General features: G+C 43.6%; 45 protein-coding genes (1 of these 45 running past the window's edge). 12 read left to right on the plus strand and 33 right to left on the minus strand.

Translation table 11 applies throughout. The features are described from left to right. The 10 genes from D7Y06_RS08780 to D7Y06_RS08825 form a co-directional block, all read right to left on the minus strand. Positions 1-398, minus strand: partial view of an FtsX-like permease family protein gene (locus tag D7Y06_RS08780; RefSeq protein ID WP_120407434.1) — the start only. Its footprint begins 1,702 nt before the window's first position; only the first 398 of its 2,100 coding nucleotides appear in the window; the start codon lies at positions 396-398; its stop codon lies beyond the left edge, outside the window. Next, complete coding sequence (locus D7Y06_RS08785; RefSeq protein WP_120407435.1) at positions 395-1,159, minus strand: ABC transporter ATP-binding protein; 765 nt, start codon at positions 1,157-1,159, stop codon at positions 395-397. The genes D7Y06_RS08780 and D7Y06_RS08785 overlap by 4 nt, the downstream gene beginning before the upstream one ends. 93 nt (positions 1,160-1,252) lie before the next feature. Then, positions 1,253-2,263 (minus strand): sensor histidine kinase, encoded by a 1,011-nt coding sequence (locus D7Y06_RS08790; protein WP_120407436.1) that lies wholly within the window; start codon positions 2,261-2,263, stop codon positions 1,253-1,255. Next, complete coding sequence (locus tag D7Y06_RS08795; RefSeq protein ID WP_120407437.1) at positions 2,260-2,943, minus strand: response regulator transcription factor; 684 nt, start codon at positions 2,941-2,943, stop codon at positions 2,260-2,262. Before D7Y06_RS08795 ends, D7Y06_RS08790 begins: the two co-directional genes overlap by 4 nt. Position 2,944: 1 nt before the next feature. Further along, the gene (locus D7Y06_RS08800) at positions 2,945-3,364 is read right to left on the minus strand and encodes a type II toxin-antitoxin system VapC family toxin (protein ID WP_120407438.1); all 420 of its coding nucleotides are present in this window, start codon (positions 3,362-3,364) and stop codon (positions 2,945-2,947) included. Then, complete coding sequence (locus D7Y06_RS08805; RefSeq protein WP_120407439.1) at positions 3,348-3,605, minus strand: hypothetical protein; 258 nt, start codon at positions 3,603-3,605, stop codon at positions 3,348-3,350. Before D7Y06_RS08805 ends, D7Y06_RS08800 begins: the two co-directional genes overlap by 17 nt. A gap of 78 nt (positions 3,606-3,683) precedes the next feature. Then, positions 3,684-4,931 carry a GTPase HflX gene (gene hflX, locus D7Y06_RS08810; RefSeq protein ID WP_120407440.1) on the minus strand — a complete coding sequence of 416 codons (1,248 nt, stop codon included), beginning with the start codon at positions 4,929-4,931 and terminating at the stop codon, positions 3,684-3,686. Between the two features lie 10 nt (positions 4,932-4,941). Then, entirely contained in the window at positions 4,942-6,042 is a 1,101-nt protein-coding gene (locus tag D7Y06_RS08815; protein ID WP_120407441.1) for a tetratricopeptide repeat protein, read from the minus strand. Next, positions 6,039-7,406, minus strand: a complete 1,368-nt coding sequence (locus D7Y06_RS08820; protein ID WP_120407442.1) for an MATE family efflux transporter — start codon at positions 7,404-7,406, stop codon at positions 6,039-6,041. The genes D7Y06_RS08815 and D7Y06_RS08820 overlap by 4 nt, the downstream gene beginning before the upstream one ends. Before the next feature lie 94 nt (positions 7,407-7,500). After that, positions 7,501-8,007 (minus strand): hypothetical protein, encoded by a 507-nt coding sequence (locus tag D7Y06_RS08825; RefSeq protein ID WP_120407443.1) that lies wholly within the window; start codon positions 8,005-8,007, stop codon positions 7,501-7,503. Positions 8,008-8,212: 205 nt separating this feature from the next. Here D7Y06_RS08825 and D7Y06_RS08830 point away from each other — a divergent pair, with 205 nt between their 5' ends. The 4 genes from D7Y06_RS08830 (at position 8,213) to D7Y06_RS08845 (ending at position 12,429) form a co-directional block, all read left to right on the plus strand. Continuing rightward, the gene (locus tag D7Y06_RS08830) at positions 8,213-8,875 is read left to right on the plus strand and encodes a response regulator transcription factor (protein ID WP_243119186.1); all 663 of its coding nucleotides are present in this window, start codon (positions 8,213-8,215) and stop codon (positions 8,873-8,875) included. Then, on the plus strand, positions 8,862-9,686 hold the full coding sequence (locus tag D7Y06_RS08835; RefSeq protein WP_120407444.1) for a sensor histidine kinase: 825 nt from the start codon (positions 8,862-8,864) through the stop codon (positions 9,684-9,686). The genes D7Y06_RS08830 and D7Y06_RS08835 overlap by 14 nt, the downstream gene beginning before the upstream one ends. A 74-nt stretch (positions 9,687-9,760) precedes the next feature. After that, the gene (locus D7Y06_RS08840; protein ID WP_120407445.1) at positions 9,761-10,444 is read left to right on the plus strand and encodes an ABC transporter ATP-binding protein; all 684 of its coding nucleotides are present in this window, start codon (positions 9,761-9,763) and stop codon (positions 10,442-10,444) included. Then, complete coding sequence (locus tag D7Y06_RS08845) at positions 10,441-12,429, plus strand: ABC transporter permease (protein WP_120407446.1); 1,989 nt, start codon at positions 10,441-10,443, stop codon at positions 12,427-12,429. Before D7Y06_RS08840 ends, D7Y06_RS08845 begins: the two co-directional genes overlap by 4 nt. Before the next feature lie 60 nt (positions 12,430-12,489). Here the strand turns inward: D7Y06_RS08845 and amrS are convergent, their stop codons facing one another. From amrS to D7Y06_RS08880, 7 genes are all read right to left on the minus strand, one after another. Next, positions 12,490-13,326: an AmmeMemoRadiSam system radical SAM enzyme gene (amrS, locus tag D7Y06_RS08850; RefSeq protein WP_120407447.1), complete on the minus strand. Its 837-nt coding sequence runs from the start codon at positions 13,324-13,326 to the stop codon at positions 12,490-12,492. A gap of 43 nt (positions 13,327-13,369) precedes the next feature. Then, the gene (locus tag D7Y06_RS08855) at positions 13,370-14,710 is read right to left on the minus strand and encodes a sensor histidine kinase (RefSeq protein WP_120407473.1); all 1,341 of its coding nucleotides are present in this window, start codon (positions 14,708-14,710) and stop codon (positions 13,370-13,372) included. 11 nt (positions 14,711-14,721) lie between these two features. After that, entirely contained in the window at positions 14,722-15,393 is a 672-nt protein-coding gene (locus D7Y06_RS08860) for a response regulator transcription factor (protein ID WP_120407448.1), read from the minus strand. A gap of 9 nt (positions 15,394-15,402) precedes the next feature. Further along, positions 15,403-16,146, minus strand: coding sequence for a lantibiotic immunity ABC transporter MutG family permease subunit (locus D7Y06_RS08865; RefSeq protein ID WP_120407449.1), 744 nt, complete (start codon positions 16,144-16,146; stop codon positions 15,403-15,405). A gap of 1 nt (position 16,147) precedes the next feature. Next, positions 16,148-16,879: a lantibiotic immunity ABC transporter MutE/EpiE family permease subunit gene (locus D7Y06_RS08870; RefSeq protein ID WP_120407474.1), complete on the minus strand. Its 732-nt coding sequence runs from the start codon at positions 16,877-16,879 to the stop codon at positions 16,148-16,150. Then, a complete protein-coding gene (locus D7Y06_RS08875) occupies positions 16,872-17,585 on the minus strand; it encodes a lantibiotic protection ABC transporter ATP-binding protein (RefSeq protein ID WP_120407450.1) in 714 nt (237 codons plus the stop codon). The genes D7Y06_RS08870 and D7Y06_RS08875 overlap by 8 nt, the downstream gene beginning before the upstream one ends. Before the next feature lie 80 nt (positions 17,586-17,665). Further along, positions 17,666-17,866 carry a hypothetical protein gene (locus D7Y06_RS08880; RefSeq protein ID WP_330566415.1) on the minus strand — a complete coding sequence of 67 codons (201 nt, stop codon included), beginning with the start codon at positions 17,864-17,866 and terminating at the stop codon, positions 17,666-17,668. A gap of 97 nt (positions 17,867-17,963) precedes the next feature. On the opposite strand from D7Y06_RS08880, the gene D7Y06_RS08885 reads away from it, so the two are divergent. From D7Y06_RS08885 to D7Y06_RS08895, 3 genes are read left to right on the plus strand one after another with little or no spacing between them, the layout of a single operon-like run. After that, on the plus strand, positions 17,964-18,614 hold the full coding sequence (locus tag D7Y06_RS08885) for a TetR/AcrR family transcriptional regulator (RefSeq protein ID WP_120407451.1): 651 nt from the start codon (positions 17,964-17,966) through the stop codon (positions 18,612-18,614). A gap of 24 nt (positions 18,615-18,638) precedes the next feature. Then, the gene (locus D7Y06_RS08890; RefSeq protein WP_120407452.1) at positions 18,639-19,988 is read left to right on the plus strand and encodes an MFS transporter; all 1,350 of its coding nucleotides are present in this window, start codon (positions 18,639-18,641) and stop codon (positions 19,986-19,988) included. A gap of 12 nt (positions 19,989-20,000) precedes the next feature. Beyond that, positions 20,001-21,044 carry an alpha/beta fold hydrolase gene (locus D7Y06_RS08895; RefSeq protein ID WP_120407453.1) on the plus strand — a complete coding sequence of 348 codons (1,044 nt, stop codon included), beginning with the start codon at positions 20,001-20,003 and terminating at the stop codon, positions 21,042-21,044. 14 nt (positions 21,045-21,058) lie between these two features. Here D7Y06_RS08895 and D7Y06_RS08900 read toward each other — a convergent pair whose 3' ends face one another. Further along, positions 21,059-22,258 carry a PucR family transcriptional regulator gene (locus tag D7Y06_RS08900; protein WP_147415612.1) on the minus strand — a complete coding sequence of 400 codons (1,200 nt, stop codon included), beginning with the start codon at positions 22,256-22,258 and terminating at the stop codon, positions 21,059-21,061. Between the two features lie 220 nt (positions 22,259-22,478). Between D7Y06_RS08900 and D7Y06_RS08905 the strand changes: the two genes are divergently transcribed. Both D7Y06_RS08905 and D7Y06_RS08910 read left to right on the plus strand, forming a co-directional pair. Beyond that, positions 22,479-23,234 (plus strand): alpha/beta hydrolase family protein, encoded by a 756-nt coding sequence (locus tag D7Y06_RS08905; RefSeq protein WP_120407455.1) that lies wholly within the window; start codon positions 22,479-22,481, stop codon positions 23,232-23,234. Positions 23,235-23,272: 38 nt separating this feature from the next. Then, a complete protein-coding gene (locus D7Y06_RS08910; RefSeq protein ID WP_120407456.1) occupies positions 23,273-25,300 on the plus strand; it encodes a methyl-accepting chemotaxis protein in 2,028 nt (675 codons plus the stop codon). A 42-nt stretch (positions 25,301-25,342) separates the two neighbouring features. Here the strand turns inward: D7Y06_RS08910 and D7Y06_RS08915 are convergent, their stop codons facing one another. The 3 genes from D7Y06_RS08915 to D7Y06_RS08925 are packed head-to-tail and all read right to left on the minus strand — an operon-like array spanning position 25,343 to position 27,692. Further along, on the minus strand, positions 25,343-25,978 hold the full coding sequence (locus tag D7Y06_RS08915; protein ID WP_120407457.1) for a YkgJ family cysteine cluster protein: 636 nt from the start codon (positions 25,976-25,978) through the stop codon (positions 25,343-25,345). 20 nt (positions 25,979-25,998) lie between these two features. Next, complete coding sequence (locus D7Y06_RS08920; protein ID WP_120407458.1) at positions 25,999-27,210, minus strand: hypothetical protein; 1,212 nt, start codon at positions 27,208-27,210, stop codon at positions 25,999-26,001. After that, on the minus strand, positions 27,207-27,692 hold the full coding sequence (locus tag D7Y06_RS08925; protein ID WP_120407459.1) for an RNA polymerase sigma factor: 486 nt from the start codon (positions 27,690-27,692) through the stop codon (positions 27,207-27,209). The genes D7Y06_RS08920 and D7Y06_RS08925 overlap by 4 nt, the downstream gene beginning before the upstream one ends. A 111-nt stretch (positions 27,693-27,803) precedes the next feature. Here D7Y06_RS08925 and D7Y06_RS08930 point away from each other — a divergent pair, with 111 nt between their 5' ends. Next, positions 27,804-28,673, plus strand: coding sequence for a DMT family transporter (locus tag D7Y06_RS08930; protein ID WP_120407460.1), 870 nt, complete (start codon positions 27,804-27,806; stop codon positions 28,671-28,673). Here the strand turns inward: D7Y06_RS08930 and D7Y06_RS08935 are convergent. The 6 genes from D7Y06_RS08935 to D7Y06_RS08950 all read right to left on the minus strand — a co-directional run bounded on the left by D7Y06_RS08935 (position 28,621) and on the right by D7Y06_RS08950 (position 33,087). Continuing rightward, entirely contained in the window at positions 28,621-29,940 is a 1,320-nt protein-coding gene (locus D7Y06_RS08935) for a bifunctional folylpolyglutamate synthase/dihydrofolate synthase (RefSeq protein ID WP_158591326.1), read from the minus strand. The genes D7Y06_RS08930 and D7Y06_RS08935 overlap by 53 nt on opposite strands. 1 nt (position 29,941) lies before the next feature. Then, the gene (locus tag D7Y06_RS08940) at positions 29,942-30,778 is read right to left on the minus strand and encodes an ATP-grasp domain-containing protein (protein ID WP_147415614.1); all 837 of its coding nucleotides are present in this window, start codon (positions 30,776-30,778) and stop codon (positions 29,942-29,944) included. A gap of 20 nt (positions 30,779-30,798) precedes the next feature. After that, entirely contained in the window at positions 30,799-31,821 is a 1,023-nt protein-coding gene (locus tag D7Y06_RS08945; RefSeq protein ID WP_120407463.1) for a threonine aldolase family protein, read from the minus strand. 225 nt (positions 31,822-32,046) lie between these two features. Next, a complete protein-coding gene (locus D7Y06_RS25915; protein WP_158591327.1) occupies positions 32,047-32,217 on the minus strand; it encodes a hypothetical protein in 171 nt (56 codons plus the stop codon). 385 nt (positions 32,218-32,602) lie between these two features. Further along, on the minus strand, positions 32,603-32,758 hold the full coding sequence (locus tag D7Y06_RS26495) for a hypothetical protein (RefSeq protein ID WP_199714669.1): 156 nt from the start codon (positions 32,756-32,758) through the stop codon (positions 32,603-32,605). Positions 32,759-32,874: 116 nt separating this feature from the next. Then, the gene (locus D7Y06_RS08950) at positions 32,875-33,087 is read right to left on the minus strand and encodes a helix-turn-helix domain-containing protein (protein WP_243119188.1); all 213 of its coding nucleotides are present in this window, start codon (positions 33,085-33,087) and stop codon (positions 32,875-32,877) included. Positions 33,088-33,285: 198 nt separating this feature from the next. Between D7Y06_RS08950 and D7Y06_RS08955 the strand changes: the two genes are divergently transcribed. Both D7Y06_RS08955 and D7Y06_RS25920 read left to right on the plus strand, forming a co-directional pair. Further along, positions 33,286-33,507 carry a hypothetical protein gene (locus D7Y06_RS08955; protein ID WP_147415615.1) on the plus strand — a complete coding sequence of 74 codons (222 nt, stop codon included), beginning with the start codon at positions 33,286-33,288 and terminating at the stop codon, positions 33,505-33,507. 179 nt (positions 33,508-33,686) lie between these two features. Continuing rightward, positions 33,687-33,854 carry a hypothetical protein gene (locus D7Y06_RS25920; RefSeq protein WP_158591328.1) on the plus strand — a complete coding sequence of 56 codons (168 nt, stop codon included), beginning with the start codon at positions 33,687-33,689 and terminating at the stop codon, positions 33,852-33,854. Positions 33,855-33,910: 56 nt separating this feature from the next. Here the strand turns inward: D7Y06_RS25920 and D7Y06_RS26960 are convergent, their stop codons facing one another. The 6 genes from D7Y06_RS26960 to D7Y06_RS08985 form a co-directional block, all read right to left on the minus strand. Beyond that, the gene (locus D7Y06_RS26960) at positions 33,911-35,467 is read right to left on the minus strand and encodes a glucosaminidase domain-containing protein (protein ID WP_243119190.1); all 1,557 of its coding nucleotides are present in this window, start codon (positions 35,465-35,467) and stop codon (positions 33,911-33,913) included. A 2-nt stretch (positions 35,468-35,469) separates the two neighbouring features. Continuing rightward, entirely contained in the window at positions 35,470-35,949 is a 480-nt protein-coding gene (locus tag D7Y06_RS08965; protein ID WP_120407465.1) for a phage holin family protein, read from the minus strand. Positions 35,950-36,087: 138 nt separating this feature from the next. Beyond that, positions 36,088-37,164, minus strand: coding sequence for a hypothetical protein (locus D7Y06_RS08970; RefSeq protein ID WP_120407466.1), 1,077 nt, complete (start codon positions 37,162-37,164; stop codon positions 36,088-36,090). Between the two features lie 2 nt (positions 37,165-37,166). Next, on the minus strand, positions 37,167-39,191 hold the full coding sequence (locus D7Y06_RS08975; protein WP_120407467.1) for a hypothetical protein: 2,025 nt from the start codon (positions 39,189-39,191) through the stop codon (positions 37,167-37,169). After that, the gene (locus tag D7Y06_RS08980; RefSeq protein WP_120407468.1) at positions 39,182-40,015 is read right to left on the minus strand and encodes a hypothetical protein; all 834 of its coding nucleotides are present in this window, start codon (positions 40,013-40,015) and stop codon (positions 39,182-39,184) included. The genes D7Y06_RS08975 and D7Y06_RS08980 overlap by 10 nt, the downstream gene beginning before the upstream one ends. Before the next feature lie 15 nt (positions 40,016-40,030). Further along, positions 40,031-41,310 (minus strand): phage tail protein (locus D7Y06_RS08985; RefSeq protein ID WP_330566416.1); only part of this gene is annotated, 1,280 nt, incomplete at its 5' end.

Raw genomic sequence — 41,310 nt, forward strand, 5'->3', positions numbered from 1 at the left:
GCAATTTTTGAAAAGATAATTCCTGCAAAAATCCCTCCGAATACTGCAATGCCGTAGGTTATCACAGCCTCCCAAAACAGGACGAAAAAAATGTTCTTTTTATTCATCCCAAGGATATTATAAAGCCCCAGCTCCCTTTTTCTCTTTTTAATCAGAGAAGCATTTGCATAAAAGAGAAAGGGGACGGAAAACAGCCCCACCGCCCATGCACCGTAGTGAAACAAGAGAGGCAGGACTTCTTTCCCCGGCAGGCTTTTTACCACCTGAGATTCCCCCAGGAAACTGAAAATATAAAACACCATTGCCATAGCGGCGCCTGCCAGTAAATAGGGATAGTAAAGCTGCTTATTCTTTTTCATCCCCGTCCATGCAAGCTTTGGGTAAAAACCTTTTTTCATCTCTTCTCACCTCCCGTCATAAGCACCGTAAGGGTATCTGATATTTTCTCATACAGCTTTTCATCACTGTCCTCCCCCCGGTAAATCTGATGAAACACTTCCCCGTCCTTGATAAACAGCACCCGGTTTGCCCGGCTTGCCGCCGCCGTGGAATGTGTCACCATAAGTATGGTCTGCCCCGACTCATTCACAGCGGCAAAAAGCCGCAAAAGCTCATCGGAGGAACGGGAGTCAAGGGCTCCCGTAGGCTCATCCGCCAGTATCAGGTGGGGGTTTGTAATAAGAGCCCTTGCCACGGCGGCCCTCTGCTTTTGTCCCCCGGAAACCTCATAGGGATATTTCTGCAAAAGGTCTTTTATCCCAAGCATGGCTGCAATAGGCAGAATCCTCCGGTACATTTCTTTGTGGGCCATACCTGCTAACACCAGGGGAAGATAAATATTATCCTCCAGGGTAAAAGTGTCAAGCAGATTAAAATCCTGGAACACAAAACCCAGATTATCCCTGCGGAATCCTGCAATGTGATTTTCGGAAATCGCAGCAAGATTTTTCCCGTTTAACAGTACCGTTCCCCCTGTGGGTTTATCCAGCGCCGCAAGAATATTTAACAGCGTCGTTTTCCCTGACCCGGACTCTCCCATAATAGCCACGTACTCCCCTTTTTCCACGGAAAAATTCACATCCCGAAGAGCCGTTACCTGATTTGCCCCAAACCGGGTGGTATAAACTTTTTTCAAGGATTTTACTTCCAAAATACTCATAATAGATGCCTCCTGTTTCTTTTTTGTGACATCATTATAATAAAAAGAGAGAAATGCATTCCATGGAATCTCCTTACATTTCTCTCTCACTTCTTACATTTTTGTAACAATTTCTTTTCCGCCCCTGAAATCAATTTTAACGGCAGTCCCCTGCTCTACCTTGGAATCCGCCCATATCTTTGCCCCGATTCTCTCACAAATCTGTCTGCAGAGATAAAGCCCCAGGCCTGTCGCCCGCTTATCCTCCCTGCCCTTTTCACCGGTAAATCCCTTTTCAAAAATTCTTGGAAGCTCCTCTTTGGCAATGCCTATGCCTGTATCCCTGATACAGAGAATCCCCGGCTTTTCCAAATAGATTGTCACAGAGCCTTCCTGGGTATATTTTAAGGCATTGGATAAAACCTGCTCAATTACAAAGGAAAGCCACTTTTCATCGGAAACCACCGTCTCCTCTAAAGGTTCATAAATAAGGGCAAGCTTTTTTATAATAAAATCCCCCCGGAGCTTTCTTATATTTTCCCGGATAACATCATCCAGATTCACATGGGAAAACACATAATCGGAAGAATGGTCCCCCGTTTTAAAGTAGGTTAAAACCATGTCCACATACTGTTCCATGTGCAGAATATCCGATGCCATTTTCCTGGAAAGCACAGTATCCTCCCCGGTTAAAGAAAGGCGTATGGAGGCGATTGGCGTTTTTATCTGATGCACCCAGACGGTAAAATAGTCTTTCATCTCCCGGTATGCGGCGGCGGTTTCATCCTCCCTCCTTTGCATTTCCCCCCACAGATTTTCAATGATGCTCTGGTAATCTTTCTCTAAAACAGTTCCTTTCCCCTGAAAATCCTTTTCCAAAACCTCCCGCACCTCTGCCCCCCCAAGGGACTGAAAATGAACCAGCCTTTTATGTCTTTCGTATGCCCGGTACAAACCCTGCCCCAGAAAAGCTGTCCCTGCCAGAAAACAGAGCAGGGACGGGTAAAAAACTGCAGCCAGCGGGAGATGGTACAAAAAAAATACAACGGCAAATATAAACACAAACAAACACTCCATAAAAATAACAGACAGATGATCCTTAAGATAGCGCCCGGCAAAGGTCATTTTCTCTCCTCCTCCATGTAATATCCTGCCCCAAACTTTGTTAAAATAAAATCTTTCAGTCCGTTTTCCTCCAGCTTTTTCCTAAGCCTGCCAATGTTTACCGTCAGGGTATTGTCATCTATGTAACAGTCCGACTCCCACAAAGCGTCCATGAGACGCTCTCTGCTCACAATCCTTCCCTTGTTTTCCATCAAAAGGGACAAAATCCTGTTTTCGTTTTTGGTGAGTTCTATAACCGAATCCTGGTAATTTAAGGTACTGTTTTCCACCTTAAGAAACGCCCCTTTATGCTCTAAGACAGGCATAACCTGGGCAAAATCGTAACTACGGCGCAAAAGGGCCTGTATCTTTGCTATCAATACGTCCATGTCAAAGGGCTTTGCCACAAAATCATCGCCCCCCATATTCATGGCCATAATCATGTTCATATTGTCAGAGGCGGAGGAGAGGAAAATTATGGGGACATTGGAAAGTTTACGGATTTCCCTGCACCAGTAATATCCGTCAAAAACAGGAAGGCCGATATCCATCAGCACTAAGTGAGGCTCTGTCTCGGCAAACTCCTCCGGTATTTTCCGAAAGTTTTTTACGCCGTAAATTTTAAGTTCCCATTTCGCTCCCTTTGCCTTTACTTCGTCTAGGATTCCCTTATCGTCCTCCACCATAAAAATGCGGTACATCTTATACTCTGCCCTCCAGAATTTCTAAAAATCTGCCGGGAAGGACTGCCGGCACCTGGGAATTGGCAAAATCATCTGTATTTCGTGTAATAATATACCTGGCTCCCACACTGCCTGCACATCGATCCTGGAGACAATCTTCAAAATCTTTAAATTCTCTCATTTTTATAGCCTTAACAACTTCCTCATGACCCACTCCTGCCACCTGTATAAAACTACAGATGTTTAACATCCACTCACGACGTTTTTCCTCCGGCACCCTCCGTAATATATACCACAGATTAGGAATGGAGTGAAACGCTATATATCCCTGAATTTCTTTTCCCGCACATTTTCTCATAATCTCCGAAGCCGCTTTCTCATAGGGTTCCCTTTTTATAAGAAAATCAATAATCACATTCGTATCAATCAATACGATCATAGCGTTCTTTTCGTGCCTCCTCTAACTCTCTGTCCGGGTCAAAATCTTCCGGCAAATACTGGCAGATTTCGTTCCTTGCTTTTTCCAAATCGGCAAATGCCCGCATACCCTCAGAATTATCAAAATCTTTTGCATGTGATTTCTGAGGCATAAGCCTTTGTATCACTTCAATCAAAAAACTCACATTATCATCTGATAAACCACGTATCATCTGCACTGCCTGCTCCTGCAATACCGACATAAAAAGCACCGCCTTTCCTTTGTCTTTCTTACATATATTATACTCCCGGCAGAACTAAAATCAATGATTATGATATATTCAATCTAACTTTCCATACACGTCCCCGGGCACATATGCCTTTACATATATCCCCTCCGGCCGGTACTCCTCCTCCAAAAGCTCCCCTTTGCTGCGGATAAGCTGTATCATACCTGCTTTGTCATAGGGAAATACCCGCTCCACAAGAATCTTATCCTCCCGGAGAAATTCCTCCAACACCGCCTTTACTTCCTCTAAGCCCTGTCCGAATTTGGCGGAAATATTTATGGCCTTGTCTGCGGTAAAATCATGAAGGGGCTCTAAATCCCGGCGCAGATCCTGTTTGTTAAAAAGGGTGAGGATTTTCTTGTTTTCGATTCCCAGATTCCGCAAAGTCTCATATACAATATGCATCTGCTTTTCCGCCTGAGGGTTTGCTGCATCCACCACATGGATAATGTAGTCTGCATACTTTGCCTCCTCTAAAGTACTTTGAAATGCCTCAATTAAGTGGTGGGGAAGTTTACGGATAAATCCCACCGTATCTGTCAAAAGTATCTGCTGTTTTCCGGACAGCTCCAAAAGCCTGGTGGTAGGGTCTAATGTGGCAAAAAGCATATCCGCCTCCAGCACATCTCCGTTTGTCATAGCGTTTAAAAGGGTGGATTTCCCCGCATTGGTATAGCCCACTATGGCAGCCACCGGAAATCCCTTTTTCACCCTGCTGCCCCTTGTAATCTCCCGATGCCTTGTCACCTCTTCTAACTCCCGTTTCAGCTGGGAAATACGCTTGCCAATCAGCCGTCTGTCCACCTCAAGTTTTTTCTCTCCCGGCCCCCTGGTTCCAATCCCTCCCCCTAAGCGGGACATGGATTTGCCCAGGCCCGTAAGACGGCTTAGGCGGTATTTTAACTGGGCAAGCTCTACCTGGATTTTTCCCTCCCTGGTAAAGGAATGCAGGGCGAAAATATCCAAAATCAAAAGGGTTCTGTCCATAATTTTTACATCTAAAATTTCAGAGAGATTTTTCAACTGGGCCGGGGATAACTCATCATCACACACAATCCCTGTAGCCCCCGTTTCAAAAATAAGCTCCTTTACTTCCTCCACTTTCCCTTTTCCCACATAAGTGCCGGGATGGATGCCCTCCCTGTTTTGAATCAGCATACCTACGGTGTCGGCTCCCGCCGTCTCCGCAAGTTCAGAGAGTTCCTCCAGGGAATCCTTAGCGTCATCCCCCTCCTGTTCACTGACTCCCACTAAAATTACTTTTTCCCGCTGCTTTTCTATCCTGGTAAAATCTTTCATAAGCCTCCTGCTACTGCTCTGATTTCTGTTCTGACTCCGTTTCCTGCTCCGTTTTTATCTCTGTCCCCTGCAAAGCTTCTGTCCCCTGTTCCGTCTCCGGCACATTTTCCGTTTCCGGTTCACTTTCTGTCTCTGTCTCCTGCCGGTTTTTCCCCAAAAACAGATATTCCCGCTTTGCCGCCTCATCCTCAGGGTAATCCTTTAGGTAGCTTTCCATAGCCTCCTTTGCGCTGTCATAATCCCCGCTGTACTCGTAAGCCGCTATCTGGTTGCTGCGCAGCTCCTGGGCATTTGTCACTTTCTGCTGGTTTAATCCCTGGTTAAAAAGTTCCAAAGCCTTGTCATAATTCCCCTGCTCCATCTCCTTTAACCCTTTTTCATTGTAGGCCACGCTGCTTTCCGGGTACTCCTCAATATAAGCCCCGATACATGCTTCAGCTTCCTCTGTTTTTCCCTGTCTCTGGTACACCTGGGCAAGATAGAGGTTCCCCTCCACATCCCCTTTGTCCACAGCTTTTAAAAGCTGCTCTTCGGCTGAGGGCAGATCCTCCTTTAAAAGATAAATCTGCCCCTTTACCGTATAATTCCTGGCAGTTCTCCCGGCCCTTTTCTCAAGGGCCTGGGCAAGATATTTTTCCGCCTCATCTGTATAACCGGCTCCTTCCAGACTGTTATAAATATGGAGATACATCTCGTCGTCGGAAGCATATTGAATCGCTTTGTCAAAATCTTCTTTTGCCTTATCGCTCTCGTTATTCTTTAAGTATACGCATCCCCGCAAAAACCATGCATCCGCATTTTTTTTGTCGTACTCAAGGAGTGCGTCATATGTCTCAATAGCCCCGGTAAGGCTTCCCGATGCAAACTGGGCCGCTGCTTTATAATAGCAGATATCCACCTCATTGGCCCCTAATCCCCTTGCCTCATCCAAAGCATTGTTAAAGGCTTCTTCCGCCTCCTCATAATCTCCTTCCTCCATGGCGTTTAACCCGATTTGCCGGTACGCCTCCTCTTTTTCCAGCCGCTCCTCACTTGTACTGCAGCCATTTGCCAGGGCAAGTCCCATACAAAACAAAGTCCCTGCCAGCATATATCTTTTTTTCCCTCTCATTTTTCCACTACTCCTTCCTTGGGCCTTGTAATATCTTTAAGCCACCCGTAACTCATATAATGCTTATACACCACCGGAATTTTCCAAAATTCATCCAGACATAAGATAAAGTACACCACCATAGGGGGCAGTTTCCACACAAATGCGCTTAAAAATCCCAAGGGCACACTGATACACCACATCACAATAATATCACATATCATTCCAAACCTGGAGTCTCCTCCTGCCCGGAAAATCCCGGCTATAATCAAAGTATTCATAGCCTGTCCAATCACATAGTACCCGCTAATCCAAAGCATAACCCCCAGGTAATCCTGGGCCCTGTCCGTAAGGGAAAAACAGGAAAATACAATAGGGCGCAGGCTTATCACAACAAGACCGGTTACAATCCCCACCAAAAGTGTGACATGGCATGCCCTGGAAGCGTCCTTTCTGGCATCCTCAAGACGCCCCTCTCCGATTTCAATTCCCAAAAGCACAGATGCCCCTGCACCCAGGGCAAAACATAAAATCGTACACAAATCCCGCACTGTGGTCACCACGGAACTGGCGGCCACCATATCCCCATTCATATGTCCCATAATCACAGAGTACATGGAAAAGGCCACTGTCCAGGCACAGTCGTTTATCAATGCGGGAATGGAATACTTTAAAAAGTCCTGGAATAAAAGTTTATTCCTGCCAAACATTACATTCAACTGAATCCGAAATGTCTTTCCCCGAAGTGCGTCTATCAGACACAAAAATATTTCCACCGTCCTGGCAATCACAGTGGCCAATGCAACGCCAATCACTCCAAGTTTCGGCGCTCCCAAAAGCCCGAAAATAAACACTGCATTTAACACCACATTAAGGCCTAAAGCAATAGCGCTTATCAATGTACTGATTTGTGCCCGTTCCATGCTCCTTAAAGCGCACAGGTATACCTGGGAAAAACTCATCATCACATAGGATATTCCGATCACCCTTAAATACCCAGCGCCAATGGATATTAAAGTATCATCCCCTGTATAAATTCTCATGAGTATTTCCGGGATAAAAATTGCACCAAGGGCAATCATTGTGGTAATCACCAGGGCAATTTTTATGGCAATTCCCATAACCGACTGGATGGAATCCGTATCTTTTTTCCCCCAGTACTGGGAGGAGAGCATGGTAACTCCCGAGGAAATCCCAAAAAATAACCCCGACAAGAGAAACTGGAACTGATTTGCCAGGGAAACTGCCGAAAGTTCCGTCTGCCCCACATATCCCAGCATTAAAACATCCGCAGAATTCACTGCGTTTGTTATGAAATTCTGAATGGTAATGGGAATTACTAAAGCTGCTAAAGAACGGTAAAATGCTCTGCTTTCTGCTTTCATAAAAACTCCTTATATGAATCTAAAACCAATGTTACTGTAGAAAAAACAAAGACGGAGAGCCTAAAAAGCATCTCCGTCTGTCTTATTTTGGAAATTAACATACACAAGATTGTAATTCTGTAAGGTCTCTCATCACCTGTTTTTTGGGAACCACACAAACAAAAGTTCCTGATAAATCCTGCTCGTTCCCGCCTATCACCCGAACCCATCCGGAAACAAACATGGTATTATTTTTCTCAAATTCAATCTTTATGTATTTCATCGCCGTCAAAAAGCCTACACCGCATTTCCAGACATTTTCCCCATGTTCTGTTATGCTTTTATAGCCTTTTTTCCTAAGAAACTCTGATACTTTACGCTGTGTTTCTTCTATCTGTGAACACGCCACCTTTACCGTGGTCCGCTTTATTTTCCGCTTCACACAAAGCCCCACTGCCATAAGGGCAATCCCCACTGCCCCAATGATAAACAAAACTGCAAAAAAGGGCATTAAATAAGCGATAATATCTTTAGAGAGAGTTCCTGTCAAAAACAAAGGTATCACACAAAAAACAACTGAACAAATTGAAAACAGCAGCATCGATAAACCAATTAAAAACATGGAATTTTCTCTCCTCTCCGTTCGTACTGTAATGCATTTCTATTAAATATACTATAAGTCTTTCTATAAGTCAATCAGTGCCTCTGGAATTTTTCAGAACTAAAAATTTCACTTCAGTAAAGATGAGCAGATTCAGCCCCTTTGACATTCCGTAACGGCACAGCTATAATAACTTTATAATTTTCTCCCAAAGGCGGTGATTCCTATGAAAATGAAAAATATTTTAGTGGTGGAAGACGATGTTTCCCTGTCCGCCGGGCTTACCTATGCCCTGGAAAAAGAGGGATATTGCGCCACCCATTGCAGAAATGCTGCCGACGCCTTGAAAAAAGCCGCCGAATTTCATTTTGACCTTGCACTTTTAGATATGCAGCTTCCCGACGGCTCCGGCAAAGAGATTGCCCTGCAGCTAAAGCCTTGCAACACTCCAATTATATATTTAACCATCGTGGACGATGAGGATGAAATTGTAAAATCCTTGGAGGACGGCGCCAAAGATTACATGACCAAACCTTTTCGGATGCGGGAACTTCTAGCACGGATAAAAAAAGCCCTGAATGAAGAAAAAGAAAACGGCGATATACTAAATATCGGAGAGGCGGTCATTGACGTTTCTGCAGGAAAGGTCTTTATAAATAAACAGTTCATCCCTCTGACGGCTTTGGAGTACCGGCTTTTGCTGATATTTGCACAAAATAAATCTGTTCTTTTAAAAAGGGAACAGATTCTGGAACGCATATGGGATATCAGCGGCAATTTTGTTGAGGACAACACACTCACTGTATATGTGAAACGCCTCCGTGAAAAACTGGGGGATGGGGTAAGTATTACAACAGTCAGGGGGATTGGATATCGTGTGGATTCGTAAAAAAGAACTTTTATCCTTATCGGAAGGGATTCGCAGGGCCCTTGACGGACAGCCTTTTGACCCCCGGAATAATAAGGAAGGCGCCTTTAGTATTTTAAAAAACGATATTTATACATTAACTCATTCCGGGCAGGAGCAAAAAAATGTTCTGGCAGAAGAAAAAGAACATTTAGCTGAATATTTATCGGATATCTCCCACCAGTTAAAAACCCCCATTTCGTCTATACTTCTTATGACAGAGTTAATGGCTGACGCTCCCGAAAAGACAAAGCAGGAATTTCTTCAGAGCATAAAAAAGGAAATCCGCCATATGGAGTGGTTAGTTACCGCTCTCTTAAAAATGGCTAAGCTTGATTCCTCCGTAACAAATTTCCATAGAGAAGAAATACCTGTGAGCCTTCTCTTAGGTGAAGCTCTAAAGTCCGTGGAAATTATACTGGATATCCGAAACCAGACCATATGTCTGAAAAACGACTTATCATTATATTGTGACAAAAAGTGGACTGGGGAGGCTTTGATTAATCTTTTAAAAAATGCCTCGGATTTTTCCGTGGAAAACAGCGAAATCCTTGTAGACTGCGGCGAAAATCCTCTCTACCACTGGATATCCATTACGGATACCGGGGAAGGTCTTAAAAAGGAGCAAATTGCCCGACTGTTCCGCAGATTTGAAAGTTCCGGAAAGGAAAACGGCTACGGAATTGGGCTTCCTCTTGCCCTTTCCATCATGCGGGGTCAAAACGGTGATATAGCGGTTTCCCCCGGGGGACATGGAAGCGGTGCAACATTTTTTATGAAATTTTATAAATAGTCACCTGGGAGTCACTTTACTTACTTATAGTATGAAATAAGATATGAAATATTTTATGAGAAAAGAGGTATCCTATGGAAATTTTAGAAGTAAAGGATCTGACAAAGATGTACGGGAGCGGCGATACCCAGGTGACTGCCTTAGACCATGTGAGTTTTCAGGTAAAAAAAGGGGAATTTGTGGCCATTGTAGGGGCATCGGGCTCAGGGAAATCTACCCTTATGAATTTAATCGGCGGAATAGACCGGCCCACCTCAGGGGATGTGATTGTTGACGGCAAGGAAATTTTTGCCATGAGTGAAAGCGCCCTGGCAATTTTCCGCCGGAGAAATATCGGCATTGTCTACCAGTTTTATAATTTAATTCCCAACCTCACCGTAGACGAAAATATTATGCTCCCCTGTCTATTGGACAACCGTAAGCCGGATGAACAGAAATTATCAAAGATTGTGGAAATGACAGGATTGTCACACCGCAGGGATCATCTGCCTGGGGAACTTTCCGGCGGCCAGCAGCAGAGGGTGTCCGTGGGCAGAGCCCTCATAAACGACCCGGCTTTTATTTTAGCCGATGAACCCACCGGAAATCTGGACAGCAAGGCGGGCAGGGAAATTATGGAACTTCTCCTCTCCGCCAACCGAAAAGCAAACCAGACCCTGATTTTGATTACCCACGATGAAAATATCGCATTGCAGGCGGACAGAATCATAACCATCAGTGACGGGCGGATGATAAGAGATGAGGTGATGCGTGTATGAATATCTTGTGTTCCTTTGCTTTCCATCAGTTAAAAAGAAAAAAGAGCAGAACCATAATTACGGCTGCAGCAATCACCCTGTCCGCCGCATTGCTTACGGCAGTGGTTAATTTTGCAGCAAGCGGCAATACCATGCTCTCCGGCTTTCTGGGCAGTGACTACGGCCTGTATGGCAATGCCTACGCTTTTACTTTGCTCATTCCCGCCGTATTTTTGGCAGCTCTTATTATTGCCATGTCCATTATCGTTATCTCCAATGCATTCCGCATGAGTGCAAATGAACGGATTTCACAGTTCGGCACTTTAAAATGCGTGGGGGCCACCAAAAACCAAATATATAAAACTATAATGTATGAGTGTATCCTGCTGTGCACCGGGGCCATTCCTCTTGGTATTTTATTGGGATATCTCTTAAGCTTTGCCGGTATCGGGGTTGTAAACCTTTATATCGAAGACCTGAATGTCCTGGTGCGCTCTATGATGAAGCAGGTTAATTTTCATCTCTCCTTTGTTTTTTCTCCTGCTGCCCTGATAATTTCCCTTATCATTTCCCTGGGAACGGTTCTGTTTGCAGCTATGCTCCCTGCCAGGAAGGCCATGGGCATTTCAGCCCTGGACTGTCTGCGGTTTGGAGGCGAAACAGACACATCGGGATATAAGCGCACGAAAATTAGGATTGATGCAAAAAGAAATATTGAATATCAGCTGGCCAAAAAAAACGTGTCCTCCAACCGTAAACAGATGCATTCAGCGGTTACCGCCCTTTCCATCAGCATCATGCTGTTTGTCACTATGAGCGGGTTAAAGGAAATTGCAGAGGGAATACAAAATTATATCTATCAGGATCATGGATGTACCGTAGTTGCGGATTACACAGCCAAATTTAAAAATACCATTCATCCCAAAACCGGGCGGAGGCAGCAGGAATGCGCTTATCCCATTGATGCACAAACAGCGGAAGAGATTACGGAAAAACTGAAAGGTTACCAGGACACAGACATCTACGGAAGCGGGCAGGATTATTCCACCTACGCTGCTATTCTTACCCCCCAGGATTTAACAGAAGATATGCAGAAGGTCCTGTCCCGGCAATCCGGTGAAAAGCCGGAAATTATTTTGGACGTGGAGAGAATTATTCTGGATGATAAACATTACAGGGAAGTATGCGCACAGGCAGGAACAGATTACGGCGGAACTATCCTGCTTAACGATTATAAATATAACGATAAGGGAACAGAACGGCATATTCCTCCTTTGTCAATGACAGCATCCACTCTGAAACTGGAAAAAGCGGACGGCAGCCTGGATAATATAAATATTGACGGCGTGCTGACAGTTTCGGAAATCCCAAAGGAACTTATGTATCCAAATACAAATCCCATCCGGCTTATTGTCCCTTCTGAGGGAATCTCCCTGCGAGGATATAACTGGATGGCATCCCCGGAGGATGAGGAAGGCTTTATGGAATATGCCAGGGCCGTCCTGGAAAGCTATTTCCCCCAAAATGGCATGGACTATGAGGAAGCAGGATACACAAGCAGAGTATATGGCGCACAGGACTTTGTAAAAATAATGAATATCGCAATTATCCTTGCGGCTTTTTTCCTCTATGCCTTTGTCTTTCTCTTAGGACTAATTGGCGTACTGAACGTCATAAGCACTGTCAGCTTCCAGATAAAATTAAGGGCCAGGGAGCTTGCCGTTTTGCAGAGTGTGGGAATGTCCTCTGAATCCGTACAGAAAATGCTTAGCATAGAAAGCGTGCTCTGCGGGGGAAAGGCGCTGATTTTCGGTCTTCCAGTCGGTATGTGTATCGTATTCCTTATGGCCCGCTGTGTGAAAATGTTGTTTCCCATTTCTTTTCACATGCCATGGGCGGCCATTGCTATCACCCTTATCCTGTCCTTACTTGTCATGTGGGGAACGGTGCGCATTTCGGCAAGGGCACTGAAAAAGCAGAATATTATAGAGACGATCAGAATTTAAAATGGACTGGAAAAATTGCCTGTGTGCATAGAAATGACACAGGCAATTTAACTTCGTCCATCACACGTTCCCAACATACACATTTTCCAGATACTTCCCAGCCGTCTTGGCAAGGCGGAAAAGATGCTCCACATCCGTGGCTTCTCTGTCCTTCATGCGGTACTGTGGAAAAAAGCGGGTGATATGGAGAGGAATTGACGGACATAAACTGGAAATCCATTTGGCCTGCGCCTCCATATCCTCAGGAGAATCGTTTTCTCCAGGTACAATCAGCGTAGTCAGTTCCACATGGCAGCTTTCCGCCGCCCTCGCAATAAAAGCTTTCACCGTCTCCAGATCTCCCCCAAGCTTCCGATAATACTCCTCACGAAAGCCTTTCAGGTCAATATTCATGGCATCTATCCAGGGCAGCAGTTCCTCAAGCACTTGCTGCGAAGCAGTACCGTTGGTCACAAGAACATTAAGCATGCCGTATTCTCTCACCAGCCGGGCCGTATCACGGACAAACTCCCAGCCCACCAGAGGCTCGTTATAAGTATAAGCTACGCCAATATTCCCTGTCTCTTTCTGTCTTTTCCACGTTAGCGCTATTTCCGCAAGCTGTCCGGGAGAGACATCCCTCACATTAATCTCTCCTTTGTCCATCATGGAAATCTTGTGATTCTGGCAGAAAGGGCATCTGAGGTTGCAGCCATAGCTTCCCACAGACAAGACCATACTTCCTGGATAATAATCGCGCAGAGGCTTCTTTTCAATGGGATCAGGCACCAAGGCAGTAATCCAGCCGTAATTTTTGCAGATAATTTCTCCGTCTTCGTTTTTCCTTGCCCCGCACAGCCCCGTCTGTCCAGGCTCCAGTGCACAGTGATGCATACATACCTGGCAAATTGTTTTCATCAGAAATCATCTCCTGTTCATTCAGCAACTTATCCTGCCTTTATTATATCCGTAAAACCCCCTTCTGACAACAGAAAAAAATCTCCACTTTTGCCCCGCCGGTTTCTTCCGAATTTGCAAGCAATACCCTTCCGCCATGCCATTTGGCTATTGTTTCTGCAGAAAACAGGCCAATGCCATAATGCCTTCCGCCGCTTCTGCTTGCATCATCCATAAAAAACTGTTCTGTTCCGTGCAGCAATGCTTCTTTGGTAAAGCCGCTGCCCATGTCTTCCACCGTAAATGTCAGCTTCCCATCCTGTTCTTCCATAGAAATATGAATCGTACCGCCTTCCACAGTGTATTCTGCCGCATTTATTATAATATTCATAACAGCTCTTACTATCTGGTCATAAACAATATATACTGTTTTGCTGTCCCACTTCTCTTTCCAGTTAATTTTTAAGCGGTAAACCTCTGCTAAGCCCAGAGTCTGTTTCCTGATATCCTCAAGGAGATCTGCTGTCCTTACTTTTTTAACATTATATTGATAACCATCTACAGATTGGGTTACTTCTATCAATGTCTGTACATAATTCTGTATCTGGGATGCACTGCTTATCACGTATTCCATATAATTTTTCTGTTCTTCTGTCAGGTCTGTCTCAGAAAGCAGCTCTGCATTACCTCTTACGACAGTAAGGGGTGTTTTTATGTCATGGGCCAACGCAGACATTTGTCTGTTTTTATCCTGCTCTGTCTGCCATTGCCGTTCCAGAGAATCTTTCAAAGCAATTCTCATCTCATTGATTGACAAAAGGCAGTCATCAATCTCTTTCACTCCGCAGTAAGATACCTCATATTCTAAATCCTGATTCTTAATTTTCTCTGCCGCTTTCATTACCGGCTGAATTTTTTCCTTCATCTTTTTTCCAAAAAACATGGAAGGCAGTAAAATAATTGCCATTCCACACAGAACAACCATAATTGTCATGAGATTCTGCGGCTCTATGAAATGTTCCCTCAAAAACGCCGACCGATACATTGGGGTCAGTCTGTACTGCAGGACAACATACTCCTTCGGACGGTAAATAACTTTATAAAAATACCTTCCTGATACAGCCCCCTGATTTGCCGCATTCCAGGCAATTTCAAGGGAGTTTTCCGACATATTTCCCTTAAGTTTCTCACCTTCCAAAGAAAAAATCACATAGCGGCAAAGCGGCGGTATCATATCCTCCGTCACTTCATCCGCCTCCTGAATCAAATCATATGCCTCATTAATTTTCCGTTCTGCGTAATTCGCCGGATAAATACGGCCTGTGTTTACAAGAACGTTAAATATAAAAATTGTGCATACCCCCAAAGTGAACAGTGCCAAAAGCATAACCAGTACATATCTCATAAAGATTCTGCTCAATGTTCTTCTTTTTCCCATTTATATCCAATCCCCCAAACTGTTTTTATGGGCATACAATTATAGTCTGAAAACTTTAACCTAATATTTTTGATATGGGTTGTAATTGTATTGTCATTACTCTCGCTGTCAAATCCAAATACCTGCTCCAAAATCTGCTCTTTTGAAAAAATCTGCCCGCAGTTTCTGGCAAGAAACTCACAAATTTCATACTCCGTCTTTGTGAGGGGAATTTCCTTATTGTCAACCGTCATCTGCTTTAAAGATAAGTGAAAGCAGACACGCCCAAGAACCATTCTGACAGAATGCTCCCGATGTTCCCGTCTAAGATGCGCAGCAATTCTTGCACGGAGTTCCATAACCCCAAATGGCTTACAGATATAATCATCTGCTCCCAGAGACAATCCATTTACTAAACTGCTTTCTTCCGTCTTTGCTGTGAGAAACAAAATGGGACAGTCTACAAGTTCCCTGATTTTTAAACACAAAGAAAATCCGTCTATTCCGGGCATCATAATATCCAGCAAAATCAAATCATAATTAGTAACTTTTTCCATATTGATTTTTAGCGGGTTGCTCACTTTAGTAACGAAATGCCCATCTTTATTCAAAACATTCCCTACCAAATCAAGGATTGCCGCATCATCATCCACCACTAATATTTTCGCCATATTTTCCCTCTATTCCGATACTTTATTTCCTGTCCAGTGAAAGGCCCACCAGAGATAATATACCATACTAATCACCGTAAAGATACAATATATTGGCATTACAGGCTCCATTTCATTTATTGCACCGGATTCCCCCAAAGCAGTCTTTAAATACATGTACGGTATTCTTCCGGTCCAGGAAACAGGTATGTACTTCCAGATAAATATTCCAAGGTTCGTAAGCATCAGTGCACAGACAAGTCCGGAAACAATTCCCGCCCCAATGGACACTCCTTTTCCAAACCGAAAGGCAAAAACCGTCTGCCATATATAAAGGGGGATACTGCTGCACCACATGAGAAAGGCGGCCATCATATATATTCCTATGCTCACTGTACTTCCCCCAAGGATTTTAGAAAAAGCAAACCAAAACAGTACTGTAGTCAATATGATTGAAAACAGACTAAATATAAGCAGAAGCAAAACCTTTGACAGAAATGCCGCCGTCTTTTTTTGTAAGGTAAGCAGATTCTGACACCCTCCGGCATTTTGTTCCTGCTCCATGATACTTGCGGTAAATATTCCAATGAGAACCGGAAATCCTGCTCCAATTGTCTGATAGAATGCAATTATTTTTGTATTCTCATTCCATACAGAAAAAGAATAATACAGGAAAAACAACCCGCAGGTTAAAACCGGAATCAGAACATGGGCAAATAGAATCGGAATCCCTTTCATTTTTAACAGATCTGCATGAAGATTCTTTCTAAACATTCTATTTCACCTCTCTCTTGTCAAACCAATTTAAAAAAAGAATCACAGCAAAAACAAACCATATAAAAGATAAACAAATGCCCGGAAGGACTACCCCCGTATCCAATAGTGAATTGCCGGCTTCCGCCCTGATTCCATTGGGCAATATGTAAAGAAGCGGGCAGAGAATCCGCATAGGAATCGATGACGCCGACAAATACCATTTTCCTGTTGGTGCAAGGATTGTACCGCCCACCGTAAGAAACAGGGAAATCAGTACTTCCGCAATCATTCCAAATCGTTCACTGAAAAATAAAAATAATGGTATCTCCCACAACTGTGCAATCGTAAGTACGAATACTGCAATCATTGCCCCGCCGAAAGGAACACAAGTTGTGAGTAGAAATCCTCCTAAACAAGCGCCTAAAAATATGATACAATTTGACGCCAGAATCACACATCCCATATAGATAATTTTACCCAGCATCAATTTTCTTTTGCCTGCAGAAAGTGTCATCAAATTATAGTAGCCTGTTTTTTTCTCCTGCATCACAGAAAGATAACAGATAATGGCAAGCATTCCGGGCAGCAGCAGTGTATACCACCAGTTCCATACACTCTCTGCATATGCATTTGTCATTCCTAATGTAAGCACAAATGCCAAAGCAAATGTAACCATGGGAAATCCCCAGATAAATACCCTGCCCATGGACTTTCTTGTTTTCTGATATTCCGCCTTCACAATATTAATCACAAATTTCACCAGCCTTTTTATTTTTTCTCACAACATCCATAAAGAGTTCTTCCAGATTCTGCCCCTGTTTAAAGGGACCTTCGTATCCTAAAATACCACTTGAAATAATACCCACATAATCTGCTACTAACTGTACTTCCGATAAAATGTGGCTGGAAAGTATGACCGTAATTCCCTGTGCCGAAAAGGAACGTATCAGTTCCCGAAGTTCTTCTATTCCCATTGGGTCTAACCCATTCATAGGCTCATCTAATATTAAAAGCTGCGGTTCTCCCAATAATGCCACGGCAATGCCAAGTCTCTGTTTCATCCCCAAAGAAAACTGCCCTGCTTTCTTTTTCCCTGTATTTCCAAGGGAGACAATTTGTAATACCTCATCTATCCTTTTTTCATCCGTCCCAAGCAGTAACGATCTGACTTTCAGATTTTCCCTTGCAGATAAATTTTCATAAATCGGCGGATGTTCAATCAGTGCCCCAATCTCCGACAACATATCTCTGCTCCATGGTTTTCCATTAAAGTAAATCTCCCCTTCATCAGGCTTTAAAATACCGGTAACCATTTTTAAAATCGTAGACTTTCCAGCTCCGTTTGGCCCAAGCAGCCCATAGACTTTCCCCTTTACTATATTGAGTGAGACTTTATTTACCGCCTTCTGTTTCTTAAATGACTTGCAGAGTTCTGCAGTTTGAAGCATCATCTCCATACTTATCATCCCTTCTTTCTAGTTTTTGTGAAAAAAGCATAACAAGAAAAAATAAAGAATTTATGAAGATTTCTAAGGAACTATACCACACTAATCTCAAAATAGTTTATCTGTTTCCAGTCCAGCCTTTGCCATATGTCTTTGATAATGCCTGCGTCTTTCAAAGATGCCCCCACATGATAGGCTATCGCCCAGTCAAGAATCAAAAATCTGTCATGGAATACTTTCGTATATTTTATTTTTAACGTTGGATACTGTGCATTCAGCTTCCCGCTTGACATCCTCGTACTTTTGTGATAGTATTACTATCACAAAATAAATATCTACATCACGCCTAGCTATTTTCTCCATTGCTTGCAGGAATAAAGGGGGATTTCCATGGCAGAATCTGAAATCCGTAAACAGCAAATGCAAAAACGCACCGAAAAAATTCTTCATTCCGCTTTAGATCTTTTTTGTGAAAGGGGAATTGAAGATACATCCATTGAGGCGGTGGCAAAAAAAGCCGGCGTGGGGCCGGCCACAATCTACCGTTACTTTGAGACAAAAGCAGAGCTGGCCATCTCGGCAGGCATCTCTTACTGGCAGAGGGTTGCCCATAAATACGCTGGAACTTTAGAGGGGGAAATGTACCTGGGAATGACAGGCTATGGCCAGCTCCAGTGTATTTTTCATCTTTTTGAAAATATTTTCAGAGAAGAAACCCTGTTTTTAAAGTTCTTGCAGGAATTTGATATTTTTGTGCGGAAATATGAGATTTCACAGGAACGGCTGGGGGAATATGAAGAAGAAATTTTAAACCTGAAACCTTATGTGACAAAAGCCCTGGAGAGGGGGCTTAGGGATAAGAGCCTTTCTTTCTCCTATACTGTGGATGAAGTTTATTTTACCATAATGCATATGATGTTAAGCCTTTTGCAGAAACTTGCATACAGCGGCAGCATTCTCTCTTCCGACGGGCAGATCGATTTGTCATTGCAGGTAAAAATCGCAGGAGAATTGCTTTTAAAAGGTCTCAGGAACTGTTAAAAAAGAAAAATCGGAGGGTATGGCATGAAATCGTTATCTACAGGAAAAATATGGCTTTTTGCGGCAGGACAGTTCGGCTGGTCTTTACTGTCGGGATTAATTTCAAACTGGCTGGTCTATTTTTATCAGCCGGACGAAGCGTCTATCGCCCAGGGACAGACTATATTTATCCCCCAGGGGCTGGTGGTTTTGGGAATTTTTACCGTAATTGGAGGCATCACCGCTTTTGGACGGCTTTTTGATGCAATTACAGACCCGTGGATTGCTTCACTCTCCGACCGGTGCACTTCCGAAAAAGGCAGGCGCATTCCCTTTTTAAAATGGGCATCCCTTCCCCTGGCAATTTCCACCGTACTTGTTTTCTGGTCTCCGGTAAATGAGAACAGCCAGTTAAATGCCGTCTTTTTGTTTGTTATGGTCATGGCATACTATCTGTCCATCACAGCTTACTGCACCCCCTACAACGCCCTGATTCCGGAACTGGGGCACAACCAGACAGAGCGGCTGAATATCTCTACCGTAATCTCTTTCACCTTTATCGCAGGCACAGCGGTGGCTTATCTTGCCCCTGTCATTTGGGGTCTGTTCATCCCTGCCTTTGGGCGGGTAAATGCCGTCCGCATAACTTTTGCCATTATGGCGGTGATTGCCTTTGTGTGTATGCAGATTCCGGTGTGGTCTATCCATGAAAAAGATTACGTCAACACCGTCCCCTCAAAGGATACAGCGTTTTCCTCCCTTGCCTCCACCTTTAAAAACGGGGAATTCCGCAAATTTGTGGGCTCGGATATTCTCTACTGGATTGCCATTACCATGTTCCAGACTGGACTTCCCTTTTTTGTCACAAGCCTGTTAAAACTTCCGGAAACCATGACCACCCTGTATTTTGTAGGTATGACCGGGCTCTCCCTGGTATTTTATATTCCCATAAACAAACTTGCCCCAAAGTTTGGAAAAAGGAAACTGATATTAGGCGCTTTTGGAATATTTGCACTGTCCTACTTATACACCGGATTTTTAGGAAAAATTTCTGTGATTTCCCCCAATGTGCAGGGGCTTATTCTTATGGTAACGGCATCCCTGCCCATGGCGGTGTTTGGGATTCTCCCCCAGGCTGTTGTCGCCGACATTGCCCAAAGCGACGCCAAACGCACTGGGAGCAACCGGGAAGGCATGTTTTATGCTGCAAGAACTTTTGCCTTTAAACTGGGGCAAAGCCTGTCCATGCTGTTATTTACAGCCATTTCCACCATAGGCGGCACAGCCGGGACGGGCTACCGTATTGCCGCATTTCTTGCCGCAGCTTTCTGCCTCCTTGGAGGAATTTTATTCCTTTTTTACAATGAAACCAAAATTAACCAGGATATTTTATAGGAGAACCCGGAAATGGAAAAAGGAACCCTGCAGGACATACTGCTGCTGGAAGAAGAATATTGTAATCAGATGGAAACTGTTGTAAAGCCCTATCTCTCAGCGCGAATGACAACAGAATACTGTGAACGTGAGCCTGGGAAAAAGATATTCTATGCCCGCTGCCTTAGTGACCAGCCAAAGGGCGTGGTCATTCTCTCCCACGGTTACACAGAAACCATAGAGAAACATCTGGAAAACATTTACTATTTTCTAAAGAATGGTTATCATGTTTTTATGCCGGAACACTGCGGCCATGGAAGGAGTTACCGGATGTGCCGCGATGTGGAGGATTTATCCCTGGTCCACGTAGATGATTACCGCAGATACATAGAAGATTTACTGTTTGTAAGCCATATGGCAAAAAAAGCCTATCCAAATTTCCCCCTGTGCCTTTACGGCCATTCCATGGGCGGGGGAATTGCCGGGGCTGCTGCCGCCAAAGAGCCGGAACTGTTTTTTAAAATAGTATTGTCCTCCCCTATGATTCGCCCAAGCAGCAAACCCGTGCCCTGGGGACTGGCCTGCCTTATAGCAAAGACCTTCTGCACCTTGGGAAAAAGCGAAGCGTATATCATGGGACAGCATCCCTATGACGGCCTGGAAGCGTTTAAGGACAGCGCCTCTGTGTCAGAGGCAAGATTTCATTATTATCAGAAAATACGGCAAAACCAGCCTTACTTTCAAATGAACGGCGCCTCCTACGGCTGGCTATTGCAGACGGCAGGACTGAATCGGCATCTTATGAAAAAAGCCTGGAAAAACATTACCTGTCCCGTTTTGGTATTTCAGGCAGGACAGGAAACATTTGTCTCAAATAAAGAGCAGGTGCGTTTTGTGAAAAAAATAAACCGGCAAAAAAAGAGCGGAGCTAAACTTGTCCTAGTTCCCGGAGTAAAACATGAAATTTTTAATGCAGGAGCAGAAGTATTGGAGCATTACTGGTTTAAAATTTTAAACTTTTTCTCCTTATACAGTGAATCTGCCAAATCCATGGAAGAAACCCCCGAAAACCTTTGAATGCCAAATCAATTTTATTTATCAAATCCTCCTTCGGGAACAGAGGTATCAAAAAAATCATTCACATCCCGTTTTGTATAAGTATGCTGGTATTTCATAATCATACATGACAGCAAAAGCAGAAAATGATCCGAATCATAGTCCAGGTTATGGCTTAAAACAGATTCTATCTTATTCAGTTTATTTAATACCGTATTCCGGTGGACATACAGAATCCTAGCTGTATGTTTCACATTTTTCTCACAGGAAAGATATGTAAATAAAACTTCCAGAAGATTATTGTTGTTTTCCCTGTCATAATAATACAGCCTGATGATATCCGGATGAGTCAGATAAAGAAAGTTATCCGTGTTATGTGTTTCCACATAGTTCTGGGCACACAGATGAATTACATAGTAGGCATTATACTGCCGGTAAGTGTAAAGCCTTTTGAGGGAAGGAGGAATCTCCAGCCCGTTTCCCAAATCTATGGATGCAGCGGCGGTCAGGTAAAGCGTCCGCAGCATTTCCGGAAAACGGCTCACATAGCTTACCCCCGCCTCCATGCCAAAATGAACAAGCAACTCTGAAAAATCTCCATAAGAAATGTCTAAAATGTCATAAGCCTCCTGTTCCTGTGAGTACAGGACAATCCATTCCTTTCCGTCAAAAAACAGATTGGTATCTGGAAAAAACTCTTCCAGGGCCTGCTGAATTTCCAGCATACGGCCATTATGCTGGGGATATGAATGCCGGAGGATAATACAGGCAATGTACGTGTGTACAGGAAAGGGAAACTCTTTCATGCGAAGACCTATCTCTGCGGAGTCTGTCATACGCATAAACATTATGTCCTTCCAAAAATTCTGGTACATCTGCACCATAACAGGCTGCTGCACCGCAGATTTTCCGGAAAGAATGTCTGCCAAAAACTGCACCGCTGCCTGCACAGAAGTATCGAGAAAAAGCAGATTCACCCGCCTGTCTGTGCTGGGAAGGTCTTTGGGCATTTCACCCTCCCTGCATATAAGATATGTACACCCATCATACACCATACCGCTTGTGCAGGCGGCTTTCCAGTCAGAAACGGAACCTGCAAAAACCGTGCCTCGCTTTGGTTCGGCGGGAGGAGGAAGCAGGAACAAAATCCCCTCCTCCGGCACACAATCACAAAGGGCATTCCTGCACTCCAGTACAACATGATGCAAACTCTGAGACAATTCTTCAAAAGTCATTGATTTTTCCTCCAAGGTATAAGATGTGTTTTTCAAGCCTTCTTTAATTATAACAGTATTGGAAAAGAATAAAACCTCAGCAGCTAAACAATGTGCAAATGTCACAAAGAATATGCATTCAGCACAGAAATGGCTCTATTCTCCTTAAAAGCATTGAAAAACAAATAACGGCTTGGTACAATCGATGTAATAAAATTGGGACAAGAGGTGTCATTGCTATATGGAAAAAGAAGTTCTGATATGCTGTGAGAACCGTAAAATTTATGGCGTTGCCTCTATTTTGGCGGACAATAAAAAGATGCCTGTGGTAATTTTCAGCCACGGCTATAATGGGAGCGCAGACAGTTTTGAAAAATATGCCGGATATTTCCTGGAAAAAGGAATTGCCTCCTTCCGCTATGATTTCTGCGGCGGATCGGTACATTCCCGAAGCAGTATGGCAACCACAGATATGACTATTTTTACAGAAAAAGAGGATTTAATGGCCGTCATTCGCACTGTCAGAAATTGGGAATGGGCAGACCCCAAAAACATCTTCCTCTTTGGTGAAAGCCAGGGCGGCCTGGTCAGCGCCCTCACAGCAGCGGAGCCAGAAGTTATTCTCCGGGGCCTGATTCTGCTGTACCCTGCTTTGTGCATTGCAGATAACTGGAACAGTAAATTTCCCCGGGATGAGGATATCCCCCCGGAAGAAGATTTCTGGGGCATGAAGCTGGGAAAAGTTTTTTTTGCCTCTTTACGGAACGTGGATACTTATTCCTCCATCAGCCATTTCCATGGGCCCGTGCTCATTATGCATGGTGACAGGGATGCCGCAGTTCCGCCGGAATACAGCAGGCATGCAGCTAGGGTATATTCCCATGCACAGATTAAGATTTTTCCTGGGGAAGGACACGGCTTTACCGAAGAAGGGACAAAGCAGGTAATGGAACTGTCCCGGAACACGATTTTAAAATGGATTCTGCCTGAAAAGTAATATATCCAGGCAATACGCTGAATGGGGGATAAAAAGTAATGCGAAATATGAAACTGGCAGTAAAAATCAGCAGTATCGTCATTATCATTCTGACACTGGGACTTATTATATTATGGCAGGCTATAAACGCCCGGGTTTCTTCTCTTATGAAAGAAGAAATATTAAAGGAAATGAACGATGCAGTGGAAACCAGAAGTGAAATTGCAGAGCAGTATGTCCGGTCTGCCGAGGCATATATCATAGGTTACGGGCAGTCTCTGGAACTTCAGGAAGCTTTAATGGAGCCTGGCAATGTCCAGGCAGCAGAAAAAGCGCAGCAATTTACCGACAATTATGCCCTGGTGAATCAGAATCTGGAAAATGTGTATCTGGCCGACTACAATTCCACTGTTCTGGCTTCTTATGTCAAGGGGCCTGTGGGCAAGACCCTCCGGGAAGGAGATGCCCTGCAGCAGTTAAGAAACGAAGTTTTTGATTCCCATGAAATATGGAACACAGGGATTATGGCCTCTCTTTCCACAGGAGAACAGGTGGTTTCATTGTATTATCCCATCTTTGACGGGGAAACACCCCTGGGCTATGTGGGCGGAGCTATCTATTCAAAAAATTTGCGGGAAACCCTAACCAGCTTGACAGTCGACAGCGGCGAAACACAGATGAACTACATATTGTTAGACACGGAAAAAAATACATACATTTTCTGTGACGAAGAAGAAGCCGTAGGTTCCGCCGTAGAAGAGGAAAATATATTAAAGATAATGGAATTAGCACAATCCAAAGACGGATTTTACGAATATATGGAAAATGGCAGAGAAATGATGGCGGTTTATCAGTATATGCCTGAAAGGCACTGGGTTCTTGCAGCGGTGGTTGACTGTGCCCAGATCTATGCCCCAATTCACAAGCTGTCAGCTGCACTGTCCCTTATCTGCATCGTAATACTGGCCGTTATCTCCGCCTGCGTATGGATGGCCGGCCGACTCATAGCGAAAGATATTGTAAACATATCCCATATCATCGAAGAAATAGGGACTTTGGATTTGACGCTTAAAAACAAACTGGATCCTTATGTTGCCCGCAGAGACGAAGTGGGGCTGATAGCCAAAGCTACTCTGTACTTAACGGAAACGGTGAGCCATACCGTAGGGCTTATCAAAGAAAAAAACACCGATTTCATAGATACCTCCGATTCCCTGTACTCAGGAGTAACTGTCACAAAAGATGCAGTGGAAAATGTGGAAAAAGCTATTGGGGAAATTTCAGACAGCGCCGTTCAGCAGGCCGGCGAAACCCAGGAGGCAACCAAAAGTGTGCTGCATCTGGGTGAAATCATAAAAAGAACCATGGCAGAGACAGAACAGTTAAATGAAAATGCCGGCAACATCCGCCACACCAGCGATGATATGCGAAACACAGTAAAAGCTTTGTCTACGGTAAACCGCAGCACGGAAAAAACCATAGAGGATATCAGCGCACAGATTTTGTCTACCAATGAGTTTGCCCAGAAAATTAAAGATTCTTCCCAACTGATAGCCACAATTGCAGAACAGACCAATCTGCTTTCTCTCAATGCATCCATTGAGGCTGCCCGTGCAGGAGAACAAGGAAAGGGCTTTGCCGTTGTGGCCGGAGAAATCCAAAAACTGGCGGAGCAGTCAAACAACTCAGCAAAACAGATAGACAGCACTATTAGCACATTGCTTTGCGAATCTGATAAAACTGTGTTTTCCATGAATGAAACAAAAAAGATTATTCTGGAGCAAAGCCGGCAGCTTTCCCATACAGAAGACATGTTTATGAAGATATACCAGGAATTTGAGATTCTTAACCAAAAAGTTACTGCAATTTATAATTTTGTGAAAGAAATGGATAAAGAAAGGCTGGCTGTGGTGGAGGTTGTACAAAGCCTCTCCCTCATTGCCGAAAGCAATGCGGCGGGAACCCAGGAAACCCTGGCGTCCATGGATTTAGTACGGGAAATGATAAAAGACACCTTAGACATTTCCCAAAGCTTAATCGCTACTTACAATGAAATGGAAAAAAGCGTCAGCGGATTTTCCGTCTGAACGCTTCTCTCCGTCCTCTATACGCCTGCTGTATGGGAAAGATTATAAACCCAATCCTTTTCGTACCTCCGCCACCCTTTGGGCAAACTCCCCGAAAAACTCCGGGGTTTCAAAATCTTTCCCATACATCTGGTTTAAAACAAAAAGATTTCTGCTTTTAACCATCCCTTCCCCTGCGCCGTCTCCCGCCTGGGCAAAGTCTCTGCGAAAATCATGCCACAGTATTAAAAATTCCTGGTAATCTTTGATTTCCGGAACTCCCAGCCATTTTTTCACCTTGACTTTGCTGCGTTTTTCCTTGGCGCAGGCATCCTTAAGGACAAAGTAAAAGAGACGGTTATCTGCATACTGCCTTCCCAGTGGGAACAGGCGGCACAACCCCGGCCGGAAAGGGTGGATGCCGCACCTCTTTTCCCCATCCAAAAATCCGCAGATTTCTTCCTTTCCCTGCATTTTCAAATTGGGCAAAATCATTCCTTCTGAAATATTTAACTCCACTTCCCGCTCCAAAAGTTCCTCCAGGGTTTTGTGGAGATTTTTCTTTAAGAGATACACGTCGTATGGGTCTAAAAGAATCGACGCCCCCATGCCCTGACAGCAGGAAAAGCACCCCTTGCAGTCCCCGCAGTCAGCTTTTACCATATCGTTTATCCCATATAATTGGTGTGGCGTATCCATGTTTCCTCCTATAAATATGTTCAGGATTTTTTCACCCCAAGTCCATTCACCGTCTCATCAATCTCCATCTGCATCTCCCTGGCTTTATTGTCCTGGGCAATGGCCCGCAAAATCAAATTAACATCCTCCGGGGAAAACATGCCGATAGCTTTTGCCAAATCTCCTATATTATCCCTGTTTACTTTCAGGCATCCCCCCTTAGATAAAGGAATGGTAATCACATTTTTCTCATCTGACACATCACCAAGGGTAATCTGCTGCTTCTTGTCATCACAATGGAAAATGACACCCTTATAATTAATCACACCGCTTTCATCTGCAAGGAAGGAATAGGGGGCCTTCTTTTTCCCCTGGAGCATATCTGCAAAACTGCTGCCCCGCTGGGGAGCTGAAACCTCTGTCACCTCTTCATCCCCACTGTCATCCGCAGCATTGATAAGGGCTGTCTTTTCCGAATCGCTGGACAAAAGCTGTTTATCCTTTTCCTTGGCAATCCTTTCCCGCAGTTCCTCTTTAAAGGCATCCAGAGTATCGTCCATATCTTCCATCAGCTTATCCCACTCTTCAATGGAAAACTCCCCGCCCCCTGTCTGAATTTTCGGCGGCCCGTTTTTCACCCGCTCTTTCACAAAATCATAAAACTCCAGCAAAGCTTCTTCTAAAGTCTTTCCCCCGGATGTCTCCGATGAATCTTCGGAGTTATTTAAATCAGATTCCGTAAAAGTTCCGTCGTTTATAATTTCCCTGGTATTCTCCCAGCATTCCTTTGCCAAAAGTTCCACGGGATTTGTTGAATCCTCCGGCACCTTTAAGGGATTTACCATGTATCCCTGTACGCTTCCATCCTCATTTTTCTGCTCAATATACACCTTGTGCTCATCTAAAATAGTCTGCGCCTTTAAAGTATAACCGGAGACAGCATAAAGTTTCACTTTATCGCTCTGGGCGTATGTAATATGCTTCGTCTCACACTCCACCGTGGATTCGGCATGGATTCTCCCTGTATCACTTACAGCCAGCAGGCTGGAAATCCTGCCGGAGTGATAATCCAACTGGAGGCTCCCCGTCTTTGTTCCTTTTGTTTCCTTTTCCCCGGCACATTCATCGGATTTATTTCCCAGCTTGCCAGCCACTTCGCCGAACTCCCTCTTTTGTTCTTCCCGATTGCCTTTCTTAACGCTCCCTGCAATTTTTTCCATGTATGCTCTGTTTCCAATGCCGCTTACCGTCATAATTTTTCCTCCTGCAATTTCTTTTTTAAAAGCTCCCTGCCCCGTTTCAATCTGGTCTTTATGGTGTTTTCCGGCTCCTTAAGCGCCTGGGCTATCTCCTTTACAGAGTAATCCTCATAATAAAACAAATACAGGCAGATTCTGTACATATGGGGCAGCTCCAACAGGCTCCACAGTGTGTCATCCGTATCCACATAGGGATTTTTAAAACTGTTTTTATCTTCCATGGATAACTCTTCCATGCGTATGGTACTGCTCCACCTGCTTTTTAACACATCCCTGCACAAATTTAAGGTCGTCCTTATCATCCACGCTTTCTCATGTTCCAAAGATTCAAAACCTGGCTGGTACTTTAACAGGCGCAGAAACACTTCCTGCACCACATCCTCAGCATCTGACTTTGTTTTCATCTGTGTAAACGCTATCCGGTAGCATGGGGCATAATAAGTTTTAAAATAGTTTTCCAACTCTCTGTTAGTCATAACTTATTATCCTTTCTACTAATAATACGAACCAAACCTGAAAAAAGTTTCACCACTTTTAAGATTTTTTGCTATACTATATAAGGATTATCAAAAAAGGGGGTAATATCTATGAATCAGACAAAAAGCAGCACAACAAAAGGAATTATCTCTGTCATCTGCGCAGGGTTCTTCTTTGCCCTGATGACATTTTTTGTACGGCTCTCGGGAGATTTGCCCACCATGGAAAAAGCTTTTTTCCGCAATGCCGTGGCGGCTCTTGTATCCCTTGCCATGCTGTCAAAAAGCAGCGAAGGTTTTCATATAAAGAAAAAAAGCTATCCCTCCCTTTTTCTCAGGAGCTTCTTTGGCACAACAGGGCTAATCTTTAACTTTTACGCCATTGACAGGTTAAACATTTCCGATGCAAATATGTTAAACAAACTCTCCCCTTTTTTTGCCATTATCGCCTCCTATTTTATCCTGAAAGAAAAGGCGTCAGTAAAAGAGTGGATTGCAGTTATCGCGGCATTTCTTGGGTCGTTATTTATCATCAAACCCTCCTTTGAACTTACCTCTGTCTATGCACTTATCGGCGCCCTGGGGGGCCTTGGGGCGGGAATTGCCTACACCTTTGTGCGGAAACTGGGAAAAATGGGGGAGAGAGGCCCTGTGATTGTCATGTTCTTTTCCACTTTTTCCTGCCTTATTACCCTGCCGGGTTTAATCCTTCAGTTTAAACCCATGAGCACTGCCCAGTTTGCCACCCTTCTTATGGCAGGAATATCCGCCACAGGAGGGCAGCTCTGCATCACCCGGGCCTACACCTTTGCCCCGGCAAAAGAAATTTCCGTGTTCGATTACACACAGGTGATTTTTGCTGCGCTCCTTGGTTTTTTATTTTTAGACCAGATACCGGATATTTACAGTGTCATGGGATATATTATCATTATCTCCTGCGCCGTTTACAAATGGATATTGGGAAAAAAGGCTGCTTCTTAAAATCCGTAATAAGGGAGGTAGTTCCCAGAATGCAGATAAAATCCGCATCCATATTTTTTACATACTCATATGCTTTTTTTGCCCCTTCTATATAAGGAAATCCCCCTGCTTTTTCTGCCTGCTGCTTTGAGAAATGATAATGGGGGTTTTCCGTGGAGGTAAACACCATAAAGGCCGCTTCTTCTTTTAACGCCGATGCCACACCAAGATAATCCTTATCCTCCGGAATCGCCAGAATAACCGCCAGTTTTTTGTGGGGAACTCTTTCTATGATCTCCTTTAACATGGGAACGCTGGCAGGGTTAATGCAGGCGTCTAACAGGGTAAAGGGATGCCTGCTTACAATTTCCATCCTTCCGGGATAATGCATCTTCCCCAGAAATTCTTTTGCCCCATCCTCCTCCAAATTCCCGGAGATTTCCTCCCCCAAAGCCAATGCAAGGGCACAGTTTTTTGCCTGGTGGGTTCCGAAAAGCGGAAGCTTTATTCCGCAGTACCTCTTTTTTTCCGTTACCACATCAAAGGACATTCCTTCTTCCCCAAAAGAAATATTTTCACAGAAAAAATCCTTCCCGTACTGTCTCACACTCACCCCACACTCCTTTGCCCTGTCCCAAAAAATACGGTTTACACACTCCTGCTGCTCCGCCAGAAATACATATTTTTGTCCCGGCTGTATCACCCGGCTTTTATCCCCGGCAATCTCCTCTATGGTCTTTCCCAGCTCCCTGGTATGCTCCTTAAATACCGGGGTGACAATACTGTAGTCATGCTTAATATTCCTGGTATCGTCATAACGGACGCCTTTTCCGCATTCCAGCACATGAACCTTTGTATTCTCCTCTCGAAACCAGGAAAAAGCCAAGGCAAGAATGATTCCCACAGGACTTACATATCCCCCCTGCTTTACAGGGATACTGCGAATCCTCCCTTTTAAACTGTCTGCGTACTCCAAAAGTTTTTCATCGCAAATTACAGTTTCATCCACCCGGATTCTCTCACAAAAATCTGTAATATGGGGGCTGGTGACAAGGCCGGTTTTTATCCCCTGGGACATCAGAATCAAGGTGAGCATATGGCTCACGGAACCTTTGCCTTTACTTCCTGTGATTAAAACATTAGTCCCAAATGCCAATTCATTTAAAATTTCTTTTGTCCATGCGGGATTTCTTTTTTTCCCGTCCGGGTCATTGTAATTTAAATAAGGCTGGGCTTTCAAATAGGATTCATAAATGAAATCTATAGCTTCTTGTTTTGTGTGAAACATGTTACCGGCCTCCTGCACACGCAATGATTTTTCCTGCCGCATTCACCCCGCAGGCCCTCTCTATGCCCTCTATTCCAGGGGTTACATTTATCTCGCAAAACATATAATCTTCCTCTCCAAAAAGCAAATCCACCCCCAGCATATCCAACTCTGTCTTTTTATATATCTCTTTTCCAATTTCCCGGATCCTGTCATTGATTTCGTATTTCTCCACACTGCCCCCCAGGGCAAAATTGGCCCGGAAACCTTGTTTTGCCCTGCGCTCCATACAAGCCAAAACTTCCCCCTTCAGGAGGAAAAAACGCACATCTCTGCCATAGCTGCTTTTTATAAACTCCTGAAACAGCAGTTCTTCCTCCCCATATTTTCCTCTGATTTCCTGGTATTCTTTCTTATTAGAGATAAGAAAAACTTCCCGTCCCTGGGAACTTAAAAGCCCTTTTGCCACAAAAGGAACTCCCATCAGGTCTGCAATCTCTTCATAGGAAATGCCCTGCCTTCCCAAAATATATCTGGGAAAACAAAGGCTGCACCCTGTGAGGCTTATCAGTTCATTGGCCTTATTTACAAACCGATTCAGCCCCTCCAGTTTATTGTACTGCCTCTCTGCCAGCCCGTTGATGCAGTCTTTGATTACTCCGTATTTATACCTGTTTATTATAAAATCCACTTCCTGCAGTCTTTTTCCCCTATGCATCAAAATCCCTTCCACAAGGGCAGTGTCTGAGACTCCCACAGGAGATAAGTCAATCCCTGCTTTTTTTGCCTCCGCTAAAAGCCGCATTGTAGTGTAGGCATTTCCCATATCCGTATATTTTTCAATCAGATAACCTTTCATATCCCGCCTCTTTATCCGCTTTACAGACAATTAAGCAGTTCCTTTATCTCTTCTTCCTGCGTGGCCCAGCTTGTGGCAAAACGCACCACTGTATGGCTTTCATCCAATGCCTCCCAGAAGCTAAAAGATACCTTTGCCTTAAGCTCCTGCATTTTTGTGTTTTCCAACACCACAAATATCTGATTGGTGGGGGATTCTATATAAAAAGAATAGCCTTTTTCCTTAAGGCCTTTACGAAGCATAGAAGCTGTCCTGATTCCGTTTTTGCCGCACTCTAGATATAACTCCTCTGTAAACAGCACATCAAACTGCACTCCCAGAATCCATCCCTTTGCCAGTAACGCCCCGCTCTGTTTTACAATGGTAAAGAAATTCTCCTCCAAAGGCTTTGGAAAAACAACCGCCTCCCCCATCATAGCCCCGGTCTTTGTTCCGCCAATATAAAAAACATTGCAGTTTTCTGCAATCACTTTAAGATTCACATCTGTCCCTTCCGCCGCTAAGGCATAGGAAAGCCTTGCACCGTCTAAATACAGGGGAATCTTATATTCCCGGCACACCTTGGAAAGCTCCTCAAGCTCCTGTTTTGTGTAAAGGGTTCCGTACTCCGTGGGATGGGAAATATACACCATTCCCGGCCTGACCATATGGGCATGGTTTTCATCCCCGTAAAAACGCAAAAGATATTCCCTCACATGCTCTGCACAAAGCTTTCCTTCCCTGTTTTCAATGGTGATTACCTTATGACCTCCGGCTTCCACCGCCCCTGCCTCGTGAAGGCTGATATGGCCGCTGTCCGCTGCAAGCACTCCCTCAAAGGGGCGCAGAAGCCCCCGGATAACCGTGGCATTTGTCTGGGTTCCCCCCACGAAAAAATACACTTCCCCCTCCGGGCAACCACAGGCCGCCCTTATCTTTTCCCGTGCTGATTCACAGATGGCATCCATCCCGTATCCCGGATTCTTCTTAAAATTAATTTCCGAAAGTTTCTTTAATATTTCAGGATGCGCTCCCTCCATATAGTCACTGTCAAAATGCAGCATACATTTCCTCCTTCATTTCAAATAAAATTATCCCTGTCAGAATATCAAATTGTATGCAAAAATAGCGAAACCCCTTTATTTATAAGGGATTCCGCTATTTTCCGCTCATGAGACATCGGGGATTCGAACCCCGGACAACTTGATTAAAAGTCAAATGGTTAATAGCGGTTTTACACGCTTTGATTGGCGAATTTGGGACAAAATAAGGACATTTTCTTTACACGTTTATATTTCACCTCCTTTTAGAAGATTCTTATATATTTTTGCAGCATAATCAATTTCTTTTAAAATCTCCTCTTTGGTATAGTTGTCTCTTCCCTGCTCTATAGCTAAACGCAAATCATATAGTACTGACATTTTGGCATCCTCTATTATTTTGGTTAAATCGTTGTTCATCGTTTTTCCTCTCTTTCTTTTTTATCCTTTATCCTATCCGTTTTATGTTTAATGTTCCCGCCATTCACCATAAAAACCGGAATTTCCAAATCTTGCGGTCAAAACATCATCCTCTCCCGGCTCTACTCCGTACCATTTAAGCACTGCCACGTCCTCACCGTCCTCCGTCTGTGTCCTTACGTCTGTCTGTGTATATGCAAGGCCGTTCTCTGCCGCTTTTTTGCGTCCTCAAGTGTTCCGTCTACCCATTCGTCCCCTGCTCCTGTGCCAAAATTTACATAATATCTCATAGCCATCCTCCTAAATATTATTTGATTTAGCATGTTATAATCTTTTTGAATCGGGCGGCTTTTATCTGCCGCCCTTTTCAGTTCCCTTGACCTTCTTAGTTGTCCTCAATTCCCTTCTGTGTCCGGTCAATCATCTTTGCAATCAATTCTTCGGCTTTCTCGTAATCCTTTTCTTTGATTGCTTTTTCCAGTTCCTTCTGGTTTTCTAACTGCTCCCTCAAAAAACTTTTAAATACTGGCATATCGTTCATTCGTTCCCCTTTCTCCCTTTCGGGTTATTGTCCGCTGTTCCTTTGGACAATTATATAATACACCATTTTTAAAGTGCTGTCAATAGGTTTTTACATTATTTTTAAAGTTTTTTATTTTAATCGTCGCTTACATATTTTATAATGTTTCCGGGTTGCATATCCAGCAACTTGCAGATTTTTTCAAGAGCGATTATTCCAACCATTTCCCCACGCCGTAAAGATTGTATTGCATTTTCCCCTAACAGCTTTTCTTTTCGCAATCTCGTTGTGTTATATCCACACTCTTTCAGATTTTCCAATACATCAAATTTATATACAAAAATTTCCACCACCTCCAATATTCTCATTTAAATTATACATTATCTTTAAATCCATTTCAAGGGCTTTACATTATAAATAATGCACAAAAACACATGAAAGAAAATACTTTATTTTCGGTGTATTTGTATATTGATTTTGCTTTAATTTTGGTGTATTATATGACCATAGCAAGAAAACAACAACAAACCAAACAGGAGGGAATGGATATGAAGAATATTTGGAATATTGTACACGATTGCGACGGAGAAAACGGAGAACCTACTTGCTGGGCAAAGGAAATAAACCATCCAAAATACGGAAAATTTGTTTGGATAACAGAAAACGAAAACTGTCTGTATGACGTTGAAGTTAATAGAGTAGAATTTATCACTCTTGTTACCTGCAAAACCCTTACAAGCGCAAAAAGGTGGGTTTCCAAAAACTTATAAAGCCGTCCCAACGGCTCAAAAAAGTCAATTAGGCTGTGTGCGTCCGGCGGAAATGCCGGGGTTTCATGTTTTGGAAAGCTCCAGATTTGATACCAGAAAACAGGCAGAGAAATATATTGCAAGCAGAAAATAATTTCTTCCCGTCCCTGTCGGGTAATACAGGGAGAAAGCGAGAAGATATGAAAAACAGATATTGGTTTACGGACGAAGATGGAGAAAATATTTTGGATGATTTTTGTGGAACGGAAAAAGAAGCTATCGAATATGCAGAAAAGCAAGCTGAAATATTAGGGGAAAATATCTATGTTAATTGCGGAGAAGATATTATTGACGTTGCATTTGCATAGTAAAACAGGCGGCGGGGTAATCCCTGCTGCCTGTTTTTTTGCTTATATCTCTTTTATCATTTGCCGGAATAAACCTGTTTCCCGTCATTTTCAAAAACTTTGTACCCTTTGTTGTGCTTGCAAAGGTCTATGGCATTATCTTTATTCTTAAATGCCCCTATCTGGCTCTTTGCATCCTGCCAGGATTTGCGTACCCTGTAGTAGCCTGTCCCGGCTGTGGCGGCCTTTTGTTCCGTGGTGGCTTTAAACTGTACATAGTCTGGGATAGAGGTAATAAAAAGGCCGCTTTTCAGCCTGTACCATTTTTCATCTGCAGAAATCCCGACAACGGTAAATGTGCCCGCTTTTACTACCTGGTCAACCTCCGCAAGCATGGAGGGGGCTTTTCGGATGTTCAGCCCGCCGAATCCTTTGTAAATGACTTTTACCGTACCATTTAAGGGGTTTACCTTTTGGCGGCTTGTATCGTCGCTTGACGCATCCACAGATGGTACGGTGCACGGCGGTACTGCCATGCCCCCCATTGCCGCTTTTACGTCCTGCCTAAAATGCTGCATGGTCAGGCCAAACTTATCCCAGATATGGCCCACGTCCCCATGATTGCTTGCCAGGCCCTTTTTATGGCCCTCCTGGTGGCTCATGATAACGTTATCGTCTAAGGGATCAAAACCGTACTGCTTACACAAGAGGGCAAAAACCTGCACTGCGTTAGCATATGTGGATAAGACATGGGCTTTTGTGTTTGCGCCGTTGCCTAACTCAATCCAGCTTGAGCCTCCCGTATATTTAATTGTGGCCGGCTCTGTCATCTCCAAACTGATGTATGTATTATTGCCGCTGCCTTTTGCCCCGCTGCCGCAATGGTTGGCTTTTACATCAAAGGGTAAGATCTGGTAGGCTGTTTTGTCTTTGCCTACAACTAAATGTACGCACACGGATGTATTTGCATTGTCCCAGTTTTTTACAAAGGCCATTGGGTCAGGCTGGGGGCATCCAACGGAGTGGAGCATAATGCCCTTTGGGGTTATTTTTTTGGCATTTTTATAGCATTTGTTTTTTGTGGCAAGTTTTGGGATAACCTGGATATCCGGTTTTTGCCCGGAATCCTTATTGGCCGCTTTATCGTACTGTGTCAGGTTGTATCTGTTTATAATGGACATAACCTTGTCCACATATTTTGTATCTGTGGCATACCCTCCATTTTTGATAATTGTAATTGCTTTACGTGGGTCTTTTTCCTCGGCCAGTCCGGTAAATCTAAGTTTAGAGCCGTTTTTTGCCCCGGTAAGATATAAGCTGTGGTCTCTTACGCTTGTCTCCATATCCGGATACTTTCTAAAGGCTGCCGTGACGGTGTATTCCTTCCCGTCCTTTGTCTGCTCTTTGGTTTTTTTGGTGTGCTTTGTTTTACCGTCCCAGGCAGATTTCCATGTATTGCCGCTTAAGCTACATTTCATTCCGAAGTAATTGTTTGCTTTTAGGGCAAGCTCTTCCGTCCCATGTCCTGATTCCAAAAATCCTTGGGCTATGGTTACGGATGCCAGTACACCGCTTGCCTGCATGTCCTTTACTGCGATAGGGGCTAATTTGTTTATAAATTCCTGTTCTTTCATGCTTATTCCTCCTCTTCTGTTTCTTCCGGCAAGGCCGTGATTTTATCTGTGTAGGCTTTGATGCTCTTTACTAATGGCATTAAAAAGGCGGGCAGTTTGATGCCGATATCCACCATGTTTTCCAGGATGCTTATAATCTCATTGCATACAATCCAGATAGCCACTACACATGCCACCAAAAAGCTAAAGGGCATTGCAAAACCAAGAGTATCAGCCGAGTATTTAAGCAGTGCGTCAATCATTGCCCCGACAATTACCAAAAGCCACATGCTTACCTTTTTGGTGATGCCCCGGATGCTTTTATAGGAGCAGATACCTCCCCCGGGCCTCTGGGATGCCGCCATAAGCCCGGTTATGTAGTCAATGACGTTACTGGCTAACAGTAATAATACCGGGATATATAAAACCCCTAAGATGGATGACAGGCATCCGGTCACTGCTGTGATAATTCCTTTTGTTGTGTTTAAATAGTTGCTTTTCATTCGTTTTCCTCCGTTTTTTATTTTTATTGTGCTGGTTTAAAAATTCCAAAGTGCCGCTAAGTTTGAGGATGCATTTTTTACGGATGCGTTAATATCTCCATATCCCACAGCTAATCTAATCTTTCTATTTCCCTGCGTTTAGTCAAAAATCATTTTGTGCATACCGGTATTGTAAAAAACTTGCATAAAAATTTGGTCTGTTGAAACTATCCATAAGGCTATCCATGCCCCAAAAGAACCGCTCCCATTTACCAGACTGGAATGTTGCAAGTTTACTAACTCGGTGTGCTTATCGCTGGCACCCTGGTTATATCCAGACTGATAGTTGACCGTGCCAGGTAATGCCCTGCCATCCGCTGCCGCTACCCCCGCATTCCAGCCGCTTTGATAATTGACTGTGCCAGGCAGTGCTCTTCCGTCTGCTGCCGCTACCCCCGCATTCCAGCCGCTTTGATAATTGACTGTGCCAGGCAGTGCTCTTCCGTCTGCTGCTGCCACTCCCTGGGAATATGCGGCATCCCTGGTAGCCGCAAACTCTGCGGCCATATTTGTATTTAAAACCTCAAAAGTGGCGTCGCTTACCGTTGGATTACCCCATCCGCTGAGAGTAGCGGCAAGCAGTTGTTTACCCTCAGCTACAGATTTTCCCAAGTTGGACATGTTTGCGGCAAGAGCGGAAATCTGCTGTCCCATGCCGGAAGATACTCTCTTTTGCTCCGCCAGAATGTCCATAAGACTATCCGTCAAAGTAAAAGCAGATTCTACGTTTTCGATGCTTAGTCCATTGATAAAAACTTTATAGAGCAAAATATCATCTACGGCTTTTCCGGTAAGGATATCACCCTCTGTATATACCGGCTCTGCGTATGCATCGGTGCTGGTGCCTTTTATCGCAACAAGGTTTGCTGTCTCTATCCCACTGTCCGAGTTTTTTTCATACCTTAGCACGATTAAGTCGCACCTTTTCATACCCTGCAGGCCGTTATCTATTGTCACCTCCTCATAATCATTAATAGCAATTTCGATTTTCCTCCCCTGGTTAATGGCAAATCCGCTTTTAATTTTTATCAGGTTGTTACTGATAATCTCATAAGCAAACTTTTCCCCCATGTTTAAAATATATTTTCCCTTGCCGTATATCCCGGCGTTTAATGCCCCGTCTGATGCGGATGTAACATGCGGCTTTCCTGCGTAACCAGTAATCAAATGTACCATACTCAATCTCCAATCTTGTATTCAATCGTCTGGACTCTGTCTTTTATTTTTATAATTTTTTTAGTCACGGGTTGAAATAAGCTCGTACCTGTAATATGTTCTTTTGCTCCCACAATATCGTTGATATCATATTCCTGCTCTGGGGATAAATCAGCGGATATTTCTTCTGATTTTGCATAAATTTCTTCTAATTTTCCAATTCCTGCTTCTGTCAGCCCAATATATTTATCTTCAAACTTTTCAAAAAATGTTTTAGGGGCAAAGGCCGGAACCTTTTTGATAGAAGCGGCAGAAAAATATTTTGGCATTGGCCTCCCGATAACCTCAAGCTTAAACTCGGGAGCACCAGAAACCGTATCTTTTTTATAAAATTTCCCATCCACATAAGTTGGTGCTGCCTCATAACTGGTACAACTGTAGTATCCAGGTATAAACCGCGGCGCCACCTTGTAAGGAACGTTGGTATAATACTTATTTTCCTTCCACTGCGGCGGCTTTTCCCCGGATATTTTTTGATACTCATAGCGCAATACTGTTTTTTTCCAAAATCTCCTATACCCCTTTTTGTTGTCGTATGTATCCATTTTATTTCCGTCCGAATAAACAGGTCTTTCGATTACCAGAACCTTTTTATCCTTTGTCTCAGAGTACGACGCCTCTTTGTACCAATAGCGGTAAATGGCAACTTTTTTAAAATAATTGCCAAACTTTCCCCCCCAATCAGTAGGCATCCGGGGCTGGACGATATAATTATCCACATTTACCCCATCTATTGTTTTATAATCGTCTCCTGTGCCGTCCGAATAATAATAGTAATAACTGCCGTAATTGGTTTCCCAGTCTGCGGGTTTTTCTAAAAGTTGTGTATAAATATATTTTGTAACAGATTTTGCGGGGGAATATTCCTCTCCGTTTTTTTCATAATAGTTTTTATAATCTGTTATCCAAAGCTGGGTAATTACGCCCCCTGTGATTAAGGGAGTGTAAATATCTCTTGATACAGCAGTCACTTTTTTATATGTCTGGTCCGTATAGTTATACTCATAATAGCTTTCGTAATTGGCCTCCCAGTCCGGGGGCTTTGTATGCATTCCGGTATAAACCAACTCCTCCTCATATTCAAGCTGTTTGTATCCCCCTGCCCCTTCTTGTGTGTTGATGCAATAATATTTCCAGTAATTATTTTCCCAATCGCCCGGCTGTTCCTGCAGCAATACATAATTTTCAACCTTTTCTGCATTGGAATAATCATAAATTTCTGCCACTTCATCAGCCCCAAAAAGGACCTGGTTTCGTTTGTCCAAAATATACTGTTCGTTTTTAAAAGGATTTTCTACCATTTTGTATGGTTGTATCCTTCCGTATCCATCTGTAAATAAATGGATAACGGCACGTTCCTTTAAATCTCCTCCTCCAAGACAGACCAAATGGTTTACTGGACGGTAGTTTTTTTGAATAGAAAAATCAAACTGGTCTGCTGTCCACTCCTCATCCTGGGAATAATCATAATTGTGGATAACAGACAAAGTCACATGTCTGTCTGCATACGACATAACCAGCTTTGCATCATGCAAAAGGAGCATTTTTTGTATTCCTGTGTATCCGCATACATACCTGGGAAACCGGTATTGCACAATGGAAATCCCGCTCACTGTATCTTTTACTGAAAATAAACCTTCCAGGCCAAATCTTTTTATGAGAAACCGCAAGACTTCGTGGGCATCACCGGACACATAAAGGTAATCATATCCGGCATCTGGTTCGATGGTCTTATGTTCCAAGATCCCGTGCCAGGTACGGCCCTTGTAAGTTACCGTATCTTCCTTTGTGTCCGGACAGATACTGTCTATAATCCCCCCATACTCCGTATCCCTAAAGTAAACCATATACCCTGGCTGGCAGCACGAAAGGTTAAGGCCAACGGTTAGTTCGAAGTCATTTTCCTCCGAACCGTATGCCAAATCCATCTCATAATCCATGATTTCCCCAAGTTCTGCCCGGTTTTTGTCTGCATAGATTAAATCCATCTAGGCTCGCTCCTCTCCTCCATTAGCGTTATTTCAAACCCAAACCCCCCAGGCCATGCCACAATTAAATTCCCCGGAGGGATTTTTTCAAAAATCCAAAACTCCCTTCCCTGGCGGTCATAAAGATTCACCTTTTCCCCGTTGTTTTTGACCTTATATATTTTTCTGGTTCTGGAGTTGACTTTAATATATTCCCCAAGTACAATGCTGTCATTTACCGCATATGTGTGCAGCCCAATACTGACAGCTGGATTTACGCAGGAGCCGAAAATAGTTAGCTCAAAATCCGCAGGGGCATAGTTTTCATTTATCAAAAGCTGGCTGGTAAGGCTGTTGGAATAGTCAAAGGGGTAATCATACGCATAATCAAGCCCTGCCAGGTTATACATTTCGTTGGTAATTTTCCCAAAGGCGGTTGTTGCATCCTTTGTCCACATACCATTTTCCGAGATAACATTTATTTTAAGCAGGGAGGATTTTGCATTAAAATACCGCTCTGGCTTTTTGCTTTTACTTATGTAACACCTTAAATACCAGTCCCCTACATAAAGCCTGCCAGGAGAGACAGAAAATACATCCTTTTCAAATGTTGACAGCAAATGATTTGCTTTTTCCTTAAAATCCGCTGTGCCGCTGCTTAAAATACGGATATCAAAATCTTTTTCCTGCATTGTCTGGCTAAACTTGGTAATTCTGGGGTTGGCGCTGCCCTGGGTGGCATACTCCCATTCATAATCAAACAAAGAGGTGGAAGAGAGCATTTTATAAGGCTCTCTGTCCAGATATACTTTTTCATTTCTGCTGTTTACATAATATATTTCCAAGGGGCCCCACCTCTCTTACGCCATAGCATCACTTACAATCCTGCCCATTTCACGGCTTCCGATTTTTACCGTAAGCCCTGCGGACTTAAATGCCCGGAGCATCTCTTTGCCCATCATGGCATAATCTATAAACATGTCCTTTCTTGTATTTGCTGTGGACGCATCATACTCCATACGCATAACGCCTTTTCCCATTTGCATGGATTTGCTTAAGGTTGCGTAGGGATTATAGCTTTCTATTGGTTGGTCCATACCCTCCACACACATTTCGCCTATCCAGCGGAATTTTTTGGATGGAGAGTGGATCCCGAGTGCTGCCTTGGCACCGTCAATAGCGCTCTGTGCCAAGTTTGTTATGACGTTTTTCACGGTTGAAATGCCATTTTTAATACCGTTAACCAGTCCTGCAATAATATTTGCGGCAATCTCCCCCATTTTTCCAGGGATTTTTTGCACCTCTCCCACAATGGAATCATAGAAATTTTTGCCTGCTTCCTTGGCTTTTTCTTTCATATCCTTTACAAAAGCGATTGTTTTTGCAATCGTATCCGTAAGCCATTTCCATACTCGGCTTGGCAGATTTTTAATAAACTCAATCACGCCATCTATAAATTGCTTTCCCGCCTCTTTTGCTTTTAACCGCATGGTAACTACAAATGCTGCGGCTTTGGCTATTGTTGTAATCAGCCAGTTCCACACTCTCCCCGGAAGTTCTTTGATAAAAGCAATAACGCCATCTATAAAATTTTTTCCGGCTTCTATTGCCCTTGCCCGCATCTCGACAGCCCAAAGGATGGTTTTTGTAACGGTATATCCCAGGTGGTAGGCTATCCTTTCCGGGAGTTCGGAAAACCACTGGACAATGTTATCAATAATTTCCCCGATTCTGTCCGGAAGTTCGGAAAACCATTCCGCAATCCCTTCCACGATTTCGCCTATCTTTTCAGCCAGGGATTCTTTCAGGGTAAAAAATTTCTCTTTAATGCCGTCAACAATTTCCCCCATTTTGCCAAACAGGGCATCCTTTAATTCTAAAAACTTCTCAACCAATCTTAAGATTAGCTGGCCTGCCGCTTCTAAAATCTGGGGAATCCCATTAATCAGACCGTTTACAATAGCCGCAACAATCTGCGGCGTTGCTTCGACAAGCAAAGGAATAGCCGTTATTAGCCCATCTATCAGGGCAATAATAATATTTACCGCAAATTCCGGGATTTTAGGCATTGGTGTTAGTATATAAGTGTGGACAGAAAAAGTTGAACAACCTATACTATCAAGTGAAAGAGCAAAGGAGA

Source organism: Roseburia sp. 1XD42-69 (assembly GCF_003612565.1).
In the GTDB taxonomy this organism is placed as follows: domain Bacteria; phylum Bacillota; class Clostridia; order Lachnospirales; family Lachnospiraceae; genus Roseburia_B.

Excerpts from the sequence above, each read along its gene's own strand:
- D7Y06_RS08785 (WP_120407435.1), bottom strand. The coding sequence starts at position 1,159 with ATGAGTATTTTGGAAGTAAAATCCTTGAAAAAAGTTTATACCACCCGG.
- D7Y06_RS08790 (WP_120407436.1), bottom strand. The coding sequence starts at position 2,263 with ATGACCTTTGCCGGGCGCTATCTTAAGGATCATCTGTCTGTTATTTTT.
- D7Y06_RS08795 (WP_120407437.1), bottom strand. The coding sequence starts at position 2,943 with ATGTACCGCATTTTTATGGTGGAGGACGATAAGGGAATCCTAGACGAA.
- D7Y06_RS08800 (WP_120407438.1), bottom strand. The coding sequence starts at position 3,364 with ATGATCGTATTGATTGATACGAATGTGATTATTGATTTTCTTATAAAA.
- D7Y06_RS08805 (WP_120407439.1), bottom strand. The coding sequence starts at position 3,605 with ATGTCGGTATTGCAGGAGCAGGCAGTGCAGATGATACGTGGTTTATCA.
- hflX (WP_120407440.1), bottom strand. The coding sequence starts at position 4,931 with ATGAAAGATTTTACCAGGATAGAAAAGCAGCGGGAAAAAGTAATTTTA.
- D7Y06_RS08815 (WP_120407441.1), bottom strand. The coding sequence starts at position 6,042 with ATGAGAGGGAAAAAAAGATATATGCTGGCAGGGACTTTGTTTTGTATG.
- D7Y06_RS08820 (WP_120407442.1), bottom strand. The coding sequence starts at position 7,406 with ATGAAAGCAGAAAGCAGAGCATTTTACCGTTCTTTAGCAGCTTTAGTA.
- D7Y06_RS08825 (WP_120407443.1), bottom strand. The coding sequence starts at position 8,007 with ATGTTTTTAATTGGTTTATCGATGCTGCTGTTTTCAATTTGTTCAGTT.
- D7Y06_RS08830 (WP_243119186.1), top strand. The coding sequence starts at position 8,213 with ATGAAAATGAAAAATATTTTAGTGGTGGAAGACGATGTTTCCCTGTCC.
- D7Y06_RS08840 (WP_120407445.1), top strand. The coding sequence starts at position 9,761 with ATGGAAATTTTAGAAGTAAAGGATCTGACAAAGATGTACGGGAGCGGC.
- D7Y06_RS08845 (WP_120407446.1), top strand. The coding sequence starts at position 10,441 with ATGAATATCTTGTGTTCCTTTGCTTTCCATCAGTTAAAAAGAAAAAAG.
- amrS (WP_120407447.1), bottom strand. The coding sequence starts at position 13,326 with ATGAAAACAATTTGCCAGGTATGTATGCATCACTGTGCACTGGAGCCT.
- D7Y06_RS08855 (WP_120407473.1), bottom strand. The coding sequence starts at position 14,710 with ATGAGATATGTACTGGTTATGCTTTTGGCACTGTTCACTTTGGGGGTA.
- D7Y06_RS08860 (WP_120407448.1), bottom strand. The coding sequence starts at position 15,393 with ATGGCGAAAATATTAGTGGTGGATGATGATGCGGCAATCCTTGATTTG.
- D7Y06_RS08865 (WP_120407449.1), bottom strand. The coding sequence starts at position 16,146 with ATGTTTAGAAAGAATCTTCATGCAGATCTGTTAAAAATGAAAGGGATT.
- D7Y06_RS08875 (WP_120407450.1), bottom strand. The coding sequence starts at position 17,585 with ATGGAGATGATGCTTCAAACTGCAGAACTCTGCAAGTCATTTAAGAAA.
- D7Y06_RS08880 (WP_330566415.1), bottom strand. The coding sequence starts at position 17,866 with ATGTCAAGCGGGAAGCTGAATGCACAGTATCCAACGTTAAAAATAAAA.
- D7Y06_RS08885 (WP_120407451.1), top strand. The coding sequence starts at position 17,964 with ATGGCAGAATCTGAAATCCGTAAACAGCAAATGCAAAAACGCACCGAA.
- D7Y06_RS08890 (WP_120407452.1), top strand. The coding sequence starts at position 18,639 with ATGAAATCGTTATCTACAGGAAAAATATGGCTTTTTGCGGCAGGACAG.
- D7Y06_RS08895 (WP_120407453.1), top strand. The coding sequence starts at position 20,001 with ATGGAAAAAGGAACCCTGCAGGACATACTGCTGCTGGAAGAAGAATAT.
- D7Y06_RS08900 (WP_147415612.1), bottom strand. The coding sequence starts at position 22,258 with ATGACTTTTGAAGAATTGTCTCAGAGTTTGCATCATGTTGTACTGGAG.
- D7Y06_RS08905 (WP_120407455.1), top strand. The coding sequence starts at position 22,479 with ATGGAAAAAGAAGTTCTGATATGCTGTGAGAACCGTAAAATTTATGGC.
- D7Y06_RS08910 (WP_120407456.1), top strand. The coding sequence starts at position 23,273 with ATGCGAAATATGAAACTGGCAGTAAAAATCAGCAGTATCGTCATTATC.
- D7Y06_RS08915 (WP_120407457.1), bottom strand. The coding sequence starts at position 25,978 with ATGGATACGCCACACCAATTATATGGGATAAACGATATGGTAAAAGCT.
- D7Y06_RS08920 (WP_120407458.1), bottom strand. The coding sequence starts at position 27,210 with ATGACGGTAAGCGGCATTGGAAACAGAGCATACATGGAAAAAATTGCA.
- D7Y06_RS08925 (WP_120407459.1), bottom strand. The coding sequence starts at position 27,692 with ATGACTAACAGAGAGTTGGAAAACTATTTTAAAACTTATTATGCCCCA.
- D7Y06_RS08930 (WP_120407460.1), top strand. The coding sequence starts at position 27,804 with ATGAATCAGACAAAAAGCAGCACAACAAAAGGAATTATCTCTGTCATC.
- D7Y06_RS08935 (WP_158591326.1), bottom strand. The coding sequence starts at position 29,940 with ATGTTTCACACAAAACAAGAAGCTATAGATTTCATTTATGAATCCTAT.
- D7Y06_RS08940 (WP_147415614.1), bottom strand. The coding sequence starts at position 30,778 with ATGAAAGGTTATCTGATTGAAAAATATACGGATATGGGAAATGCCTAC.
- D7Y06_RS08945 (WP_120407463.1), bottom strand. The coding sequence starts at position 31,821 with ATGCTGCATTTTGACAGTGACTATATGGAGGGAGCGCATCCTGAAATA.
- D7Y06_RS25915 (WP_158591327.1), bottom strand. The coding sequence starts at position 32,217 with ATGAACAACGATTTAACCAAAATAATAGAGGATGCCAAAATGTCAGTA.
- D7Y06_RS26495 (WP_199714669.1), bottom strand. The coding sequence starts at position 32,758 with ATGAACGATATGCCAGTATTTAAAAGTTTTTTGAGGGAGCAGTTAGAA.
- D7Y06_RS08955 (WP_147415615.1), top strand. The coding sequence starts at position 33,286 with ATGAAGAATATTTGGAATATTGTACACGATTGCGACGGAGAAAACGGA.
- D7Y06_RS25920 (WP_158591328.1), top strand. The coding sequence starts at position 33,687 with ATGAAAAACAGATATTGGTTTACGGACGAAGATGGAGAAAATATTTTG.
- D7Y06_RS26960 (WP_243119190.1), bottom strand. The coding sequence starts at position 35,467 with ATGAAAGAACAGGAATTTATAAACAAATTAGCCCCTATCGCAGTAAAG.
- D7Y06_RS08965 (WP_120407465.1), bottom strand. The coding sequence starts at position 35,949 with ATGAAAAGCAACTATTTAAACACAACAAAAGGAATTATCACAGCAGTG.
- D7Y06_RS08970 (WP_120407466.1), bottom strand. The coding sequence starts at position 37,164 with ATGGTACATTTGATTACTGGTTACGCAGGAAAGCCGCATGTTACATCC.
- D7Y06_RS08975 (WP_120407467.1), bottom strand. The coding sequence starts at position 39,191 with ATGGATTTAATCTATGCAGACAAAAACCGGGCAGAACTTGGGGAAATC.